The 55,958-nt window shown below is 65.0% G+C and carries 51 protein-coding genes (1 of these 51 cut by a window edge); 29 read left to right on the top strand and 22 right to left on the bottom strand.

Annotated elements, in window-relative coordinates; genetic code table 11:
• Window positions 1-37: 37 nt before the first annotated feature.
• On the bottom strand, window positions 38-304 hold the full coding sequence (locus JOE27_RS02115) for a hypothetical protein (RefSeq protein WP_046785578.1): 267 nt from the start codon (window positions 302-304) through the stop codon (window positions 38-40).
• 307 nt (window positions 305-611) lie between these two features.
• On the opposite strand from JOE27_RS02115, the gene JOE27_RS02120 reads away from it, so the two are divergent.
• On the top strand, window positions 612-1,250 hold the full coding sequence (locus JOE27_RS02120; RefSeq protein ID WP_115275155.1) for a TetR family transcriptional regulator: 639 nt from the start codon (window positions 612-614) through the stop codon (window positions 1,248-1,250).
• A gap of 16 nt (window positions 1,251-1,266) precedes the next feature.
• On the opposite strand, the gene JOE27_RS02125 is transcribed toward JOE27_RS02120, so the two are convergent.
• From JOE27_RS02125 to JOE27_RS02140, 4 genes are all read right to left on the bottom strand, one after another.
• Window positions 1,267-4,830 carry a molybdopterin cofactor-binding domain-containing protein gene (locus JOE27_RS02125; RefSeq protein WP_115275154.1) on the bottom strand — a complete coding sequence of 1,188 codons (3,564 nt, stop codon included), beginning with the start codon at window positions 4,828-4,830 and terminating at the stop codon, window positions 1,267-1,269.
• A gap of 15 nt (window positions 4,831-4,845) precedes the next feature.
• Window positions 4,846-5,313, bottom strand: coding sequence for a (2Fe-2S)-binding protein (locus JOE27_RS02130; protein WP_204917700.1), 468 nt, complete (start codon window positions 5,311-5,313; stop codon window positions 4,846-4,848).
• 167 nt (window positions 5,314-5,480) lie between these two features.
• Complete coding sequence (locus JOE27_RS02135) at window positions 5,481-5,957, bottom strand: MarR family winged helix-turn-helix transcriptional regulator (protein WP_174141416.1); 477 nt, start codon at window positions 5,955-5,957, stop codon at window positions 5,481-5,483.
• A gap of 68 nt (window positions 5,958-6,025) precedes the next feature.
• Complete coding sequence (locus tag JOE27_RS02140) at window positions 6,026-7,078, bottom strand: 2,5-dihydroxypyridine 5,6-dioxygenase (RefSeq protein WP_046785574.1); 1,053 nt, start codon at window positions 7,076-7,078, stop codon at window positions 6,026-6,028.
• Between the two features lie 327 nt (window positions 7,079-7,405).
• Between JOE27_RS02140 and JOE27_RS02145 the strand changes: the two genes are divergently transcribed.
• The 6 genes from JOE27_RS02145 (at window position 7,406) to JOE27_RS02170 (ending at window position 13,732) form a co-directional block, all read left to right on the top strand.
• Window positions 7,406-8,554: an FAD-dependent monooxygenase gene (locus JOE27_RS02145; protein ID WP_012314029.1), complete on the top strand. Its 1,149-nt coding sequence runs from the start codon at window positions 7,406-7,408 to the stop codon at window positions 8,552-8,554.
• Window positions 8,551-9,357 carry an N-formylmaleamate deformylase gene (gene nicD, locus JOE27_RS02150; RefSeq protein ID WP_115275152.1) on the top strand — a complete coding sequence of 269 codons (807 nt, stop codon included), beginning with the start codon at window positions 8,551-8,553 and terminating at the stop codon, window positions 9,355-9,357. The genes JOE27_RS02145 and nicD overlap by 4 nt, the downstream gene beginning before the upstream one ends.
• A 13-nt stretch (window positions 9,358-9,370) precedes the next feature.
• Window positions 9,371-10,123, top strand: a complete 753-nt coding sequence (locus JOE27_RS02155; RefSeq protein WP_115275151.1) for an Asp/Glu racemase — start codon at window positions 9,371-9,373, stop codon at window positions 10,121-10,123.
• 14 nt (window positions 10,124-10,137) lie between these two features.
• Window positions 10,138-10,779, top strand: coding sequence for an N-carbamoylsarcosine amidohydrolase (locus tag JOE27_RS02160; RefSeq protein WP_046785571.1), 642 nt, complete (start codon window positions 10,138-10,140; stop codon window positions 10,777-10,779).
• A 209-nt stretch (window positions 10,780-10,988) separates the two neighbouring features.
• Window positions 10,989-12,302 (top strand): MFS transporter, encoded by a 1,314-nt coding sequence (locus JOE27_RS02165; protein ID WP_115275150.1) that lies wholly within the window; start codon window positions 10,989-10,991, stop codon window positions 12,300-12,302.
• A 137-nt stretch (window positions 12,303-12,439) separates the two neighbouring features.
• Window positions 12,440-13,732: an OprD family porin gene (locus tag JOE27_RS02170; RefSeq protein WP_204917702.1), complete on the top strand. Its 1,293-nt coding sequence runs from the start codon at window positions 12,440-12,442 to the stop codon at window positions 13,730-13,732.
• 12 nt (window positions 13,733-13,744) lie between these two features.
• Here the strand turns inward: JOE27_RS02170 and JOE27_RS02175 are convergent, their stop codons facing one another.
• Window positions 13,745-15,457, bottom strand: a complete 1,713-nt coding sequence (locus tag JOE27_RS02175) for an FAD-dependent oxidoreductase (RefSeq protein ID WP_115275148.1) — start codon at window positions 15,455-15,457, stop codon at window positions 13,745-13,747.
• 185 nt (window positions 15,458-15,642) lie between these two features.
• Here JOE27_RS02175 and JOE27_RS02180 point away from each other — a divergent pair, with 185 nt between their 5' ends.
• From JOE27_RS02180 to JOE27_RS02190, 3 genes are all read left to right on the top strand, one after another.
• Window positions 15,643-16,419, top strand: coding sequence for an IclR family transcriptional regulator (locus JOE27_RS02180; RefSeq protein WP_012314036.1), 777 nt, complete (start codon window positions 15,643-15,645; stop codon window positions 16,417-16,419).
• A 164-nt stretch (window positions 16,420-16,583) separates the two neighbouring features.
• Entirely contained in the window at window positions 16,584-17,636 is a 1,053-nt protein-coding gene (locus tag JOE27_RS02185) for a Gfo/Idh/MocA family oxidoreductase (RefSeq protein ID WP_115275146.1), read from the top strand.
• 51 nt (window positions 17,637-17,687) lie between these two features.
• Window positions 17,688-18,503, top strand: coding sequence for a sugar phosphate isomerase/epimerase (locus tag JOE27_RS02190; protein ID WP_204917705.1), 816 nt, complete (start codon window positions 17,688-17,690; stop codon window positions 18,501-18,503).
• Between the two features lie 93 nt (window positions 18,504-18,596).
• On the opposite strand, the gene JOE27_RS02195 is transcribed toward JOE27_RS02190, so the two are convergent.
• The 4 genes from JOE27_RS02195 to JOE27_RS02210 are packed head-to-tail and all read right to left on the bottom strand — an operon-like array spanning window position 18,597 to window position 23,162.
• Window positions 18,597-20,288 carry an FAD-dependent oxidoreductase gene (locus tag JOE27_RS02195; protein WP_174141420.1) on the bottom strand — a complete coding sequence of 564 codons (1,692 nt, stop codon included), beginning with the start codon at window positions 20,286-20,288 and terminating at the stop codon, window positions 18,597-18,599.
• A gap of 21 nt (window positions 20,289-20,309) precedes the next feature.
• The gene (locus JOE27_RS02200) at window positions 20,310-20,630 is read right to left on the bottom strand and encodes an NIPSNAP family protein (RefSeq protein ID WP_115275143.1); all 321 of its coding nucleotides are present in this window, start codon (window positions 20,628-20,630) and stop codon (window positions 20,310-20,312) included.
• Complete coding sequence (locus JOE27_RS02205) at window positions 20,615-22,348, bottom strand: FAD-dependent oxidoreductase (protein WP_204917707.1); 1,734 nt, start codon at window positions 22,346-22,348, stop codon at window positions 20,615-20,617. Before JOE27_RS02205 ends, JOE27_RS02200 begins: the two co-directional genes overlap by 16 nt.
• 4 nt (window positions 22,349-22,352) lie before the next feature.
• Window positions 22,353-23,162, bottom strand: coding sequence for a shikimate dehydrogenase (locus JOE27_RS02210; protein WP_115275141.1), 810 nt, complete (start codon window positions 23,160-23,162; stop codon window positions 22,353-22,355).
• Window positions 23,163-23,338: 176 nt separating this feature from the next.
• Between JOE27_RS02210 and JOE27_RS02215 the strand changes: the two genes are divergently transcribed.
• A complete protein-coding gene (locus JOE27_RS02215; RefSeq protein WP_119688774.1) occupies window positions 23,339-24,109 on the top strand; it encodes an IclR family transcriptional regulator in 771 nt (256 codons plus the stop codon).
• Window positions 24,110-24,160: 51 nt separating this feature from the next.
• On the opposite strand, the gene JOE27_RS02220 is transcribed toward JOE27_RS02215, so the two are convergent.
• The 3 genes from JOE27_RS02220 to JOE27_RS02230 form a co-directional block, all read right to left on the bottom strand.
• Window positions 24,161-24,376, bottom strand: a complete 216-nt coding sequence (locus JOE27_RS02220; RefSeq protein WP_204917709.1) for a TIGR02450 family Trp-rich protein — start codon at window positions 24,374-24,376, stop codon at window positions 24,161-24,163.
• A 214-nt stretch (window positions 24,377-24,590) separates the two neighbouring features.
• Window positions 24,591-24,770 carry a CsbD family protein gene (locus JOE27_RS02225; RefSeq protein ID WP_012314045.1) on the bottom strand — a complete coding sequence of 60 codons (180 nt, stop codon included), beginning with the start codon at window positions 24,768-24,770 and terminating at the stop codon, window positions 24,591-24,593.
• 73 nt (window positions 24,771-24,843) lie between these two features.
• The gene (locus JOE27_RS02230) at window positions 24,844-25,830 is read right to left on the bottom strand and encodes a hypothetical protein (RefSeq protein WP_039601269.1); all 987 of its coding nucleotides are present in this window, start codon (window positions 25,828-25,830) and stop codon (window positions 24,844-24,846) included.
• A gap of 195 nt (window positions 25,831-26,025) precedes the next feature.
• Between JOE27_RS02230 and JOE27_RS02235 the strand changes: the two genes are divergently transcribed.
• The gene (locus JOE27_RS02235; protein WP_204917711.1) at window positions 26,026-27,501 is read left to right on the top strand and encodes a helix-turn-helix transcriptional regulator; all 1,476 of its coding nucleotides are present in this window, start codon (window positions 26,026-26,028) and stop codon (window positions 27,499-27,501) included.
• Between the two features lie 95 nt (window positions 27,502-27,596).
• Here JOE27_RS02235 and JOE27_RS02240 read toward each other — a convergent pair whose 3' ends face one another.
• Window positions 27,597-27,845, bottom strand: a complete 249-nt coding sequence (locus JOE27_RS02240; RefSeq protein WP_012314048.1) for a CsbD family protein — start codon at window positions 27,843-27,845, stop codon at window positions 27,597-27,599.
• A 138-nt stretch (window positions 27,846-27,983) separates the two neighbouring features.
• Between JOE27_RS02240 and JOE27_RS02245 the strand changes: the two genes are divergently transcribed.
• Both JOE27_RS02245 and JOE27_RS02250 read left to right on the top strand, forming a co-directional pair.
• The gene (locus tag JOE27_RS02245; RefSeq protein WP_239539278.1) at window positions 27,984-29,525 is read left to right on the top strand and encodes a gamma-glutamyltransferase; all 1,542 of its coding nucleotides are present in this window, start codon (window positions 27,984-27,986) and stop codon (window positions 29,523-29,525) included.
• Between the two features lie 74 nt (window positions 29,526-29,599).
• On the top strand, window positions 29,600-30,295 hold the full coding sequence (locus JOE27_RS02250; RefSeq protein WP_039601266.1) for a GntR family transcriptional regulator: 696 nt from the start codon (window positions 29,600-29,602) through the stop codon (window positions 30,293-30,295).
• On the opposite strand, the gene JOE27_RS02255 is transcribed toward JOE27_RS02250, so the two are convergent.
• Genes JOE27_RS02255 through JOE27_RS02270 form a run of 4 tightly spaced genes read right to left on the bottom strand, consistent with a single transcriptional unit; the run spans window position 30,264 to window position 36,048 of the window.
• Window positions 30,264-31,511 (bottom strand): amidohydrolase family protein, encoded by a 1,248-nt coding sequence (locus JOE27_RS02255; RefSeq protein WP_204917713.1) that lies wholly within the window; start codon window positions 31,509-31,511, stop codon window positions 30,264-30,266. The two genes, JOE27_RS02250 and JOE27_RS02255, sit on opposite strands and share 32 nt — an antisense overlap.
• Window positions 31,508-33,988 (bottom strand): ATP-binding cassette domain-containing protein, encoded by a 2,481-nt coding sequence (locus tag JOE27_RS02260; RefSeq protein ID WP_239539281.1) that lies wholly within the window; start codon window positions 33,986-33,988, stop codon window positions 31,508-31,510. Before JOE27_RS02260 ends, JOE27_RS02255 begins: the two co-directional genes overlap by 4 nt.
• Before the next feature lie 2 nt (window positions 33,989-33,990).
• Window positions 33,991-34,860: a branched-chain amino acid ABC transporter permease gene (locus tag JOE27_RS02265; protein ID WP_046785559.1), complete on the bottom strand. Its 870-nt coding sequence runs from the start codon at window positions 34,858-34,860 to the stop codon at window positions 33,991-33,993.
• 15 nt (window positions 34,861-34,875) lie between these two features.
• Window positions 34,876-36,048, bottom strand: a complete 1,173-nt coding sequence (locus JOE27_RS02270) for an ABC transporter substrate-binding protein (RefSeq protein ID WP_204917717.1) — start codon at window positions 36,046-36,048, stop codon at window positions 34,876-34,878.
• Between the two features lie 183 nt (window positions 36,049-36,231).
• Here JOE27_RS02270 and JOE27_RS02275 point away from each other — a divergent pair, with 183 nt between their 5' ends.
• Complete coding sequence (locus JOE27_RS02275) at window positions 36,232-36,630, top strand: membrane protein (protein ID WP_046785557.1); 399 nt, start codon at window positions 36,232-36,234, stop codon at window positions 36,628-36,630.
• A 102-nt stretch (window positions 36,631-36,732) separates the two neighbouring features.
• Window positions 36,733-37,662, top strand: coding sequence for a LysR family transcriptional regulator (locus JOE27_RS02280; RefSeq protein WP_119688778.1), 930 nt, complete (start codon window positions 36,733-36,735; stop codon window positions 37,660-37,662).
• Here the strand turns inward: JOE27_RS02280 and JOE27_RS02285 are convergent.
• Both JOE27_RS02285 and JOE27_RS02290 read right to left on the bottom strand, forming a co-directional pair.
• Window positions 37,653-38,096, bottom strand: coding sequence for a heme-binding protein (locus JOE27_RS02285; protein ID WP_115275132.1), 444 nt, complete (start codon window positions 38,094-38,096; stop codon window positions 37,653-37,655). The genes JOE27_RS02280 and JOE27_RS02285 overlap by 10 nt on opposite strands.
• Before the next feature lie 2 nt (window positions 38,097-38,098).
• Window positions 38,099-39,442, bottom strand: a complete 1,344-nt coding sequence (locus JOE27_RS02290; protein WP_046785554.1) for an amidohydrolase family protein — start codon at window positions 39,440-39,442, stop codon at window positions 38,099-38,101.
• Window positions 39,443-39,699: 257 nt separating this feature from the next.
• Between JOE27_RS02290 and JOE27_RS02295 the strand changes: the two genes are divergently transcribed.
• Window positions 39,700-40,080, top strand: coding sequence for a nuclear transport factor 2 family protein (locus tag JOE27_RS02295; protein ID WP_115275131.1), 381 nt, complete (start codon window positions 39,700-39,702; stop codon window positions 40,078-40,080).
• A 74-nt stretch (window positions 40,081-40,154) separates the two neighbouring features.
• Here the strand turns inward: JOE27_RS02295 and JOE27_RS02300 are convergent, their stop codons facing one another.
• Window positions 40,155-41,312: a prolyl oligopeptidase family serine peptidase gene (locus JOE27_RS02300; protein WP_161871384.1), complete on the bottom strand. Its 1,158-nt coding sequence runs from the start codon at window positions 41,310-41,312 to the stop codon at window positions 40,155-40,157.
• Between the two features lie 182 nt (window positions 41,313-41,494).
• A complete protein-coding gene (locus JOE27_RS02305) occupies window positions 41,495-42,433 on the bottom strand; it encodes a LysR family transcriptional regulator (protein WP_046785551.1) in 939 nt (312 codons plus the stop codon).
• A 279-nt stretch (window positions 42,434-42,712) separates the two neighbouring features.
• Between JOE27_RS02305 and JOE27_RS02310 the strand changes: the two genes are divergently transcribed.
• From JOE27_RS02310 to JOE27_RS02365, 12 genes are all read left to right on the top strand, one after another.
• A complete protein-coding gene (locus JOE27_RS02310) occupies window positions 42,713-43,654 on the top strand; it encodes a VOC family protein (RefSeq protein ID WP_204917720.1) in 942 nt (313 codons plus the stop codon).
• Between the two features lie 3 nt (window positions 43,655-43,657).
• Window positions 43,658-44,005 (top strand): Rieske 2Fe-2S domain-containing protein, encoded by a 348-nt coding sequence (locus tag JOE27_RS02315; RefSeq protein ID WP_115275128.1) that lies wholly within the window; start codon window positions 43,658-43,660, stop codon window positions 44,003-44,005.
• 140 nt (window positions 44,006-44,145) lie between these two features.
• Entirely contained in the window at window positions 44,146-45,270 is a 1,125-nt protein-coding gene (locus JOE27_RS02320) for an FAD-dependent oxidoreductase (RefSeq protein WP_046785548.1), read from the top strand.
• 84 nt (window positions 45,271-45,354) lie between these two features.
• The gene (locus JOE27_RS02325) at window positions 45,355-47,025 is read left to right on the top strand and encodes a DUF1302 domain-containing protein (RefSeq protein WP_115275127.1); all 1,671 of its coding nucleotides are present in this window, start codon (window positions 45,355-45,357) and stop codon (window positions 47,023-47,025) included.
• Window positions 47,026-47,039: 14 nt separating this feature from the next.
• Complete coding sequence (locus JOE27_RS02330) at window positions 47,040-48,407, top strand: DUF1329 domain-containing protein (protein WP_204917722.1); 1,368 nt, start codon at window positions 47,040-47,042, stop codon at window positions 48,405-48,407.
• A 54-nt stretch (window positions 48,408-48,461) separates the two neighbouring features.
• Entirely contained in the window at window positions 48,462-49,523 is a 1,062-nt protein-coding gene (locus tag JOE27_RS02335) for a YCF48-related protein (protein WP_204917724.1), read from the top strand.
• A 3-nt stretch (window positions 49,524-49,526) separates the two neighbouring features.
• Window positions 49,527-52,025 carry an MMPL family transporter gene (locus tag JOE27_RS02340; protein WP_204917726.1) on the top strand — a complete coding sequence of 833 codons (2,499 nt, stop codon included), beginning with the start codon at window positions 49,527-49,529 and terminating at the stop codon, window positions 52,023-52,025.
• Window positions 52,015-53,205 carry an MFS transporter gene (locus JOE27_RS02345; RefSeq protein WP_174141432.1) on the top strand — a complete coding sequence of 397 codons (1,191 nt, stop codon included), beginning with the start codon at window positions 52,015-52,017 and terminating at the stop codon, window positions 53,203-53,205. The genes JOE27_RS02340 and JOE27_RS02345 overlap by 11 nt, the downstream gene beginning before the upstream one ends.
• Before the next feature lie 70 nt (window positions 53,206-53,275).
• Entirely contained in the window at window positions 53,276-53,848 is a 573-nt protein-coding gene (locus JOE27_RS02350) for a cupin domain-containing protein (protein ID WP_046785541.1), read from the top strand.
• Window positions 53,845-54,837, top strand: coding sequence for a fumarylacetoacetate hydrolase family protein (locus tag JOE27_RS02355; RefSeq protein ID WP_046785540.1), 993 nt, complete (start codon window positions 53,845-53,847; stop codon window positions 54,835-54,837). The genes JOE27_RS02350 and JOE27_RS02355 overlap by 4 nt, the downstream gene beginning before the upstream one ends.
• A complete protein-coding gene (locus JOE27_RS02360) occupies window positions 54,828-55,811 on the top strand; it encodes an NAD-dependent epimerase/dehydratase family protein (protein WP_204917729.1) in 984 nt (327 codons plus the stop codon). Before JOE27_RS02355 ends, JOE27_RS02360 begins: the two co-directional genes overlap by 10 nt.
• A protein-coding gene (locus JOE27_RS02365) for a cyclase family protein (protein WP_204917731.1) crosses the window boundary here: on the top strand, window positions 55,808-55,958 show its 5' end (the start). It continues 632 nt past the right edge of the window; the window shows 151 of its 783 coding nt (coding positions 1-151); it begins with the start codon at window positions 55,808-55,810; the stop codon falls past the right edge of the window. The genes JOE27_RS02360 and JOE27_RS02365 overlap by 4 nt, the downstream gene beginning before the upstream one ends.

The following is a 55,958-nucleotide window of genomic DNA, read 5'->3' on the forward strand; positions in this document are numbered from 1 at the left end:
CCTGCCTGCTCGAGCAAGCCACTGGTCTGCAGGTGTCTCAGTGCTTGTCGGTGAAGTGGTGAGGGTAAAGCACCCGGTCAAGTTCCAGCTTTTCAGCATCCCCCACGCGCTTGCGTACTTCAGCGTAGAACTGCTGGCTCTGGTTCTGGAACCTGATGTAATCGCGGCTACAGGCCTTGAGCGCTGTGCTGAGCTGCTCACCGGTCAGCCCCTGTGCGTGCTTTTGCGAGGCAAGATATGCCTGCCAGCTGTTTTCCACCTGCTGCAGCCCCTGAGCGAGCGCTGTTGTCTCGATTGTCGCCATTGCTGCACCCTCTTTGAGCCGTTAACGGCCCGTCGGTGTGGATCGCCCGAGCGACGATGGACCTGCGATGCTTTGCCGGGCACTGGTGTGGCCTCGGAAACCCGAGCTTAGCCTGTTTTCACGAGGGCGCCTGCACCGTGCGCCAAACGGCGGCGGGCGCACGCGGCACGTAGGCGAGCAGCCGGCATCGTGATGATGCGTCCGGGCGCAGTGCTGTCGATGGTTGGCGCTGCACCTGAAAAAGCCGCGCAAAGGCCCAACGTCTGTGGCAGTGTTAGGCATCTGGCCAGCCCCACAGTGGTTCCACATGCAAACTCGCAAAACCGGTGTTCGCGCCCAGCAGGCGGACCGCACCAGGCACAACATTCTTCAGGCGGCGGTGAAGGTCTTCAGCAAGGAAGGCTTCACTGGCGGGCGCATCGAGCAGATATCCTCGCTGGCAAACTCCAATGACCGGATGATCTACTACTACTTCGGCAACAAGGAAAAGCTGTTCATCAGCGTGCTGGAGCACATCTACGCAAGCTTCAACCAAGCTGAAGCCAAGCTGCGACTGGACCTTTCCGACCCCGAGGCGGCACTGCGCGAGCTGGTGGCGTTCATCTGGGACTACTACGTGCGCCATCCCGAATTCGTCACCCTCCTGGCCACAGAGAACCTCCATCAGGGCAAGCACGTCAGGCAGTCGCAAAACCTGAAGGGGCTGTCCGGCGAGGCGGTCGGCGTACTGCGGCCGATCGTCGAGGCGGGCCAGGCCAAGGGCGTGTTCCGCACGGATATCGACATCAGGCACACCTACCTGATGATTGCCTCGCTCTGCTATTTCTATAACTCCAACCGCTACACGCTCAGTTCGTTTCTTGCCGTGGACCTGGCCGATAAACAGGCCAAGTCCGACTGGCTGGCGTTCATCAGCGACCTGGCCTTGCGCGGGCTGCGCTGCTGACGGGCAAGCGCACGGGTCAATGGCTGCCGGGGTTGGCGCGCACCTGAGCGCTCTTGGCCACCAGCCCCTCCCAGGCCGGCTTTTGGGCCGCAAAGCGCTGGCGCAGGTAAGCGGCAAGGTCCGCCACCTGGCGGTTCGACAAACTGTCCTTGAACCCTGGCATGTAGCCCAGCTCACGTGTCGCCGGCGCCGGTATGCCGTGCAGTATCACGCGCAGCAGGTTGTCCGGCAGGTCGCTGTGAACATTGCTGTTCACAGCCATGGACGGGCTGACCCCGAACAGCTTCGGCCCCAGCCCGTCGCTGTGGCAGGCCATGCACGCGCCCTTGAACACCCGCTCGCCATTGCTCAGGGACACCTGGGTGTCGACTTGCGCTGGCGCCTTGGCTGCGACCGCCTGCGGCGTGCCGTCCAGTGAGGCCAGGTAATGGGCAATGGCGCGTACATCGCTTTGCGGCAAAGTTGCCAGTTCGCTGACCACCGGCCCCATGGGGCCGGCAGCCACGCCATGCTTGTCGGAAAAACCGGTGCTCAGGTAGGTGAACAGCTCATTCTCGCTCCAGGGGGTCGATGACTTGCCCAGGGCATTGAGTGCAGGCGCTTCCCAGCCATCGACCATGCCGCCGGCTAGGTAGCTGTTGCCGCTTTTCTCCGCGCCCATCAGGTTGCGTGGCGAGTGGCACGCCGCGCAGTGGCCGAGCCCGTCGACCAGGTAGGCGCCACGGTTCCATTGCTCGCTGCGCTGCGGGTCGGGCTGGTATTCGCCGCGCTTGAGAAACAGCGCGTTCCAGCCGGCCATCAGTGGGCGCTGGTTGAACGGGAAGCGCATCTGATTGGCCGAGGGCGCCTGGTACACAGGCGTTTGCGACATCAGGTAGGCGTACAGGGCCTGCATGTCGGCGTCAGTGATGTTGCGAAATGACGTGTAGGGAAAGGCCGGGTACAGGTGCCGGCCGTCGCGGCTGATGCCTTCGCGCATGGCCCGTTCGAAGGCGGCGAACGACCACCGGCCGATACCGGTATCCGGATCGGGAGTGATATTGGTGCTGTAGAGCGTACCGAACGGAGTCTCCATCGCCAGGCCACCGACATTGACCTTGCCGCCTTGTACCGTATGGCAGACAGCACAGTCGCCGGCAGCAGCCACTTGGCGCCCGCGCTCGAGCATCGAGGCCGACCAGCTGCCAGCAGCAGGTGGTGTCACCGGGGCGATTTCAGCGCGCCAGGGCAGGGCGGTAGCGGCCATGCCCAACGCGGCGCCGAACACTCCGGCGATCGAGCCGAACCACCATTTCGAGCGCTTCGGCGCGGGCTGTGCCGGCGCCGGCCCGTCGGAGCCCTGGCCATCGCCACTCAGTGCCTCGCGCACCCGCTCAGCCGTGATCGGCAGCTCGCGGAAACGAATGCCGGTGGCATCGAACACGGCGTTGGCGATGGCTGCTGCACTGGGTACCGAGGCTGATTCACCGCTGCCCATCGGCGGCTCGTGTTGGCGCGGCAGCATCATTACATCGATGGCCGGCACCTCGGGGAATGTCAGGATCGGGTATCCGCCCCATTCCTTGCTCGCCACCGTCGATTCTTCGAAGCTCACCTGCTCCTTGAGCACGCGGCTGGTGGACTGAATTACATTGCCGTGTATCTGGTGCCGCACCCCGTCGGGGTTGACCATCATGCCGGCGTCATGGCCGATGACCACACGCGTCACGGCGACCTCGCCGGTGCGCCGGTCCACTGCAACATCGGCGACCCAGGCCGCCCACGCAGCCCCGAAGCCCGGGAACTTGCTGTGGATGTAGCGTGCATAGGCGAAACCGCGTCCGCGCAACACATCACCTTCGGCGGGTGTCTGCATGGGCTCGGTGCGCGGCTGCCAGCCGGCGCGCTCGGCCGTGGCTTTGACCAGGTCGATGGCGCGCGGATCGCTGAGGTGCTTGAGGCGGTACTCGACCGGGTCGACGCCTGCTGCAAAGGCCAGTTCGTCGATGTAGGACTCATGGGCGAAGCTGTTGGGCATGGCCGACACACCACGCATCCACGAGGCGCGTACCAGGGGCGTCATGTCATTGATGGTGACGCGCATGTGCTCGTAGTCGTAGGGGGGAATGGAGGTGCGGTCGCCCATTTCGAACAGTGCCGGTACCGGCTCCACAGCGCCTGTGAGCAGCAGGGCGAGCGTAGGTGCACCGTTGGAGGGGTAGCTGGTCTGGAAATCGTAGGCGGCGACCGTGCCGTCGGCATTCAGGCCGCCATCGATTTCCATCAGTTGCGCGGTACCCTTGGGTTCCCAGGCATGTTCCTGCTCGCGGGTCAGCTGCACCCGCACCGGGCGGCCGACTGCACGCGACAGCAGCACTGCATCGGCGCAGACATCGTCGGCGCAGTTTCGGCCATAGCAGCCGGCCGCTTCCATGCGGATGATCTCGATGCGTTGTTCGGCACAGTCCAGCAGCCAGGCCAGGTCTGCACGCAGCAGGTGCGGGTTCTGGGTGCCCGACCAGACGCGGATCTGCCCGTCGGTGTAGTCGGCGAGCGCGCAGGAGGGGCCAATCGAGCCATGCAACTGGTAGGGCCAGAGATAGCTGCGGCTCAGGCGCTGGCTGGCGTTGGCGATGCCGGCGTCGACATCGCCCTGGTCCAGCACGGTGCGTTGCACACGGGGGTTGTCGCGGATTGCCTGGGCGACATCGCTGAGGTCGGGCAATTTGCCGGTGAGCGGCTTCCAGCTGAGCTTCAAATCGTGGGCAGCGCGGATCGCCTGCTCCTCGCGCTCGGCAACCACACCGACGAAGTCACGGATGACCACTACCGCGATTACCCCCGGCACATGGGCAATAGAGGATTCGTCCACTGCCAGCAGGCTGTTGCCGACGAATTCGCCGCTGTCATGGCCTGCATAGGGCGGGCGGATCACCCGGCCATGCAGCATGTCGGGCAGGCGCATGTCGTGGACGTAGGTCAGTTCGCCGGTCGCCTTGCCAGGGATGTCCACCCGTGCCGCGCTGCGACCGACCAGGCGGTAATCCTCGACGGCCTTGAGCGGCGCATCGTCGGCAATGTGCAGTTGATGGCGCTGCCCGCCGACCAGGTCGGCAAAGCTCAGGGTGCGGCCATCTTCGGTAATCAGCATGCCGGCATCCATGCGCAACGCCTGCACCGGGCAGCCCAGGCGCAGGCTGGCCTGTTCCAGCAGGAAGCGCCGCGCCGTTGCTGCGGCCTTGCGCAGCGGCACGGCGGAAATCTGCAGGGTCGCGCTGGCGATGGTGGCGCCCTGGTTCGGCGCCCGCTCGGTATCACCCAGCACCATGTGCACCTGGTCCATGCGCAGGTCGAGTTCTTCGGCAACGATCTGAGCCAGCGAAGTGCGGATGCCGGTGCCCAGGTCAACGTGGCCATTGAAGGCGTAGACCATGCCGTCATCGCTTACGGCAAGAAACAGCGCCAGCTCACGCGCCTTGACCGTGGGTGTCACACCCTTGGCCACAGGGCCCGAGGGCGGCGTGATCTGGTCGACGATCAACAGTACGCCGGTTTTGCCCATTAACTGGTCGCGGGTGGGAACGTGTTGGGAGTGGTTCATGTTCTGCTCCGGGTCTCAGGCCTGGCGGCCGGCAGCGCGGCGCACCGCGCGCAGGATTTCGACATGGGTGCCACAACGGCACAGGTTGCCCGACAGTTCGTTGCGGATCTGTTCGTCACTGGCGTCGGGGATGCGGTCGAGCAGGGCCTTGGCGGTCATGATCATGCCGTTCATGCAGTAGCCGCACTGGGCGGCCTGCTCATCGATGAACGCCTGCTGCACCGGGTGTGGCGCGGCCTTGCTACCCAGGCCTTCGAGGGTAGTGATGTCGCGGTTGGCGGCGCCGGACAGCGGGATCACGCAGGCGCGTGCGGCCACGCCGTCGATGATCACCGTGCACGCCCCGCACTCGCCCAGGCCGCAGCCGTACTTGGGGCCGTTCAGGTGCAGGTCGTTGCGCAGGACCAGGAGCAAGGGCGTGTCGGCCATGGCGCTGACTTCGACATCCTGGCCGTTGACCCGCAGGGGGAGGGTGATTTGCATGGTTGGCTCATCTCTGGAAGTTTGCATGCCGTTCAAAAGCGAGTACCTGCGCTACCAAACCACTCAAGTGGTGCGCTTGTTTAGGTAAGTACTCACTACATGAAATGTTCAGGCAAGAAGCAGGCCAGGGACGATTCCGTAGGGGTTGCTCGGGGTATTGGGCGCGCTCAGCCCGCCTGATCGTCCCCGTCGATCATCTTGCGCAGCAGAAACAGGATCGCCACCCGCTCTGCGGCGTTCAGGCAGCCCATGCTCAGTTCACTGATTTGCCGGGCGCAGGGGATCATCGCATCGAGCAAGGCTGCGCCACTGTCGGTGAGCCCGACAATGACCTTGCGCCGGTCATCCGGGTCTGGTGACAGCTCGATCAGCCCGCGTGCCTTGAGGCGTTCGACAATGCCGCGGATGGTCGCCTGATCGACGGCGGTGGCCTTGATCAGTTCGGCTTGGGAGCTGGGGCCGTGGTCGCGCAGGGCGCACAGGGTGACGAACTGGATCGAGGTCAACTGCGGGTCGCACGCCTGTTGCTGGAAAATCGCGGTGTGCCGTTGGTAGGCCTTGCGTAAAAGGTGGCCGACCTGTTCGGTCACGTCGTAGGGGGTAGTGTCGGGTGCAGCGGGAGCGGGGGTGTTTTTATTCGACATGGGTTGGCTTGGGCTGTGTGGGTTGGCTGGCCGGCCCCCCGGAACGGGGCGCCGGGCCAGTATAACCACTATCGCGCCTTGGACTCCTCAGGCGCGACCACATCACCGGCCAGCACCACGGCCTGGTCATCCAGGTAGATATCGCAGTTGCGCAGCGGAATATCCAGATGGCAGGGGGTCTTGCGCTTGCCCCCGACTTCGGTGTTGGGGCCGGTGGAGAACAGGAAGTTGCCATAGAACGCGCGGGCATCCATGCACATGCCGTCGTTGCGGTCGTGCAGCCCCATGGCGGTCCACTGGGCACGCGGCTGCAGGCCCCAGCCGATATGGGAGATGCCGTAGACCTCGGGGTCGTTGAAGTACTTCATGTAGTCGCGCAGGTACTCGGCCTCGAAGCCGCCATGGATGCCGGTAATGAAGCCTTTCTCGATCTCCAGGGTGATGCGCTCGCGGCAGTAGTTCTTGAACGGCAGGATGATGTCGCCCACATCCAGTACCAGCGTGCCTTCGGCGCTGTCCTCGTTCGGCCAGGTGAACAAAAAGCCGCTTGGCCAGTGGTCCCAGCGGCCGGGCTCGTCGGCATAGCCGTATTCGGTAACGGCCGGGTATTGGCCCAGTGGGGCGTGGAAATCACTGCCGGCCCTGGAACGCACCTGCATCGTGCGGGCTTGCTTGAGCTGGGTTTCGGCGGCCAGCACGCGGCGCTTGTCGTCTTCGCTGGGCAGCATGCGCGCCAGGACTTCCGGGGGTTCGACCGCCAGCAGTATGCGCGTTCCGGTCTTCAGGATCTGCTCCTGCTCGGGTGAGTGCAGCAGCATCATGGTGTCGACGACCAGGTCGGCGGCTTCCAGCGCCCGCTGGGCTGCCAGGTTGCCGGTCAGGGCGGTGTCGCCGCAGTAGGCGGTCATGTCGTTGCCCATGGCCGTGGGGTGGTTGAACGCGGGCAATTCCACGGCGTAGACCTTCGCCTTGAGCCGCTGCGCCGCTTCCATCGCGGCACTGACCGTACGCGGGTCGGAGTAGTGGCTCTTGAGCACGGCGACGCTCTGAGTTTCGTCCACCCGGGACAGTTTGAGTACGTGTTCGAACATCTGGGTCAGTTCTGCGTTGCTAACCGGCATCAGCTTTCTCCTGGCAGGCCTCGATGAAACCGAAATGCCGCACCGCAGTGGTGCGGGGCGCTTTATCTCGGTGCAAATTAATAGTGTGTACGCCCTATATGCGTTGATGAAAGCGTATCCGGCCTGCAAGCGCAAGTGGTGCGTTGAAACGTTACGAATCCACACATAGCCTAGATAATACGGTTACATCTAGCCGGCTCGCCGATTTCGATCACCCGTTTGAATTTTTTTGAATATTCCCCTTCCCAATAAAAAAATACAGCGTATACACTCTAATTCGTCAGGCGGTTCGGCTGACTACATCACAGAACAAGAGGGGACATACCTATGCGGGGCAGGCAGAAAATCGCAATCGTCGGTGCAGGATTGGGCGGGGCAGCCGCCGCCACTTTGTTGCAGCAGGCCGGCTTTGAGGTCGACGTGTACGAGCAGGCACCGGAGTTCACCCGCCTTGGCGCGGGTATTCACATCGGCCCTAACGTGATGAAGATATTCCGCCGCATGGGGTTGGAGCAGAAGCTGGAGCTGATGGGGTCGCACCCGGATTTCTGGTTCAGCCGCGACGGCAACACGGGTGACTACCTGGCGCGCATCCCGCTGGGTGATTACGCCCGCCGTGAATACGGTGCCTCGTACATCACCATTCACCGTGGCGACCTGCACGCCCTGCAGATCGATGCGATCAAGCCGGGCACCGTGCACTTCGGCAAGCGCCTGGAGAAGATCCTGGACGACGGCGATCAGGTACGCCTGGACTTCGCCGACGGCACCCACACCGTGGCCGACATCGTCATCGGTGCCGACGGCATCCATTCGCGCATCCGTGAAGCGCTGCTGGGTGTCGAAGCGCCGATCTACAGCGGCTGGGTGGCTCACCGCGCACTGATCCGCGGCGAGCATCTGGCGCAACATGCCGACGTGTTCGAGGACTGCGTGAAATGGTGGACCGAAGACCGCCACATGATGGTCTATTACACCACCGGCAAGCGCGACGAGTACTACTTCGTCACCGGCGTCCCGCACGAGGCGTGGGACTTCCAGGGCCCGTTCGTGGACAGCAGCCAGGAAGAAATGCGTGCTGCGTTCCAGGGCTACCACCCCACTGTGCAAAAGCTGATCGACGCCACCGAATCGATCACCAAGTGGCCGTTGCGCAACCGCAACCCGCTGCCGCTGTGGAGCCGTGGCCGCCTGGTGCTGCTGGGGGATGCCTGCCACCCGATGAAGCCGCACATGGCGCAAGGCGCGTGCATGGCCATCGAGGACGCGGCGATGCTCACCCGTTGCCTGGAAGAGACCGGGCTGTCCGACCACCGCACCGCCTTCGCTCTGTACGAGGCTAACCGCAAGGAACGCGCTTCGCGGGTGCAGGCGGTCTCCAACGCCAACACCTTCCTCTACACCCAGGAAGACCCGGCATGGGTCTATGGCTACGACCTCTACGGCCAGGCGCTCAAGAGCGGGGAGGCAGCATGAGCACCTTCGTCGCCGGCGGCAACGTCAACGCCAACGGTATCCGTCAGCATTACCTGCGTTACGGCGGCAAGGGCCCTGCGCTGATCCTGGTGCCGGGTATCACCAGCCCGGCGATCACCTGGGGCTTCGTCGCCGAGCGCCTTGGGCAGCAGTTCGACACCTATGTGCTGGATGTACGCGGCCGCGGCCTGTCCGCGAGCGGGCCTGCACTGGACTATGGCACCGATGCCTGCGCTGCGGACATTCCGGCGTTCGCAGCGGCGCTGGGCCTGGCCAGCTACCACCTGGTCGGCCATTCGATGGGCGCGCGTTTCGCCATCCGCGCCGCCGCGCAAGGGGCGCCCGGGCTGCAGCGCCTGGTGCTGGTCGACCCGCCGGTATCCGGGCCGGGTCGGCGCGAATACCCGAGCAAGCTGCCGTGGTACGTCGACTCTATCCGGCAGGCCTGCAGTGGCATGAGCGGTGACGACATGCGCGCCTTCTGTGCAACCTGGACCGACGAGCAGCTGGCGCTGCGCGCCGAGTGGCTGCACACCTGCCACGAGCCTGCGATCGTGCGTGCCTTCAACGATTTCCACCAGGTGGACATCCACCAGGACTTGCCCCGCGTGCGCCAACCGGCATTGCTGATGGTGGCGGGGCGAGGCGGGGTGATCCAGCCCCAGGACATCGCCGAGATCCGTGAGCTCAAGCCGGACATCCAGGTCGCTCACGTCGACAACGCCGGCCACATGATTCCCTGGGATGACCTCGAAGGCTTCTTTGCCGCCTTCGGTGATTTCCTGGGCCACCCCCTTGTCTGAAGGAGCACGCGACATGACCAAGCCCTACCGTATCGGCCAGATCGTGCCGAGTTCGAACACCACCATGGAAACCGAGATCCCGGCGATGCTCCTGGCCCGCCAGGCGATCCGCCCGGAGCGCTTCACCTTCCACTCCAGCCGCATGCGCATGAAGCAGGTGAAGAAGGAAGAACTGGCGGCGATGGACGGCGAGTCCGACCGCTGCGCAGTGGAACTGTCAGATGCCAAGGTAGACGTGCTCGGCTATGCCTGCCTGGTGGCGATCATGGCCATGGGGCTGGGGTACCACCGCCAGTCAGAGAAGCGTTTGCAAAAAGCCACCGCCGACAACGACGCACTTGCGCCGGTCATCACCAGTGCCGGTGCGCTGGTGGAGGCCCTGCACGTGATGAAGGCCAAGCGCATCGCCATCGTCGCGCCCTACATGAAGCCGTTGACCGAACTGGTGGTCAACTACATCCGTGAGGAAGGCTTCGAGGTGCAGGACTGGCGCGCGCTGGAAATCCCCGACAACCTCGCCGTGGCCCGTCACGACCCGGCCAACCTGCCGGGCATCGTCGCCGGCATGAACCTTGAGGGCGTCGATGTGGTGGTGCTTTCGGCCTGCGTGCAGATGCAGTCGCTGCCGGCAGTCGCCAAGGTCGAGGCGCAAACCGGCAAACCGGTGGTCACCGCTGCCATCGCCACCACCTACGCCATGCTCAAGGCGCTGGACCTGGAACCGGTGGTTCCGGGCGCTGGCGCCTTGCTGTCGGGCGCCTACTGAATCGGGAGACGAACATGAGCGACGCACAAAGCGCCAGCGACAACTACCAGGGCGTATGGGGTCAGCGTATCGGCTTCGGGCGCAAGGCAGCCCTGCTGATGATCGACTTCATGCAGGGCTACACCACCCCCGGTGCGCCGCTCTACGCCCCCGGCGTGGTGACGGCGGTCGAGCAGGCTGCCGTGCTGCTGGCATTGGCCCGGGACTGCGGTACGCTGGTGGTCCATACCAATATCCGCTACCAGGCCCCGCATTTTGCCGATGGCGGCGTGTGGGTACGCAAGGCGCCGGTAATGAAGGACATGGTCGAAGGCAACCCGCTGGCGGCATTCTGCGAGGCCGTCGTGCCACGGGCTGATGAGCCGGTGCTCACCAAGCAGTACGCCAGCGCGTTCTTCGGCACCAGCCTGGCACCACTGCTGCATGCACAAGGGATCGACACCGTGGTGCTGGCCGGCTGCTCCACCAGTGGCTGCATCCGCGCCAGTGCGGTGGATGCGCTGCAGCACGGCTTGCGAACCATCGTGGTGCGTGAGTGCGTCGGTGATCGCCACCCCGCGCCGCACGAAGCAAACCTGTTCGACATCGACAGCAAGTACGGCGATGTCGTCAGCCTGCAGGAAGCCATGGCGCAACTCCAGCGCCTGGCCAGCTGAAACCGCACACCTTGCACCCATAACAATCAAGTAACGGCGCGGGAAGCCCGTTGCATGACCGTCCGCTGTGCGGGCGGCCACCCCGCAGGAGCACCCGGGGTCTTGTGACGCCATCCTCAAACGCCGCGTATAGTGCGCGGCGCGCCCGGAGCGTCGAAAACTGCTGGCCTGAAAACAAAACCACAAAGTCACCCGCCAGGAGACAGGAAATGCCAATTGCGAATGCAACAGCGGTCCACAGCGACATCGACCAATCGACTCAAGCGCTTTACCGCAGGATCACCTGGAGGCTCATACCGTTCCTGTGCTTCTGCTACCTTGCGGCCTACCTGGACCGCATCAACGTCGGCTTCGCCAAGCTGCAGATGCTCGAAGACCTGCAGTTCAGCACCGCAGCCTATGGCTTGGGGGCGGGCCTGTTCTTCGTCGGCTACATCATCTTCGAGGTGCCAAGCAACCTGGTCCTGCAGCGCGTCGGCGCCAAGCTGTGGATCGCCCGCATCATGATCACCTGGGGCCTGCTCTCGGCCTGCACCATGTTCGTCACCACCACCACGCAGTTCTACGTCCTGCGCTTTCTGCTCGGGGCGGCCGAAGCGGGCTTCCTGCCGGGGGTGCTGTTCTACCTGACCATGTGGTACCCGACCTATCGGCGCGGGCGCATCATCGCGCTGTTCATGATCGGGCTGCCGCTGTCGAGTGTGATCGGCGGGCCGATCTCGGGCTGGATCATGGGCCACTTCGACCAGGTGCATGGCCTGCAGGGCTGGCAATGGCTGTTCCTGCTGGAGGCGATCCCCAGTGTGCTGCTGGGTGTCCTGACGTTCTGGGCATTGCCGAACAACTTCCAGCAGGCCAAGTGGCTGTCCGCAGACGACAAGGCACAACTGGCCGCCGACCTTGCCGCCGACGATGCCGAAGGCAAGGGCAGCAAGCACAGCTTCCGCGACGGTTTCTTCAACCTGAAAGTGTGGATGCTCGGTGGCATCGATTTCTCGATCCTGCTGAGCGCCTACGCCATGGGCTTCTGGATGCCCACCTTCATCCGCGACGCCGGTGTCAGCGATACCTTCCATATCGGCCTGCTCACGGCGATCCCGAGCCTGGCGGCATTGCTTGGCATGTTGATGATCGGTGCCAGTTCCGACCGTCATCGCGAACGCCGCTGGCACATCATCGTGCCCTTCATCATCGGTGCAATTGCCATGGCCAGCAGCACCCTGTTCAGCCAGAACCTGGTGATGACCGTGCTGCTGTTCGCCATCGCCTCGGCAGCCATCATCGGCGCGGTGCCGGTGTTCTTCAGCCTGCCGGCGACCTTCCTCAAAGGCACCGCTGCGGCGACCGGTTTCGCCCTGGCGTGTTCGCTGGCCAACATCGCGGGGCTGGTGAGCAACTCGCTGATGGGGATGGTCACCGACCTGACCGGCACCTCCCATGCGGCGCTGTGGGTGTTCGCCCTCTGCTTGCTGCTCAGCTGCTTCCTGGTCATCGCCTTGCCGGCCAAGCTGGTCAACCGATAACGGCCTGACCTTTCGCGTCACGGCAGTGCAAGCGGGCCAGCCAGCCCGCTTGAAGACCCTTCCAAAAACACTCCGCGCGGGTGGCCTCAAGGCCACTGCGGCGGGGAGCTGTTGCCCGAATCCAGGAGTCGTTTCAAATGCCCGTCAACACGTCACAGCGTCATTCCCCGACCGCGCGCCTGGCTGGCGGCTGTATCGCCGCAGCCCTCTGTGCTGAAGCGACGGCCGAAGAGGCCGGTTTCATCGAGGGCGCCAGCGCTACGCTGCAAGCGCGCAATTATTTCTTCAGCCGCGATTATGCCGATATCAAAGGCGCGAGCACGCAGTCGCGCACCCAGGAGTGGGCCCAGGGCTTCATCCTCAATGCCACCTCTGGCTACACCCAAGGCCCCATCGGCGTTGGCATGGACGTCACCGGGCTACTGGGCTTCAAGCTCGACAGCAGCCCCGCGCATGCCAGGTCAGGGCTGTTGCCCAGCCTTGACAGCGGCCAGTCGGCAGACGATTACAGCCGCCTTGGCGCGGCGGTGAAATTCAAGGTGTCGCGCACCGAACTGAAGGTGGGCGAATTGATGCCCAACCTGCCGGTGCTGCTGTTCAGCGACCTGCGCCTGCTGCCGCCGACCTACCAGGGCGCCATGCTCGAGTCCCGCGAGTTTGCCGGGTTGACCTTGAGTGCCGGGCAGTTTCGCTCCACCAGCCTGCGCGACTCCTCCAACAGCCAGAAGATGTATGCGCTGGTCAATGACCCGATCAACCCTTCACGGTTGGCGCGATTCACCAGTGATCGTTTCAACTATGTCGGCGCGGACTATGCGTTCAACGACAACCGTACCCAGGTCGGCGTGTGGCAAGCGCAACTGGAAAACATCTACCAGCAGCGTTTCTACAGCCTCAAACACGCCGAACCTTTGGGTGACTGGACCCTGGGGGTGAATGCCGGCTACTTCGATGCCCAGGAGGATGGCCGGCAGATCGCAGGCCGTTACGACAACCATGCGCTGTTCAGCCTGTTCTCGGCCAAAACGGGTGGCCATACCTTCTATGTGGGGTACCAGCAGATCGGCGGGGACGACGGGTTCATCCAGGTTGGCGCCAACACCAACCCGATGGGCAATACCCTGCCCACCTATGAGTTCGCAGCGCCCGGTGAGCGTTCGTGGCAGGTTCGTCACGATTACAACTTCGTTGCGCTGGGGATACCCGGGCTGACCTCGACGCTGCGCTATGTAAAGGGGCGTGACGTGGAGACCGGCCTGGGCTTCGAGGGCCGTGACCGGGAGCGCGATCTGGACCTTGCCTATGTGGTGCAGAGCGGCCCCCTGGCCGGGCTGGGGGTGCGGGTTCGCAACGTGACGGCCCGCTCGAACTACCGCACGGACATTGACGAGAACCGGTTGATCCTCAGTTATACGGTAAAGCTGTTCTGACCCCGGGCTGGCTTACTCCTGCGCCTGGGCCCCGGCGATATGCCGACCGGCCACATAACCGAACGTCAGCGCCGGGCCCAGGTTGATACCCCCGGACGGGTACCAGCCGCCGAACACGCTGGCCATGTCGGTGCCCGCTGCATACAGGCCGCCGATGGGCTGGCCGTGTTCATCCAGCACACGTGCGTGGCCGTCGGTGCGCAGGCCGGCGAAGGTGCCGAAGCAGCCGGGCTGCACCTTGACCGCGTAGAACGGGCCTTGCTCGATCGGCGCGACGCAGGGGTTGGGCCCCTTGTGTTGGGGGTCGCCCTGTTTGCGGTTGAACGGGGTGCTGCCGCGCCCGAACTCAGGGTCCTGGCCTTGGCGCGCGTGGCGGTTGTACTCGGCCACCGTGGCACTCAGCCCCGCAGGGTCGATGCCGCAGGCGCGGGCCAGCAGTTCCAGGCTGGCACCGCGCTTGAGGTAGCCGCTGCGCAGGTGTGGCCACACCGGCAGCGGGGCGGGGCGGGCGTGGCCAAGGCCATACCGGCGCAGGAAGCGGTGGTCACAGATCAGCCACGAGCAGGCTTGCTCGTCTTGCGGTACGGCGTCGAGCATGGCGGCGACATAGTCGTAGTAGCCGTGCGCCTCGTTGACGAAGCGCTTGCCGTTGGCCAGCACACCGATGATGCCCGGCTTGCCGCGTTCGATGATGTGCGGGAAGTGGCCGACGCTGCCGTCACGGTGCGCTACCTTGGACACCGGGGCCCAGGCAACCGCCGACTTCAGGTCGGTGGCTACCACGCCGCCGGCTGATTCGCCCAGGCGCAGGCCGTCGCCGGAGCACGACGGCGGCGGCAGTGCGAGGTTGTCGTGGCCACTGGCATCGCGCGGGAACAATTGCCGGCGCCGCACGGGGTCGTGAGCAAAGCCACCAGCGGCCAGCACCACGGCTTTGGCGCGAAGCGTAATGTCGCCCTGCGCTGTACCGATCACCGCGCCACGCACCTGGCCGTCCTCCATCAGCAAGCGTTTGGCTGGCGCAGACTCAAGCAGGCGCACGCCCAGGTCTTCGGCCGACTTGGCCAGGCGCGCCACCAGTGCCACACCGTTGACCAAGTGCATGGCCCGGCCATGGCGGGCAAGGTGGTACAGGTGGCGACTGAAGCGCTTGCACACATGCCAGAAGGCGCGGGGCGAGCGGGTCATGTTGAGAAAGGCCGCAAGGTCGGCGCCAGCCATGATCGGCATGCCCATGAACGAGGTTTCGCGCAGTGTCCTGCGCAAGCGTGGCAACAGCGCACCGAGTTCGCGGGCGTCATAAGGGGCGGCGATGACCTGGTGCCCACCGGTGGCGGCGCCAGGGGTGTCGCCGTGCATGTCGGGGATGGCGTTGCCCTCAGCGAACTGCAGGGCCGTGTGTTTCTCGAAAAAGGCGACCATGTGCGGGCAGGCTTCGAGAAAGGCGTCGATGCGCTGCGCATCGTAATGCGCGCCCAGTTCGTTGCGCAGGTAAGTGCGTGGCTGCTCGATGTCTTCTTCGATACCGGCGCGGCGCGCCAGCGGGTTGCGCGGCACCCAGGCCCAGCCGCCGGACCAGGCAGTGGCGCCGCCGAACACCGGGTCTTTTTCCACAAGGGTAACCCGCTGCCCATGCCAGGCAGCCGTGACCGCAGCAGCCAGCCCGGCGGCGCCGGAGCCAATGACCAGTACATCGCATTCGGCTTGCAAGGTGTCGGTGGGCATTGCGGGTCTCCGGTATTATTATTGGAACAAGGTTCCATATTCTTCTTGGTTGACCCGCCGGGATGCAAGTGCCGCCAGTAAGTAGTGGTCGATAAACGGACACTTCAGAGCGGGTCAGCTGCGGTGGCCCATGAGGATATGGAATCATCTTCCAGAATTTGCCTTCTTTATCAGGAAACCCTGTCATGGCCGGTAGTCAGATCGAACGCGCCTTCAGTCTTGTAGAAAGCCTTGCCGCCGAGCCCCAGGGCCTGGGCCTGCAAACCCTGGCTGACCAGCTTCAGATCCCCAAGAGCGCAGCCCATCGCATGCTCGCTGAACTCGCGCGTCTGGGCTACGTACGCCAGAACCGTGACAACAGCCGCTATCAGTTGTCCGCCAAGCTGGTGGCGCTGGGCTTTCGCTATCTGTCCAGCAGCGGCGCCGACATCATCCAGCCGATACTCGACCGCCTGGCCCAGGAAAGCGGCGAGCTGGTGCGCCTGGGCGTGATCGACGGCGCCCGCCAGACCTGGATCGCCAAATCCCAGGGCGCGCGGTCCGGTTTGCGTTACGACCCGGACATGGGCCGCGATGCGCCCCTGTTCTATACCGCCTCCGGGCATGCCTGGCTGGCTAGCCTGAGCGATGACGAGGCGCTGCAGATGGTCCTGCGCCAGGGCATTGCCGACCCCGAGCAGTTCGGCCCCAACGCGCCGCGCTCCACCGAACAGCTGCTGAGTTACCTGGCGGGCGCCCGTGAGCGGGGTTATGCCTGGGTCGAGCAAACCTCGGCAGTCGGTACCTCGGCCCTGGCTGCGGTGGTGCGCCGGCCGCAAGGTAATGAGGTCATTGGCGTGCTAAGCATTGCCGGGCCCAGTGCGCGCCTTTCGCAAGCACGCCTGCCGGAGCTTGCGCCTTTATTGTTGGCGGCTGTGGAGGAGTTGTCGGCAGCCAGCCAGGCGAGTGAGTTGTTTGCCTGACATGCACGGCAGCACGGGCCTGCCTCTGAACTTTCCGGTCGATTACCGCACACTCTATGCCCAGCGTCCTTTTGCAAAGCGGACCGCAGTTCTAAATTAGCGATAGCTGATTTTGGAACTGGGTTCCGAAGTTGCCAGAACAACAACGAAAAGAGGACCGCCCGTTGAACGCACCCCTTCGCATTGCCCTGATTGGCGCCGGCATCATGGGCCGCCAGCATTACCAGCATCTGAGCCAGGTGCCGCAAGCGCAGTTGTGCGCGGTGGCCGACCCAGGCCCCCAGGCTGAAGCCTTCGCCGCCGAGTGCGGGGTGGCGTATTTCGCCGATCACCGGCAGATGCTGGAGGTTGTGCGCCCCGAGGCCGTGATCGTGGCCAATCCGAACAACCTGCACGTGGCCACCGCCCTCGATTGTGTCGAAGCCGGCGTGCCGGTATTGGTAGAAAAACCGGTGGGAGTGCACCTGGATGAAGTGCGGGCGCTGGTGGAGGCGTCGCGCCGCTGCGGCGTGCCGGTGCTGGTCGGCCACCACCGGCGGCACAACCCGCTGATCGCCAGCGCGCGCGGCGTGATCGCCGAAGGGGCCTTGGGCCGGTTGGTCAACGTCACCGCGCTGTGGCAGTTGCAAAAGCCCGACAGCTATTTCGACACACCGTGGCGCCGCGAGCCCGGCGCCGGTTTCCTGCTGACCAACCTGATCCACGACCTCGACCTGCTGCGTTACCTGTGCGGTGAGGTGGTACAGGTGCAGGCGTTCACCCGTAACCAGGTGCGCGGCTTTGCCAACGAGGACAGCGCGGCAGTGTTGCTGGAGTTCGCCAACGGCGCGCTGGGTAGCCTGACCGGCTCCGATGCGGTGGCAGCGCCGTGGAGCTGGGAGCTGAGTTCGGGAGAAAGCCCTGTCTATCCACGCCAGGCGGACCAACCCTGCTACCTGCTGGCCGGCACCCGGGGAGCGCTGAGCATCCCGCAGCTCAAGCACTGGCAGTACGCCGAGGCAAACTCGGGTTGGCATACACCGTTGCTGCAGAGCGAGGCGGGCATCCCGGCGGGGGAGGCATTGACCCTGCAGTTGCAGCACTTTGTCCGTGTTGCCCGTGGGCAGGAAGCGCCATTGACCGATGCAGCTGACGGTGGCCGCACCTTGGCGTTGATCGAGGCGATCCGCCAGGCGGCCGCCACCGGCCGGGCTTGCGCGCCAGAGACAATCGTGTGAGCCGCGTGAGCGTTCTTTCGCCCCGTACCCATTTGCCCGCAGGTAACCCGCATGACTGATCGAATCTTTTCCCTGGCCGCGCTCACCGTACTGGAGCTGTCACCCCCGGCAATGGTCGAAGCCGCCGCCCGTGCCGGTTACAGCCACGTTGGCCTGCGCTTGCTGCCAGCGACCAGCGAAGAGCAGCACTTCCCGCTGGTTACCGATGCCGAGCTGCGCCGCCAGACCCAGGCGCGCCTGCGCGACACTGGCATCAAAGTCCTGGACCTGGAAATCCTGCGTCTCAAACCCGACACCTGCGTGGCCGATTTCGAGCCGATGCTGGCGGTCGGTGCCGCGCTTGGCGGCAGCGAACTGCTGGTTGCCGGCAACGACCCGAGCGAGGCGCGCCTCACCGAGCGCTTCGCTCAATTGTGCGACCTGGCTGCCGGCTACGGTATTCACCCGCATCTGGAGTTCATGCCCTGGACCGACGTTCGCGACCTGCAACAGGCCATGCGCATCGTTGCCAACGCAGACCGCCCGAACGCTTGCGTACTGGTGGATGCCTTTCATTTCAACCGCTCCGGGTCGTCGCTCGACGACCTGGCGCGCCTGGCCCCGCAGCGCATGCGCTACGCCCAATTGTGTGACGTGGCTGGGCCGGTGCCGGCAGACATGGATGAAATCCTGCGCCAGGCCCGTAACGAGCGGCGTTTTCCGGGGGAGGGTGATGCCGACCTGACGGGCCTGTTGCGCGGGTTGCCAGCGAGTGTTCCGTTAAGCCTGGAGATCCCCACGCGGCAACTGCTGGAGCAGGGCGTCAGTGGCGAACAGCGTGCGCGTATGGCACTGGAAAAGGCCCGGGCGGTGTTGGCATTGATTTGAGCCAAGGGGCCGCTTTGCGGCCCATCGCCGGCAAGCCGGCTCCCATAGGTAACGCGCAGACCTCAAGAACTGCGCGGTTCCGGCAGGAGCTGATCAGGCCTGTCCGGGCTGCGGTGATCCGCACAGCGCCAGGCCCGCGAGGTACCCAAAGGTCATCCCGGGCCCCAGTGTGATACCGCCACTGGGGTAGTGCCCGCCCATAATGCTGTGCATGTCATTGCCCACGGCAAACAGCCCCGGTATGGCTTGCCCTGCACCATCGAGCACCCTCGCCGAAGCATCGGTGCCCAGCCCGGCAAAGGTGCCGAGGCTGCCCGGCAGCAACTTCACTGCATAAAAAGGGCCGCGCAGCAGGGGCCGCAGCGAAGGGTTCGGCGCCTGTTCAGGCTCACCCTGCGCCCGGTTGTACGCCGAGGCGCCGCGCCCAAAGTCAGGGTCCACGCCCTGCGCCGCATGCTGATTGAAACGCGCCACAGTGCCCTGCAATTGCTGGCCATCTATGCCACAACGCGCGGCCAGTTGCGCCAGGTCGTTGCCGCGCAACAGGTAGCCACGCCGTTCATAGAAGCGGGCAGGGAAGGGAAACGGTTTGGCCCAGCCGATGCCATAGCGACGCTGCGCGGCGTGGTCGCAGATCAACCAGGCCTCATAAGGCTCGCCCTCTGGCGTAGCGGCGAACAGCGCATTCATGAAGTCGTGGTAGCAGTCCGCCTCGTTGACAAAGCGTCGGCCGTCACTGCGCACTGCAATGAAACCAGGCTTGGCGCGGTCGATCAGGTGCGGGAAATGCCCAGCGCGGCCATCGCCGCGCGGCACCTGCGATACCGGCGCCCAGGCACCGGCATGGGCCAAGGTGGTAGCGACCTGGGCGCCAGCCTGCTCTCCCAGGCGCAGGCCATCGCCGCTGTTTTCCGGCGGCGCGGCAGAGTAATGGCCAACCCCGTCGGGCGCGTGCGGCATCAGTTGCGCGATGCGCTGGCGGTCATGGGCAAAGCCGCCACAGGCCAGCACTACGCCACGCCGCGCCTGGATCAGCTGGCCATCGGCACACTGCGCGCCGCTGATGCGTGCCCCTCCCAGCAAGGCAATGGCCGCTTTGTCGGTCAGCAGCGTGACGCCCAGGTCCAGGGCACTGCGTAGCAGGCCGGCCACCAGCGCGTTGCCGTTGACCAGTTGCAGACCGCGCCGGTGCCGCAACAGGTCGCGCCCGTGACGCAACAGGCGTTTGGCCACATGCCAAGCCGCCCTGGGCGATTGGCGAGCATTGAAGAAAGCCGCCATGTCCGTGCCACCGGCGATGCCCATGCCGGCCAGGCTGACGATGTCCAGCGGTGGCCGCAGCCTGTGTATCCAGGGCCCGAGCAGGCGGCCGTCATAGGGCAGTGCACACAGTGCTCGCCCGCCGTGGGCGCTGCCGTCGCCTTCACGCATGTCGGGGAGCTTCGTACCGCACTGGAACTTCACGCGGGTGTGCTGCTGGAAGAACGCCACCATTGCGGGGCCATGGCGCAGGAACGCCAGTTGGCGTGCGTCCAGTTCAGCGACGCGGGTCTGGGCACGCAGGTAGCGCTCTGGTGCATCGTCGGTTTCGACCAGGCCTTCGGCCACGGCCAGCGGGTTGCGCGGTATCCATAGCCATCCGCCCGACCAGGCGCTGGTGCCGCCAAGCCGGGGGGCTTTTTCCGCCACGATCACCTTCAGGCCGTGGTGCGCGGCGGTAACCGCCGCAGCCAGGCCGCTGGCACCGGAGCCGATGACAAGTACGTCACACTCAAGGGGTTGCATGGGTGCACTCCGGTTCCGTTTTCACTGCAGCGGCGAGAAGCCTGTAGGCCGCAGCAGGCGTGATTGCAGCCGCAGTACGGCGCCCAGTTCACGGTTGCGCCGTGAAAACTCCGCCCAGCGCGGGTCTGCGGCCATCGCCGCACGGCGTTCGCTGCGTTGGTCCAGGCTGGCATAACCCCAGATGTGCACCACCTGGTTCACCTCACCGAATTCGCTGGTGAAGAAGCCGACCAGGTTGCCCAGGTGTTCGCACTGCACCGCCAGTGCGTGGCTTTGGTAGAGAGCCAGCCAGTCAGCCATTTTCAGTGGGTCGAGGGTGTAGGTTCTCATTTCGAAGTACATGGGAGCGTCTCCATTTCAGGGCTGTGGGCTTGCAGGCGTTCAGCGATATGGCTGGCAGCGATCCAGCCGAAGGTGAGGGCAGGGCCGAGGGTGATCCCTGGGCCTGGATAGGTGCCATTCATCAACGCGTTCATGTCGTTGCCGGCGGCATACAAGCCTACGATCGGCGCACCGGCGCGGTTGAGTACATTGGCGTTGGCGTCGGTCACCAGGCCGCGCGCGGAGCCAAGGTCGCCGGTGTGAATACGGATGGCGTAGAACGGGGCCTTGGCCAGTGGCGCCAGGCACGGGTTGGGCTTGTGCTGCGGGTCGCCCATGTAGCGGTTGTAGCTGTTGCCGCCCTTGTCAAATTGCCGGTCGATGCCGCTGCGGGCGTCGGCGTTGAAGCGCTCCAGTGTTTCCTGCAGCACCTGCGTGGCCACGCCGATGGCCCGGGCCAGCTCTTGCACTGAGCCGGCGCGGTGCAGGTAGCCGGCTTCGATCAGGGCCGTGTTGTCCACCGGTTTGGGCCGTGCCAGGCCCAGGCCGTAACGGTTCATGGCCTGGGCGTCACAGACCAGCCAGCAGGTGCTGATGCCGTTGGCGAACATGGCCTGGACGAAGTGGTGATAGGAGTTGGATTCGTTGACGAAGCGCCGCCCGGCCGGGTCGAGCGCAATGACCCCTGGCTTGGCGCGGTCGGTGACCAGGTGCGGGAAGCGCTCGCGCTCACCACTGGCATGGCGCCGCTCGGAAACCGGCGCCCAGAAGAAGTTGGCGACCAGGCCCTCGCCCTGGGCTGCATCCACCGCCTGGGCAAGGCGCAGAGCAGCACCGTCGTTGCTGGGCGGGGACATGCTGAGGTGTGGCGCGTCAGGGGCCGGCCGGTAGACCGCAGCCAGCGCACCCTCAGCAAACCCGCCCATGGCGCAGACCACACCGCCGCGGGCATGGACCTGGGTGCGGCGGCCCTCATGCTGTACTTCCACGCCGGTGACCGTGCCGTGCTCGACGATCAGTGCCTGCGCTTCGCTGCGCAACCACAGGTGCGCGCCGTGGGCAAAGGCTGTGCTGGCCAGGCGGGCGACCAGCGCGTTCCCCGTGGTCAGGCGCGTGCCACGGTGGTGGCGAACACGGTCCAGTGCGTAGCGCGCCATCAGTTTCAGGCAATGCCACAGTGACCGGGGTGAGCGGCGTAGGCTCAGGAAGTGCTGAATGTCCTCGCGGTTGACCATCATAGCGCCGAACAACAGCATGCCCGGTGGTGGCATCTTCAAGTCCTTGAAGCGCGCGCCGAGGCGGCGGCCGTCATACTCGACCATTTCCAGCGCCCGGCCGAACGCCGTGGCGCCGGGTGCGTCCGGGTAATAGTCCGGGGAGTGCGGGCGCAGTGCGTAGCGCAGTTCGGTGTTGTGCTCCAGCCAGCGCAGCGCCTGGTGCCCGCGCGCGATGAAGGCGTCCACCAGTTCGGCGTTGTAGCCGGTACCGATGATGGTTTTCAGGTAGGTCCTGACGGCCTCGGGCGAATCCTGGGCACCGGCGGCGCGCGCCTGATCGGAGCCATACAACCATGCTGCTCCGCCGGAGATCGCCGAGGTACCGCCAAAGTGTTCGGCCTTTTCCACCACCAGGACCTTCAGGCCCAGGCGTGATGCCGTGGCGGCGGCAGCCAGGCCACCGGCGCCGCTGCCGAGCACGACCAGGTCGTACACCGGTTGCGCGTTTTCGATAGGGGGCATGGTCTCAGATCTCCAGTGGCGTGACGCCCATGAAGGCGCCCAGGTGGCCAAGCTGCGCAAAGGCCATTTGCGCGCCAGTCTGGACTGCGCAGCCGCGTTCGCGCGCCTGCTCCAGCAGTGGGGTGATCTCCGGTGAGGTGACAACATCGGCCACCAGCGTGGCGGCGTTGAGCGTGCCCAGCAGGGCAGCGGGCAGCGGCAGCTCGCCCGTGCCGCCCATGCCCACGGGCGAAGCGTTGACCACCAGGTCGAAGGCGTCCAGCGCGCTGTATGCAGTGGTGATGCCGACGCCAGGGAAGGCCTTGCCCAGCAGCTCGGCAAGTGCTGCAGCGCGCGACGTTTCCGGGTCGCTTAGGGTGACCTGGGCGACCCCAGCCTCACCCAGTGCGTAGGCAATGGCACTGCCGACGCCGCCGCAACCAATGACCAGCACTCGCTTGCCCGCAGGGTCGAAGCCGTGCTTGCGTGCTGCGCCCAAAAAACCTGCGCCGTCTACGTTGTCGCCATACAGGCGGCCATCGTTTTCGCGCCGTACCACGTTCACCGAGCCCAGGGCTGCTGCACGTTCGCTCAGGCCGTCCAGGCGGGTGGCAAATGCCTGCTTGTAGGGCACGGTCACCACGCAACCGCGCAGGTTGCGCCAGCCGCGCAGGGTGTCGATAAAAGCGTCCAGCGCGGCGTGCTGCAAGTCGATGGGCAGCATGGCCAGGTCAAGGCCATTGTTGCTGAACCAGGTGTTGAAGTTTTCAGGCGATTTCACCTGGGCGATGGGCGAACCGACGATGGCGACCAGCGCTGTCGAACCTTTGATCATGGTGACTTCCGTTTGGGGTGTTGTTATGGAAGTCAGGGTGATGCGGCAGCGGCGTTGTCACAATGCGCTTGCCAACGGTTTGATGCGATAATCGCATTGATAAAGCGATATTCGCAGCATAGGCGCTGTTTAGCACTGCTCAGCGGCACGATTCTCCCCACTCACGAGTGCAGCCAATGGACAAACCCCAGACTCACCCCCGCGACCTGATTGCCGGTTTACAGAAAGGCCTGGCGCTCATGCAGCTGTTCAACGCCGAGCAGCCACGCCTGACGGTGCCCCAGGCGGCCAGGCAAGCTGGCCTTACGCCCAGCGCAGCGCGCCGATTTCTGCTGACCCTGGTGCATGAAGGCTTCGCCGAAACCGACAACCGTCACTACTGGCTGACCCCCAAGGCCCTGCGTATCGGCCAGGCCTATGTGGACTCGGCGCAGTTGCCACGCATGCTGCGCCCGATCGTCGAGCAAGTGGCGCGCCAGACCCAGGAGCATGTCTCGGTGGGCACACGCGACGATGATGAAATCATCCACTTGGTGCGCAGCCGCTACAGCCACATCGCATCACTGTCGATACGGCCCGGCTCGCGGGTGCCGATGTACTGCACTGCCGGCGGGAGGGTCTGGCTGGCGGCTTTGGACCAAGCGCAGCGCGATGACTATTTCGCCCGTAACCCGCTACACCCGCTGACGCCCTACACCCAGACCGACAGGGCGCTGCTGGACGCGACGTTGCAGCAGGTGAGCGAGCAGGGCTACTGCATCGTCGATCAGGAGTTCGAAGTCGGCATGCGCGTAATCGGCGTGCCGTTACTGGACCGGGCGGGGCAGCTCAAGGCGACACTGACCATCACTACCCATGCATCGCGGCTGAGCATGGATGAGATACGGCTGCGTTACCTGCCACCGCTCTATGAGGCGCAGGCCTTGCTGAAACCGGTATTTGGCTGACCGGGGAGCGTGTGTTGAGCACGATCGGGGCCGCAGCGGATCAGGCCGTTTTCACTGCCAGCCCATCAGCCATACCTCGGGGTCGCGCAGTACCCGCCAGTCCAGCCACTGGCTGCGCTTGCTGTGTACCGCTTCCAGTTCCACACGCAGCACATGCCCATCTTCATCCAGCTCCAGGTCGGTCACCAGAAAGTGCTTTTCGCGGTTCTCAGGGTGTCGCGCTGTCCATTTCGAGAGTTTCAATTTGCCAGGGTTGAAGCGGTTCATCATTGCTCCTTGGGCGAGAGTGCGGCCTGCATGCTGATCGTTATACAAACAGACAAGTAGCTGATGATACTTGCACGGGAAGCATTTGGTCGGTCGATCGCTGTGCGCAATGGAGTGCTCGCGTCATGGCTCGGCCGTTGGCCGAGAAGGGTATGCCGCCAAATAGCAAACGGCCGCCCTCAGGCGACCGTTTGTATAGGCTCAAGCGCAATGGTCAATCCTTGCTGACCGCGTCCTTGACATCAGCGACTACCTGCTGAGCTTCGCCTTTTTTCTCCTGCACCTTGCCTTTGACCTCCAGCTCCGTGTTGCCAGTGGCTTTGCCTACGGCTTGTTTAACCTTGCCGACGGCTTCGTTGGCCAAGCCTTTTACTTTGTCCGAAGTGCTGCTCATGGTCGTTCTCCTTCAACAGACATCAGTGAAACGGGGGTTGGGTGAAGCGTTCATACAGCGTTTGCGTTGCGACTCACACCGTGGCGACGCGGGTCTTGCGAGACGTCAGCGCGAAGCGGCCTACGCCAAAACTCAAGGCGGCACCGATCAGCAGGGTTACCAAGGTGCCCCAGGCGGCTTTCGATACGTTGCTGGCGGCTACCTGGGCGGCTTCGCGAGCCTGTTGCTCGGCCTGCTCTTTGAGCACTTTCACTTGCTCGGCGGCCTGTTGGTAGGCACGGGCGTAGTTATCGACCACCTGCTGGGCCTCCTGCTGGCTCTTGCCGGTGCGCGCAGCGACGATGTTGACCAACGCTTGCTTGTCTGCCGCGCTCAGGGCAGGTTCACCGGCCTTGCGCACCCGCTCGAACCACTGCTTGAGCTGGTCGACGGCCTGGGTCGGGTCCTCGGCCGCGACGCGCCCTGCCGACTCTCCCTGAGCCTGGGCCTGATCGGCCTGCTGCTCCAGGGACGAAGGGGCCAGTTCAGCCTTGCCGGACTGCGCCAAGGTTTTGTTCAACTCCGCTTCCAGGTTGTCCCAGTCCAGCGAGATGCCATTCTTGTTCAGTTGCTCCTTGATGCCCTGGCTCACACTGGGTGCGGCGGCGGCGACACCGTCAGCTGCCAGCGACAGGCCTTTGCCAGCGATATTGCCGGCAGTGCCAACCACGGTGCCGGCCAACGAAGCCAGCAACCAGGTAGCCAGCAGGGTGGTCACCGTCCAGCTCAACAGGCCATGCAGGCCGCCGCGGGTGGGCGCGGTACGCCCGGCGACCCAGGCACCGGCTGCGACCGAGAGCAGGGTGCTGATGAACAGCCACACCCCAGCGCCGGTCCCAAAGCCCTGCAGCGGATTGCCGTCGGCCATCGGGTTCATGGCTCCGGCGCCAATGGCCGTGCCCAGTACGCTGAGTACCAGGTAGCTGGCCAGGGCGATGGCGCCGCCTGCAAACACGGCGCTCCACGATACCCGTAGCGGGCTGACAGCGTTGGTTGGGGTGGTCACATACGATTCAGTCATCTATGCATCCTCGTGGGTAAGTTCCGGCAGCACCGGCAACACAGGCCAGGTGCAACGTCAGGGCCAGTTTGCAGGTCACATGCAAGGCTGTATTGGCGCATCCGCACCTGATCGATTAGTGCATTCGCACCAACCCTGGCCCGCCTGCAGCGTTTAAGCTCCAGGCCATGCAGAACTACCGATTGGAGACACTCTATGAGCGACGCCGTGCTTGCCCGCGAGACCAACCGCCGCCAGCTTCAGCAAATCATCGCCGGGCTGTCCGATGGTGTGATCCTGCTGGAGGTCGACCAATCCATCATCTGGGCCAACGAAGCGGCTTTGCGCATGCACGGGGTCGACAGCCTGGAGCAACTGGGCAGCAACGCTGAGGGTTATCGCGAACGCTTTGCCCTGCGCTACCGCAACAATCACCCCCTTGAAGCCGAGCAGTACCCTATCGCCCGCGTGGCTGCGGGGGAGGTGTTCAGCGACGTGATGGTAGAGGTGCTTGCTGTTGGCGACGATGAAGCGCGCAGCCGCGTGCACCGCGTGCGCAGCATGGTGCTGGAAGACAGCAAGGGCGAGGCCGAATCGCTGGTGCTGATCCTGGCCGATGCCACCGAGTGGGCCAGCGCCGAGCAGCGCTTCGAAAAAACCTTCAATGCCAACCCGGCCCCTGCAGTCATCTGCAGGCTCAGCGACCTGCGCTTCATCAAGGTCAACCAGGGCTTTCTGGAAATGACCGGCCATATGCGGGAGAACGTCATTGGCCGTTCGGTCTACGAAGTGGATGTGCTGGAAAACGCCGAACGCAAGGAGTTGGCTATCGAACGCCTGATGGAAGGGGCGACCATCCCGCAGATGCAGGCTGAACTGCGCTTGCCCGATGGTGGCAGCAAACTGGTGATCGTTGCCGGGCAACCGCTGGACATGCATGAAGAAGATTGCATGCTGTTTTCATTCACCGACCTGGAGCCCCGGCGCAAGGCGGAAAATGCCCTGCGCCAGAGTGAGGAGCGCTTTGCCAAGGCCTTTCGCCTGAGCCCTGTGCCCACCCTGCTGTGCAGCGCCGACAGGCAGCAACTGATCGATGCCAATGAAGCCTTTCTGGACACCTTGGGTTACGCCGCCCAGGAGCTGATAGGCAAGACAGTGGCCGAAATCGACTTCATGGCTGATCGGCGTGTGGCTACCCAGGTGTTCGATGCGCTGGAAAAGACCGGGCGCATCGAAGGGCTGGACCTTAAGCTGCGAAAAAAAGGCAATGACCGGCTCGACTGTGTACTGCAGGCGGACACCGTCAGCTTGCAGGACACCCCGTGCTACCTGTTGGTACTGATGGACATTACCGAGCGCAAGCGTTCTGAGCTGGAGTTGGTCGAGGCGATAGAAACGGTGATGCAGGATGCGTCATGGTTCAGCCAGACCTTGATCGAGAAACTGGCCAATGCCAAGCGCATCAACACAGGGCGTTTACCAGATGCATCGTTTACCGACCTGACCCGCCGTGAGCGCGATGTGCTGGCGCTGATCTGTGAAGGCCTTGCCGACAAGGAAATCGCAACGCGGCTTAACCTGGCGCTCAATACCGTGCGCAACCATGTGGCAACGGTGTACTCCAAGCTCGATGTTCACAGCCGCAGTGAAGCCATTGTCTGGGCGCGCGAACGACGGCTGTTCACCCATTGATTCGCCTCGGTACAGTCTGCTCTCGCGCTTGCCGAGGCTGCTTGATGCCAAAGGGCTTCAGATGCCTCGAAGCCCTTGGACCGACCTTTTGCTTATCAGCGACGCAGCAGGCGGCTCACCACCAGGGTGAGCGCGGCGCCGATTGCCAGGGCGGTGATGGGCTTCTCTTTAACGAAGGTGGAGACGTTGTTCAGTGCGTCACCATAGGTTTTGGTCAGTTGGCCTGCGACCTGGCGGCCATCACCCTCTGCCTCCAGGGCCGGGTCCTCGAACAGCCGGCCCACTGCGCTCTGCGCCTTGCCAGCGACTTTCTGTGCAACACCTTCAACTTGTTCGCTTTTCATAGTGATCAAACCTTCCTAGTGAGTGGCAATGGGAACGCACAAGGTTAGGGAGCGGGGGGTGGGGATTAGTTCAAAGCGGTTTTGGCAAATGGGAACGATCCTTGCTGATTGCTAGCAATATCAGAAAAGGAGCTAGCAATGAACGAGTCCCTGGTCGCCCACTCCCGCGGTGGCGTGCTGTGCACCCCGCACCCCTTGGCAAGCGCGGCGGGCCTGGAGGTGCTCGACGGCGGGGGGAGCGCAATCGATGCAATGCTCACCGCCAGTGCCGTGCTGGCGGCGGTGTACCCACACATGACGGGCCTGGGCGGTGATGCACTGTGGTTGCTCCATGACGATCAGGTACGCACCATCATCGGGATCGGCCAGGCCGGGATGCGCTTGCCCGCAGCAGGCGCGATCAGCCTGCGTGGGCCTGCCTCGGTCGGGACCACGGCCGGGGCCATGGCCAGTTGGGCGCAGGCCAAGGCAATCAGCGAGCAGTGGGGGTCGCGGCTGGGCTGGGCCGACCTGCTGACTGGCGCCGCAGGGTTGGCCCGCGACGGGGTTGAGGTATCCCCCTCGCAACTGTTCTGGCAAGGGCAGCGCGCCAGCCTGATCAAGACACTGCCCAGCCTGCAGCCATTGTGTACGCCCCAAGGTGGCCGTCTGCGCCAACCCGCGCTGGCCAACAGCCTGGAGCACCTGGCGCGGCGTGGCCCAGGCGACTTCTATCATGGGGAACTGGCAGAAGCCTTTGGTGTGGCGTTCGACGCGCTGGGCTGCGGCCTGAGCGTCGAAGACTTGCGCGCCACCCGGGCCTGCCTGGCGGCGCCTATCTCCATACGCTATCGCAATGGCCGGCTGTACAACGTCGCGCCACCCACCCAAGGCCTGTACACGCTGCGCGCCATGGCTGCCCTGCAGGCTGTGAACCTGGGCGAAAACGGCACGCCGCGCTACTACCACCTGTTGGTCGAAGCCATCAAGCAGGGCCTGCTGCAGCGCAACGCTCAACTGCATGACCCGCTCGCCAGCGGCTGGGACTTCGAGCACGCGCTTGCTCAGCCTGCCGCGACCCTTGACGAGCAGCGTGCGACGCCTTGGGGCGAGCCTGGGCAACCTGCCGACACTGTGTGGATGGCCGCCACCGACCGCGCCGGGCGCAGCGCCTGCCTGATCCAAAGCCTGTTCCATGATTTCGGCTCCGGTTGCATCCTGGGCGATACCGGCATCCTTTGGCACAACCGCGCGGCAGGTTTCAGCGCCCAGCCGGGGCACCGCAATGCCTGGGCGCCCGGCAAGCGGCCGGCGCACACGCTCAACCCTTCGGCCTACCTGGCCGATGATGGGCGCCGCTGGTTCTTCGGCACCCAAGGGGGTGACGGCCAACCTCAGACGCAGATGGTGCTTGCCACCCAGTTGATCGACTATCAGCAGCCTGCCGAGGTGGCGTTGCGTGCACCGCGGTTTCTGCTTGGGCGCAGCTTCTTCGACAGCACCGACAACCTCAAGCTGGAGGCCGATATCGGCGAATCGGTGGTGCAAGGGCTGGCCGAGCGGGGCCATCAGGTCGAGACCACGCCTGCGCTCAGCCCGTTGATGGGCCTGGCCGGCGTGATCGCCATCGGCCCCGACGGCCAGCGCACCGCTGCCTACGACCCGCGCAGCCAGGGCAGCGCCCTTGGCCAGCAGGACTGAACCGCGCCGATTGCCGCAATGCCTGGCCCGGCGGATAATGCCGGCCCAATGCGTTTGAGGGTTTCGAGGTCTCGATGAAAGGCAAGACGGTCAGCAGCAAGCAACAAGAAGTCCAGCGCATCGCCGAGATGCTCGCCAAGGCCATTGCCCAGCATCGCCTGCGCCCCGGCGTGCGGCTGGTGGAGGCGCACATCGTCGAAACCCTGCAGGCCAACCGCAACCACGTGCAGGCTGCGCTGCAACGCCTGGCCATGCAGCGCATCGTCGACATCGAGCCCAACCGCGGTGCCACCGTGGCCCAGCCCAGTGCCCGCGAAGCACGGGAAATCTTCGCCGCACGCCGCGCCGTTGAGCGGGCGATCGTCGAGGCCATCACCCCGGCCCATGTCGCCGAGCATCAGGTGCGCATCGAACAACACATGCACAACGAGCGCGCAGCCACTGCCAGCACCGATCGCCGCGCCATCGTCCGCGAACTCAGCGAGTTTCACTTGTTGCTGGGGGAGGTGAGCGGCAACCAGGTGCTGGCCGACATCCTCGGCAACCTGATGGTGCGCAGCTCGCTGATCGTCGCCCTTTACCAGCGTGGTGACAGCCCGCCCTGTGCCTCGGACGAGCACCAGGCGATCATCGATGCGTTGCGCGCCGGCAATACCCAGGCGGCCGTGGACGAAATGATCGCGCACCTGGACGAACTCGAGGGCCAGTTGGCCCTCGAGGATGTAGCTGCGCCTGAGGTCAACCTGCGTCAGGCACTGTCAGGGCTGTGAGCTGTGCCGGGAACAGCTCGGCGGGTGGCCGGCTGAAGGTCTGCCGGCCCTGTTTGAAACCCATCAGCGGCGCGGCGATACGGCCGATCACCTCGGCCGGCGAGGGTGCGTCGAACACCACGAAGTCGGCTCGGCAACCTGGTTCCAGGCCATAGTCGGCAAGGCGCAGCAGGCGCGCCGACTGGCGTGAGATCCAGCCCAGGCACAGCAGTAGTTCTTGCGGCGTGCCCAGTTGGGCGACGTTGGCGTACAGGTTGGCCTGACGCACCAGGGAGGCATCGCCGTAGGGCGTGAAGGGGTTGCCGATGTTGTTGCTCGACAACGAACAGGTCACCCCGCACTGATGCAACTGCGCCAGCGGTGCCAGCCCCCGGGGCTTGTCATGGAAGCGGTCACGGCCGGTGAGGAACAGGTCGGTGGCCGGCAGGCAGGTGACCTGCACGCCGGCTTCAGCCAGGGCGTGGCCCATACGCATCAGTTCGGCCTGCGGCAGTGCCGAGAGCTTGGTCACATGGCCAACGGTGACCCGGCCCTGCCAGCCATGCTGGTGGGTGCAGCGGATCACCTCGCCCAGGGTCATGCCGGCGACCTGCAGGTCGAAGTCCAGGTGCAGGTCCAGGTCGCGATCGTAGGCCACCGCCAGTTCGAACAGCCGGCGGATCTGTGCAGGCGGGTCGGCGTCGGTGTAAGGGCAGCCGCCCAGCACTTCGGCGCCTTCGTCCAGGGCCTGGCACAACAGCGCTTCGGTCCCGGGGTTGTCGAGCATGCCTTCCTGCGGAAACACGCAGATCTCCAGGGTCACGGCCCAGGCGTAATCAGCCTGCAGCCTGCGGATGGCGCGCAGGCCGGTCAGGCCGATGCCGGGGTCGATCTCGACATGGGTACGCATGTGCGTGGTGCCTTGCACGATGGCTTGCTCCAGCACTGCCGCGCCGCGCGCGTACACATCGGCCTCGGTGAAATCGGCTTTGGCCAGGCGGGTCTGGGCGATGGCTTCGGCCAGCGTGCCTTCGCGCAGCTGGCAGCGCGAAAGGATGCAGGCCTTGTCCAGGTGGATATGGGTTTCGATCAGGCCGGGCAACACCAGCCGGCCGCCGAGGTCGAGTTTGGGCGCCGGCCGGCTCAGCCGGGCCACGAACCGGCCGTCTTCGATCAGCAGGCGGCTCAGTGCCGGGCCGTCGCCCAGGCGCACATTGATCAGGTCCAGGTGGTTCATGCGGCGGCTCCTGTGCCCAGGTAGGCGGCTTCCAGTTGTGGGTCGCCGCGCAGGTGCTCGGCGCTGCCCTGTTTGACGATACGGCCTGTTTCCAGCACGTAGGCACGGTCGGCCACCTGCAGTGCCAGGTTGGCCATCTGATCGACCAGCAGTAACGTCACCCCTTCGTCGCGCAGGGCGGCGAGGGCGTCGTACAGCTCGCCGATCATCGCCGGGGAGAGGCCCAGGGACGGTTCGTCGAGCAGCAGGATGCGCGGTTTGGCCATCAGCCCGCGGCCGATCGCGACCATCTGCTGCTCACCGCCCGAGAGCAGCCCGGCCGGGCTGTCGATACGCTCGCGCAGGCGGGGGAAGCGTTTGAGGATCGCGGCAATCTCGGCGTCGGCATCGACGGCATCCTGGCGCACGTTGGCCCCCAGCAGCAGGTTCTCGCGCACGCTCAACTGGCCGAACAGCTGCCGGCCTTCAGGGACCAGGGCCAGGCCAAGGCGGGCGATCTGGCTGGCATCCAGGCTTTCGATGCTGCGGTTGTCCAGCACGATGCTGCCGCCACGCGGCCGGTGCAGGCCGGCAAGGGCCTGCAGGATGCTCGATTTGCCGGCGCCATTGGCGCCCAGAATGGCGATCAGCTCGCCCGGGTTGACCACCAGGTCGACGCCTTCGACCACTGGCGCCGCGCCATAGTCGATGCACAGGTCGCGCACGTGCAGCACGGCATCACGCGAGCCTGCCCAGGCCTGCGCGCGCGGCTGGGCCTGGTACTCGGTGCCACCCAGGTACGCGGCAATCACCCGTGGGTCAGCGCGCACCTGTTCAGGCGTGCCCCAGGCGATCGGTTTGCCGGCGTCGAGCACCAGTAGCCTTTGCGACACTGCCATCACCAGCGGCATGTCGTGCTCGACCAGGATGATCGCCAGGTTGAAGGCGGCCAAGCGTTGCAGCAGCGTGGCCAGGCGGTCGGTGTCCTGCCGGCCGAGGCCGGCGGCAGGCTCGTCGAGCAGCAGCACCTGCGGCCGGCTGGCCAGGGCCCGGGCGATCTCGACCAGGCGGCGGTCGACGTGGGGCAGGTCATCGGCGGTGACGTGCAGGTTGCTGCGGTAGCCGACCAGCGCCAGCAACTCAATGGCCATGGCCTTGCGTGTGGCTTGCTGGCATGGCCAGGGCCGTTCGATGGCCCCTTGCTGGAAGGCCAACAGCAGGTTTTCAAGCACGCTCAGCTCACCGAACAGCTGGGTGGTCTGGTACGTACGGGCGATACCGGCGCGGGCGATGCGCCAGGCCGGCTGCCCGGCCAGCTCCCCGCCCAGCTGGATCGAGCCGGTGTCGGTGCGGTAGAAACCACTGATCAGGTTGAGCACTGTGGATTTGCCCGCACCATTGGGCCCGATCAGGCTGGTGATGCTGCCAGGCACAGCCTGCAGGCTGACCTGCTGCGCGGCCTGGACACCGCCAAAACGGATGCCAATGCCCTCGACCTTCAGCCCATGCTGCGCACCACCGGCGAAGAACGCCCGCAGCGCCGCCGTGTCGGGCTGTGCCGTGACCGGCTCGTGTCGCGGCCGCCAGAAGCGCTTGGCCAGGCTGCCCAGCACACCGCGTGGTGCAGCCCACAGTACTGCCAGCAGCAAAACCGAAAATGCCAGCAACCGGTACTCGGCAAAGTCGGCCAGCAATTCGGGCAGCAGCACGATCACCAGTGCACCGAGCACTGGCCCGAACAGCATGCCGGCGCCACCGACGATCACCGCCAGGACGAACAGGATCGACTGCGAGAACGGGAACGCCGCCGGGTTGATGAACATCAGCACCGGCGCTACCAGTGCCCCGGCCGCCCCCGCCAGGCCTGCCGACAGGGCAAAGGCCAGGGTCCGCGTCTGCACCGGGTTGACCCCCAGTGAACGCGCGGCAATTTCCGAAGCCTTCACCGCACGCATAGCCAGGCCCCAGCCGCTGCGTTGCAGGCTCCAGTAGAAGACCAGTGCGGCCAGCATCAGCAGCACCGAAGCCAGTGCCAGCAGTAGCGCCGGGTCCAGCGTGCCGAGTTCAGGCAGCGGGATGCCCATCAGGCCATTGGCCCCTCCGGTGACGCTGCGCCACTCGATCAGGCCGTTGTGCACCACCAGCGCAAAGGCAATGGTGATCATCGCAAGGTAAGGCCCGCTGACCCGTAGCGCCGGGATCGCCAGCAAGCCACCCAGCACCGCGCAGCCGAGGCCGGCCAGGGGCAGGGCGGCCGAAAGCGGCAGGCCGGCCAGCGTCAGCAGTGCCGACAGGTAGGCACCGATGGCATAGAAGGCGATGTGCCCGAAGGACATCTGCCCGGACAGACCGATCAGGATGTTCAGGCCCACGCCGACGGTGACCGCCAGCGCGTACAAGGTCAGGATCAACAGCCAGTAGCTGTCCAGGCCCAGTGCCAGGCCAAGGCAGGCGACCCCGAACAGGGCCAGGCCGAGGGGGGCGAGTCGCTCGCGCATGGTCATACCTTTACCCAGAGTTTGCGGCCGAACAGGCCGTCAGGACGTGCCGCGAGCACCACGATCACCAGTGCAAAGCACAGCAATTGCGTGAACGCAGAGCCGAAATACAGCGTGACCACCGCCTCGAGCAGGCCAAACAGCAGGCCTGCGGCAAACACCCCACCGGCACTGGCGATGCCGCCCAGAATGGCCACGGCGAAAGCCTTCAGACCGAACAGCGTGCCCATGTCCGCGTGCACGCTGTACAGCGGTGCGATCAGCAGGCCCGCCAGCGCCGCGAACACGGTCGACAGGGCAAAGGCCGCCGCCACCACGCGGTTCACTTCGATGCCCATCAACCGCGCTGCCCGTGGGTTCTGCACGCAGGCTTCCAGGCGCAAGCCCAGTTGCGTGCGTCTGCGCACCCAGTAAAGCGTGGCCGCCACCGCCGCACCGGCCAGCGGGATGGCCAGTTGCACGGCATTCAGGCTGCTGTCGCCCAGGTCCAGACGCAGGCTGGTCAGGGCACTGCCGAACTGCCGCGGCTCCTTGCCGAAGGTGAACATCGCCAGGTTGTCCAGCAGCAGCCCGCCCGCCACCGTCGCCATCAGCCAGGCGTCCGAGCCACGGGCATGGAACGGCCGCACCAGAAAGCGCTCGATGGCCAGGCCCAGCACCGCGCACAGCAGCAGGGTAGTGGGCAGTGCCAGCCACAGCGGCCAGCCCCAAGTCACCGCCAGGCTGTAGCCCAGCACGGCGCCGACCATCATCGCGCTGCCCTGGGCAAAGTTGACCGTGCGCGACACGGCATAGGTGAGGTGAAAGCCCAAAGCCAGCAGCGCATACATGCTGCCCAGGCCCAGGCCGCTGACCAGTGCGGTGGTGATCATGTCGAGGGTCTCCGCTCAGGGCGTCACGGGCACGATGGTGTCGCCATCGAAGCGGCTGAAAATGTAGTCGTCAGGGCCCAGGGCATCGTGGCGGTCAACGCTGAACGGCTGCTGGTAGTGTTTGATCAGCCCGTCGTAGTCGCTGATGGCATAAAAGCCGTCACGCACCTTCGTGCCTTGGGTGTCCTGGGCCTTGTCGATCGCCAGGCCCACCAGGTGCATGGCGTCGTAGGCGTTGGCGATGCCCACGGCAGGGGTCACGTCGGCCAGGGTCTTGACCTGCGGGTAGCGCTGCTTGAGTGCGGCCAGCAAGGCATCGCCGCGGGCGCTGTTGTGGGCGCTGAAGACGAAGGTCTGGATGAAGTGCACGCGCCCGGCGTCAGGCCCGGCCAGCTCGCCAAAGCGGCCGCCGGCCGGGCCCCAGTGCGACACCACCGGCACGTTCCAGCCCATCTGCTGGAGCGACTTGACCACCTGCGCCGACGGGCCGACGTTGCCGACCAGCAGCAGGGTGTCGACACCTGCGCTTTTCAGGCGGGTGAGTTGCGGCACCATGTCCAGGTCGCTGTCTTCAAAGCGCTCGGCCGGCGCCTGGGGCATGTCGCGGCGGGCCAGGGCCGCGTTGAGCCCTGCCAGGTTCGACTCGCCCCAAGGGTTGTTGGCCAGGATCAGACCCGGTCGTTTCATCCCTTGGCGCAGGCCATAGGCGACCAGCGCTTCATCCACCTGTTCATCCACCGCCGACACGCGGAACACGTAGTTGTCCTTCGCGCCGTTCTCGGTGATCTTGGTGCCTGCCGCCCAGATGCCCATGAACGGCGTTTTCAGTTGGTTGGCCAACGGCACGATGGCCAGCGACACCGGGGTGTCGAGGCCGCCGAACAGCACGCTGACCTTCTCCCGCTGGATCAGCTCGCGCGCCGCCAGCATGCCCTTGGCCGGGTTGCTTTCGTCATCGCGGCGCACCAGCTCCACCGGGCGGCCCAGCAGCCCGCCTTTGGCATTGATTTCGTCGATGGCCAGGGTGAGGCCCCGGGTAAGGGCCTCGCCGGACTTGGCCGACTGCCCCGACAACGCGGCCACCAGGCCCACCTTGATCGGCTCGGCAGCCTGTACCCAGCCTGTGCAGCAGGCCAGGGAAAAGGCTGCGCAGGGCAGCCAGCGACGTAGCAAGGAACGGCTGAACATGGTTCGAACTCCTGATTGCTAGCAATTTATAAAAATGTGCTAGCAAAACAGGTGCCATTTGGAAAATACTTCGGGCACCCCGTGTTTTGGGGCTTGCGCCTTGGCTTCAGCGCCCTCGCGTGCACTGCATCAAGGCATCGTTCGGGGCCGACGCCCCGTTCTGGACACCCTCGGAGACTTGCAATGACCGAAAGCAACAGCGCCGTACAGATCGTGCGCGACTTCCTCGCCGCCTCCATGGCCCCCGACCCGGTGCGCGCCGCCACGTTCATGAGCGACGACGTGCGCATCACCTTTACCGGCGGCCGCGCCATGCCCACCCCCACCGACATCACCGCGTTCAACGGCGCGCGTTACACCTGGGTGAAGAAGCAGCTGGGGCAGTTCGACTGGTGCGAGCGCGAGGACCACACCGTGGTGTATTCCAATGGCACGCTGTACGGGCAGTGGCCGGATGGCCGTAGCTTTTCCGGCAACCGTTACCTGGACCGCTTCGAAGTGAAGGCGGGCAAGATCGTGCGCATGGATGTGTGGAACGACAGCGCGGAGTGGATGCTGGTGCCGGAGATTGGCAAGGCTTGAGCGCGGCTACTGCTGCGATGCAGCCCGATGTATCGCGCAGGGCGATACCTGGTAGTGCGAAAACCGCATCGTGAGCGCACCCCTGTCGGGTATAAGTTGCCCATGCGCTATCGACGTCTTGATCTCAACCTGCTGGTCGCCCTGGATGTGCTGCTCGAGGAGTGCAGCGTCAGCCGGGCGGCGCAGCGCCTCAACCTTGGCCAGTCTGCCACCAGCGCTGCGCTGGGGCGCCTGCGCGAACATTTTCAGGACCCCCTGCTGATCCCGCTCGGGCGCGGCCTTGAGCCCAGTGCCTTGGCGCGGCAGCTGGCACCCAGAGTGCGAAAGGCACTAAGCCTGGTCGGGGAGGTGGTGCAGACGTCCCTGGACTTCGACCCCGGCCGCTGTGAGCGGCGCTTTACCCTGGTGGCGTCGGACTATGTGGCGGCCACTGTCATGCCTGCGCTCAGCCGTGTACTGGCGCGCCTGGCGCCCGGCATATCGCTGACGGTTCGCGACCTGCCGCTGTCGCGTGACGGTGACGTGGTTGCCGAGGCACTGGACTATCGCCGCAGCGACCTGGTGGTCGTGCCCCAGCGGCGCATAAACCCGCGCTACCCCCACTCAGTGTTGCTCGAGGATGAGCTGTGCTGCGTTGTTTGCGCGCATGCAGTGGCTTACCAGGCGGGCCTTGACCTGGCTGAGTTCTGTGCAGCCGCGCATGTCGTGCGCGAGTTCACCGATGGCCAGAACCTCTCGCTCGACACCCAGCACCTGCGTGAAATCGGCATCGAGCGGCGTGTGGCCGTGGCGGTGCAGAGTTTCGCGCTGATGGGCGACTTCGTCGCCGGTACGCCGCGCATCGCTACGTTGTTTCGGCGCCAGGCCCAAGGGCTGGCGCGTCATCATCAGCTACGGGTACTGCCATCGCCCATCGCCTTCCCGGTGGCTGTGCAAGTGGTGCAATGGCACCCGCAACAAGCATCCGACCCGGCCCTGAGCTGGCTGCGACAGGTGCTGACCGAGCAGGCGGCCGGGGTAGATCACGCCTGAAGGTCGCCCGTGTCACCGACAAGGCCCAACTCTTCGATGGCCAGCAAGGCGCAACGCTCATCGTTGTCCGAGGTGTCACCGCTGACGCCGATTGCCCCCAGCAGGTGCCCCTCGGTGTCGCGCAGCAGAACACCGCCGGGTACTGGGATCACGTGGCCTTGGGTCAGGCTGTTGATCGCGTCGAAGAATGCTGGCATCACCTGAGCGCGCCTTGCCAGCTCCCGGCCACCGAAGCCCATACCCAGGCAGCCGCTGGCTTTTGCGGTGGCGATCTGTGGGCGCAAGGCGCTGGCCTGCTCATCGCGCAACAGCGCCAGCGGGTGGCCTGCAGCATCGAGCACGGCGGCTGCCAAAGGCCGCACGCCCAAGGCCCGGGCGTGTCGCAGCGTAGACGCGGCAAGCCGCGCGGCGGTTTCGAAATCGAGTGTCTGCATGGTCACTGGCTCCATTTGCCAAGTTCGGCTACACGGTCGCGGGTGTAGAGTTCGGTCCATTTCAGGGAGTTGAAGTCCGAGACCTGCTTAGGGTTGTAGGGCGTGCGTTGCAGGCGCACCGGCTGGCCTGCCTTGTACACCGCCTGCAGGCGGTTGCGGTCTTGCAGGATGCGGATGTCGTCAAGCGGCGAGCCGTCGAGGATCAACAGGTCGGCCTGTTTGCCTGGCTCCAGGGTGCCGAGCGTTTCACCGCGTGGCATCAGGCGTGCGCCGACATTGGTCGCAGCGTGCAGCGCTTGTGCCGGGGTGAAGCCCAGGCGCGTGACCAGCAACTCCAGTTCACGCGCATGCCACTCACCGTAAGGGGTAACGGCAAAACCGCTGTCGCTGCCGCAGGCGAACGGAATACCGGCCGCCTTGGCGCGCTTGAGCACCGGCGTGCCCAGTTCCAGCGTGCGGGCACAGTAGCCGGCGTAGCCTGTGGTCACCGCCGGGTCGTGGGGCTGGCAGAAATCTACGGTGTTCTGTGGGAAGGTCATGGTGGGCGCCAGCACGCTGCCTGCCTCCAGAAGTGCTTCGATGCAGGCGTCGTCCATGTAGAAGGCATGAAAGACCAGATCGACGCCTGCCTTGGCCGCGTACATCACGGCTTCGCGGCCGTAGGCATGCGTCGCTACCCGGCAGCCGAGGCGGTGCGCTTCGTCGACCATTTCGCGGGTTTCATCGGCTGTGAAGGCGGCGATGATTTCACCGTTGGGGCGGCGGTGCGTACCGTCCATGGCGATCTTGATCAGGTCGACGCCATCCTTGGCCTGTTTGCGGATCTGCGCGATGGCTTCGGTACGGCTGGTGACCAGCGCAGCGGTGAAGTATTCCGGTGCGCCGACGCGGCTGGGAAACCAGTCGTTGAGGCTTTGCCGGTTGGTGATCACGCGGCTGCTTGCCGCGATGCGCGGGCCTTCGAAGAGCCCGGCGTTGACCGTGTTGCGCACGGCGATGCTGAGCTGGCCGCTGTCACCCGGGCAGACCATCGAGGTGACCCCGGCAGCCAGCACGTGCTGGGCGAAGAACATGCCGCGCAAGGCGCGGAATTCGTCGCTGGTCCAGATGTCGATGTCTTCCTCGCTCTGGGCGTTGCCGAACGCCAGGTGGGTGTGCACGTCTACCAGCCCCGGCATGACGAAGTCGCCGCGCACTTCGCGGTCACCGGGCAATGGGCGTGGCGCCTGGGCCGTCGCGCCAACATGGCGTATCAGGCCGTTTTCGATGATCAGCGTCTGTTGCTGGCGTGCCTGAAGGCTGGCGCCATCGAACAGGGTGGCGCAGTGAAGGTGCAGGGCGCTCATGGTCGGGTTCTACTCGTCTTGTTGTTTCCGGCAGGCTATGTGCCTGCGGCGGCAGGCACCATCAGATCCTGTCGTTGGCCACCCATCGATGGCATCGATACCTGCCGCAACCCCTGTGGCTGCCGGGTTGCCCGGGCCGGCAGGGGGCAATGGCCAGGTATCGTCAGTGTCGATGGCAGGCATGGATATCCACGATTGTTCCTTGTGCTGGGGGTGAGGTGAGGATGTGCCGCTCAATCAATCCTGAAGGAAGTACCATGAAGGCTATTCGTGATGAGTTGCTGAGCCTTGAAGCCGAACGCCAGCGCGCCTTGGTCCACGAGGACCATGAGCAGCTCGAGGTGCTGTTCGACGATGATCTGCTTTATGTCCACACCACGGGGCTGGTGCAGGACAAAGGACAGTACCTGGATTATGCCCGCAATGCCGTGCGCTACCTGGCCGTGGATCGCGGTGAGCTGACGGTGCGGGTGTTTGCCGACGGGCTGGCGCTGATGAGCGGGGTGCAATGCAACCTGCTGCAAAAACGCGGCGGCGGCGAACCGGTGCGCGCCGAAGGTTTCGCCACGCAGCTTTGGGTCAAACGGGAGAAGGGGTGGCGGATCGCATCATTCCACGGTACGCGGGCACCGGCCTGATGACGGCATGAACCGCTGACAGGCACCGGGGCAGTCGCCATAAAGGCTGCCCCGGCACCTTCACCAGCAAGGGTTCAGGCGGTATGCCCGCCGAGCGTTTCGGCAACCCAGTCGGCGATGAACTGGCCGGCATTGATGCTGTTGTCGAAGCTTGAATGCTGCACGCCGCCTTCGCGCTCAGTGAAGACCTTCAATTCGCGCTTGGGGCTGTTGACCAGCTGCTCGTAGGTGCGATGGGCCCACTTGAGCGGGATCTGCGAGTCCTTTTCGCCGTGGGTCACAAGGAAGGGGACGCGAATGCGGTCGAGCACGCCATCAAGGTGCACGTTTTCGGCAATGGTCATGAATTCGTCCATATCCTTGGCGCCCCAGACCCAGCACACGTGCGCCCAGTAATGCGGCACCGGGAAGTCGCCTTCCTTCTCCAGGCGACGCTTCTGTACATCCCGCCAGTCGTGGTTGGCGCCCCACACCACACCGCAGGCGAAGCGCGGTTCGAAGGCCACCGCACGTGGGCAGTAGTAACCCCCCAGCGATACCCCTTCCATACCGATGCGCTTGGGGTCGACTTCCGGGCGGGTTTCCAGCCAGTCCACTACGCGGCTGGCCCAATGCTCGCTGTCGTAACGCGCGGTCAGGCCTTGCAGGCGCAACGCCTCGCCCGTGCCGGGTTGGTCGATGATCAGCGAGGACACGCCACGTTTGGCCAGCCACGCTGGCAGACCGACGCGGTACTTCATCTCTTTGGTCGAATCCAGCCCGTTGACCTGCACCAGCAGTGGTGCCGGGCCGGTCGTGCCTTCGGCGCGCACGAGCAGCCCGCTCAGATGCTGGCCTTCGTAGGGGATTTCCACCCGCTCGCAGTTTTCCCTGGACAGGTCGATGCCGCGGGCGAAGGTCTCGAGAAAACGCTGGTACAAGGCCTCGCGCCCTGGCGCACCATGCGCCTGCAGGCGTTCGCAGGTCAGGTAGTAAGTGGCGGCGCGGTTGTATTTTTCGCCAGCGGACAGGCATCGGCCTGCGGCCTCGTCTTCTTCAGCCAGGGCGCAGAGCTTGTCGGCCATCTTCGACCAGGTTTCGCGAAACGCCTGGGTGCCGGCTGCGTCGGGTTGCAGGGCCGCCTCCTGCAGCGGCGCGCACATCGCTTCGATCTCGCCCAGGCGGGCGCCCATTTCGATGGCCAGGTCCACCGAGAGATTCCAGACATAGTTGGTGGGGAAGTAACGGAACATTGTTGTTGTCCTTCTGCGGTCGTTGAGTCCGGCGCCTGACAATTGCGACAGGTACGCAAGGCGCTGTCCGAAGGCAAGGTACGCAGACACGGCGAGGTGGGGCCAATCGTGAACAGGGATGCGAGGTATCGCCAAACGCGATGCCCCGGCGACGTTGCGCCGGCCGGGGCGATGGCTGCCGGTCAGGCGCTGGCGAGCAGGGCGTCGGGTTGCTGGTCGACATGCTGAATGAAGTCGCTGATGCGTTCACGCAACCAGCGGTGCATGGGGTCGCCCTCCATGCTGCGGTGCCAGAGCATGAATTCGCGCATCACCGGGATCTTCACCGGTGGCGGCAGGATGCGCAGGGGCAGGTAGCGGGCATACAGCTGCGCCAGGCGTCGGTGCATGGTGGCCACGCGGGGGGTGCCTACCAGCAGCTGCGGCAGGGTGTTGAAGTCGTTGGTAATCACTTCCAGGCGGCGGTTGAAGCCGTACTGGTTCATGAACCAGTCCTCGATGCTCAGGTGCCGGTTACGGCCAAAGCCCACCGAGATATGCCCCATCTGCATGTACTGCTCCAGCGTCAGGCTCTCGCCGACCTGCGGATTGTCGCGCCAGACCACGCACACGTGGTCTTCCTCGAACAACAACTGCGACGGGTGGCCATCGATGAGGTAACGCTCGGGCACGATCATCATGTCGACTTCGCCGCGCATCAAAAGCTCGGCGCTGTTGTCACCGGGGCTGATCATTTCAAAGGTGATGTGCGGCGCCTGAAGGTGGATTTTCTGGATGACCTGGGCAAACAGCACGCTGATCAGGTAGTCCGAGGTCACCAGGCGCAGGTGCCGTTTGCTGCTCGAGGGGTCGAACACCGGCTTGGCGGTAATCGAGGAGCGGATGGTCAGCAGCACCTCGCGCACCGGCTGGGCCAGCTCCAGTGCATAGGGTGTGGGCTGCATCTTGCGGCCGACCTGCACCAGCAGTTCGTCCTCGAAAAACGTTCTCAAGCGGCCCAGCACCCCGCTGGTGGCCGATTGCGTCATGTGCAGGCGTTCAGCGGCACGGGTGATGTTCTGCTCTTCGAGCAGGACATCCAGTGCGACCAGCAGGTTCAGATCCAGGTGGTGAAAGCGCATGGTGATAGCTCACGGTTCTTGTAGTTATTTTCGCGATACCTTCCCGCCGCATTGCCGATACGTCAAGGCCAATCCGCTGTCCACCCGAGCCAACGCCAGGCGCCATGGGCTTGCGCACAGGTATCGCGATTACCGATGCCTCGCATCCTGACTCGCGATTGGTCAGCCTGGCCGATCAGCCAGCAATCTGCCCTCCAGTCGAGCGGCCTGCCCGCCGCGCCGACCTGCTACCGGTGACCCTGGCTGGCACCGAACAACAATTTCAATGGAGTGGTAGCCATGAACATTCTTGGACTCGACGCACTGGTATTCGGCGTCGACGATATCCAGGCCTGCGCCGATTGCCTGCGTGACTACGGCCTCACAGCCGTACAACTGGATGCCGACGGTGGCCGTTTCGAAGCACTCGACGGCACTGCAATCATCATCCGTCACGGCGATGACCCCCACCTGCCGCCGGCGCTGGGCCCGACCCCATCGCTGCGTGAAACCGTTTACGGCGTGGCAGCGACGCAGGACCTTGAGGCCATCGCCGACGAGCTGGGGCGCGACCGCGAGGTGCGCCGTGACGAGCAGGGTGTGCTGCACAGTGTCGACGACCTGGACTTTGCCATCGCCTTCCAGGTCTCCTGCAGACGCAGCTTCCAGGCGCCGGCCGACCTCACCAACGCTCCCGGTAGCGCGCCGCAGCGCCCCCTCAACCAGTTGGGCATCACGCTGGACATGCCAGCGCAGCCGCGCACCTTGTCTCATGTGGTGTACTTCGTGCCCGATGCGGCCAAAGGCGAAGCCTTCTATCGCGACCGCCTGGGCTTCGTCACCACTGACAGCTTCATCGGCGTCGGCCCGTTCATGCGCACCGCTGGCATGGACGATCACCACTGCCTGTTCATGATCCAGACGCCGCCACACATGCAGGGCTGCGAGCATTTCACCTTCCATATGGGCAGCGGCACGGAAGTGCTGCTGGCCGGCAATCGCTTCCAGCAAAAGGGCTGGACCAGTTTCTGGGGCCCGGGCCGTCACCTGCTGGGCTCGAACTGGTTCTGGTACTTCAACAGCCCGCTGGGCTGCCACATCGAGTACGACGCCGACATGGACAAGCATGACGATGAGTGGGCGGCGCGCCAGGCACCGATGTCGGCCGACAACTCGCAGCTGTTCCTTTTCGCTTCGCGGGAGAAGTGGGCGCCCGGTGGCCCACCGCCAAAGCAGCCCTGAGCTGTGCCTTGCGTGGCGCTGTGCCCGCTCGCGGAACTGGGCGAGGGCAAGGCACGCGGCTTCGACCCGCAGGGCAGGGGGGCAGACAGCCTGTTCGCCCTGCGGCACCGCGGCGTTGTGCGTGTTTACCGCAACCTGTGTCCGCACCTGCTGGTACCGCTGGAGTACCGCAAGGACCGCTTCCTCAGTGCCGATGGCCAGTGGGTGGTCTGCTACGCCCATGGCGCACGCTTTCTGCCTGACGATGGCACCTGCGTTCACGGCCCTTGCCGTGGCGATGCGCTGCAGGCGCTTGATCACCGCGAGGTGGACGGCTGGCTGGTAGTGCCGCTGCAACAGTTGCACCCCTGAGGTATCGCGCTGCGTGATAGGTCGCATCCCAGGACTCGATTGGTCAAAGCCCGGCGCTGCCGGGAAGCTGTGCCCAAGGCACAGGAAATGCCCGCCGCCCACGCTGCGGCGAACAACAAGAACAAGACGTGAGGGATGCCATGAATACTGTGAGCAACGTACTGATCGTGGGCGGTGGGATTGGCGGGCTGTGCGCCGCCATCGCGCTGCGCCGCAAGGGGATGGCGGTCGACCTGGTCGAACTCAAGACCGAGTGGACCGTCTACGGCGTCGGCATCATCCAGCAGAGCAACGTGGTGCGCGAGATGCACCGCCTGGGGGTGCTCGATGCCTACCTGAGCGCGGCCTACGCCTTCGAGGACGTAGCCATCTACACCACTGAAGGCCACCAGCTGGCGCGTATTCCGGGGCAGCGCCTGGCCGGCCCGCAGTACCCGGCCAACGTCGGTATCTCCCGCCGTGCCTTGCACAAGGTGCTGAGCGAAACCGCCATCGAACTCGGTACCCAAGTGCGCCTGGGCACCTCTGTGGAGAGCTTCGAGCAGGATGCCACTGGCGTGGACGTGCTGTTCAGCGATGGCCGCCAGGGGCGCTATGCGTTGGTGGTCGGTGCCGATGGCCTGTACTCGAAGATCCGTGGTTTGCTGTTCGGTGATGCCTACCAGCCGCAATTCACCGGCCAGTCGGTATGGCGTCACAACTTCCCGCGCGCAGCCGGTATCGACCACCTGGCCAATTACCAGGGCCCCTCGGGCAATGCTGGGCTGGTGCCGCTGGCCGACAACCTGATGTACCTGTTCACCACTTCCCACGAACCGGGCAACCCGTGGATGGACCCGGCCGGGCTTGCTGCTGGCCTGCGCCAGCGCCTGGCGGGGTTTGGCGGGTTGATCGGTGAGCTGCGCGAACAGATCCGTGACAGCGCAGAGGTCGTCTACAAGCCACTGGAGGCGGTGTTCGTCGACGAGCCCTGGTACCGCGGCCGCGTGCTGCTGATTGGCGATGCGGCCCATGCCACCACACCGCACCTGGGGCAGGGTGCGGGCATGGCCATCGAAGATGCCGTAGTGCTGGCCGAAGCGCTGACCGCCGGCGGCAGCCTGGACGAGCAGTTGCAGTGCTTCATGGGCCGCCGTTTCGAGCGCTGCAAGTTCATCAGCGACATGTCGCTGCTGGCGGGCGAGAAAGAGGTCCAGCGTGACCCGTCCTTTGACCGCATCGGCCTGGTCAAGCAGATGCTGGAGGTCACGGCCCGGCCGATCTGATACCTGTGCCCGGCGCACCCTGCCTTGCTGGCGCGCCGCGACGCATGCCAACACCGACACAAGAACAAGAAAGAGGAAACCACGATGTTGACTCGTAAAGGTGCAACCGCCCGGCCGTTGCCGCCGCTCAAACCCCTCACCCTGGCGATTTTCGCGCTGGCGGCCAGCCAGGCCCAGGCGCTGCAATTCGATACTGGCAACCCGGACCTGAGGGTACGCTGGGACAATACCCTGAAGTACAGCGCCGCCTGGCGCACCCAGGATGCCAGCAGCAAACTCACCGAGGGGCAGACGGCACTGAACCTGGATGATGGTGACCGCAACTTCGACAAAGGCCTGATTTCCAACCGCCTGGACCTGCTGTCAGAGCTGGATGTGACCTACGGCAACGTCGGCGCCCGGGTCAGTGGCGCGGCCTGGTATGACGATGTCTACAACCAAGGTACCGACAATGGCGACCCCAGCCGCGCCAACAGCTATTCGGTAGATTTCGACGAGTTCACCGATGACACCCGCACCTTGCACGGGCGCAAGGGCGAGCTGCTCGATGCGTTCATCTTTGGCAAGGCCGAGATCGGTGAGCTGCCGGTGTCTGGCCGCCTGGGCCGTTACGCCATGCAGTGGGGCGAGAGCCTGTTCTACGGCATGAACGGCATCGCCGGGGGCATGGCGCCGGTGGATGTGGTCAAGGGCCTGTCGGTGCCCAACACCCAGTTCAAGGAGCTGATCCGCCCGGTGCAGCAGATTTCCGGGCAGTTGCAGCTGACGCCGGATGTTTCCCTGGGCGCCTACTACCAGTTCGAGTGGGAGGCCAACCGCCTGCCGGCAGCCGGTAGCTATTTCTCCAACGACGACTTCTTTGGGGACGGCGCAGAGCGCATGTTCGTTGGCGCGCCGGTGTTCCCTGGTGGCCAGCCACTGGCCTTCTATCATGGCAACGACAAGGAAGCCAAAGACTCGGGGCAGGGCGGTGTGCAGTTGCGTTGGCGCACCGAGACCGTGGACTGGGGGCTCTATGCCATTCGCTTCCACGACAAGTCACCGCAGCTCAACGTACGCCCCGACTTCGCCAACCTCGACCCGGTCAGTGGCAAGGCCGGCGAGTTCTACTGGGTGTACCCCGAGGGCATCGAGGCACTGGGCGCCAGTTTTTCCACCACCCTGGGCAACTTCAACGTCGCGGGCGAGCTTTCCACCCGTTGGAACCAGCCACTGGCCTCGACCAACCAGCATGCACTGGCGACGGGCGAGGTGATCGACAACGACGACAACCCGGTCTACGCCACCGGCCGCACGCTGCATGCCAACGTCTCCTGGCTGGCGAGCCTGGAGCCTAACTTGATTGCCGCCGAGTCTACTTTCCTGGGCGAGATTGCCTGGAACCGGGTGATGAGCGTGAGCAAGAACGCCGACGCCGTCGACCCCAACGCCGACCGTGACGCCACCAGCCTGCGCCTGGTCTTCGAACCGATGTACCGGCAGATCTACCCAGGCCTGGACCTCTCGGTGCCGATCGGGGCGAGCTACACCAACGGTGCCTCGATGGCCTTGGGTACCGGCTTTGGCACCGACCATGGCGGCGACCTGAACATCGGCCTGAAGGGCAACTATCTCAATACCTGGAGCCTTGGCCTGACCTACACGCATTACTACGGCCCGGAAAACACCTTCCTCGATGCCGACAACAACTACACCTTCGAACAGTCGCTCAAAGACCGCGACTTCATCGCCTTCACCGTCAGCCGTACCTTCTGACCGAGGACTACCCGATGAAACACAACAATAAAGTCGTTTCCCTGTTCACTGCCCTGAGTGCCTCGCTGCTGCTCGCCCACGGCGCTTTTGCCGCGGTGTCCCCCGAGCAGGCGGCAACGCTCAAGACCACACTGACCCCATTGGGCGGCGAGCGTGCCGGCAATGCCGACGGCAGTATCCCCGCCTGGACCGGCGGTTACACCCAGGTCGACGCCGCTTACAAGGACGGCGGCAAGCGTGGCGACCCGTTCGCCGCTGACAAGCCGCTGCTGACAATCACTGCGCAGAACATGACGCAGTACGCTGACAAGCTGACCCCAGGCATCCAGGCGATGCTCAAGAAGTACCCCGACAGCTACCGGTTGGACGTGTACCCGACCCACCGCAGCGCTGCCGCACCGCAATCGGTGTATGACGCAACCTTTGCCAACGCCACCAGCGGCAAGTTGGTGGACGGCCCTGCCGGCGCCATGCCCGAAGGCGCCTCCGGGGGCATTCCGTTCCCGATCCCGGGCAATGGCGTAGAAGCCATGTGGAACCACCTGCTGCGCTGGCGCGGGGCCTCGTGGCACGCCAGCTTCAACCAGTACCTGACCACCGCCGACGGCAAGCACGTGCTGACCAACGATTCGCGCGCCGATTTGCAGATGCCCTGGTATCTGCCTGGGGGCAGTGGTGACAAAGGTGTGTTCTGGTCCATCCGCATGACCAACGATGGGCCGCCATTGCGGGCGGGCGAGGCCATCACCGGCCTTGAAAACCTCAATGCCGATAAAGCGGCGGTGTGGACCTACCTGCCTGGTCAGCGCCGCGTGCGCCGCCTGCCCAATGCCTGCTGCGACACGCCGACCCCAGCTACAGCGGGGGTGATGAGTTTCGACGAACTGTACGTGTTCAACGGCCGCCTGGACCGCTTCGACTGGAAGCTGGTGGGCAAGAAAGAGATGTACATCCCCTACAACGCCAACAAGGTGTTTACCGCCGCCAACGCCGAAGCGCTGCTCGACCCGCATCACCTCAAGCCACAAGCCATCCGCTGGGAACTGCATCGGGTGTGGGTGGTGGAGGCGAAGCTCAAGGAGGGCCAGCGTCACGTGATGCCCAAGAGCACCTACTACCTCGATGAAGACACCTGGGCGGCGGTGCTGGGTGAGCGATACGACGCACGCAACCAGTTGGCCAAAGTGGTCTGGACCTCGCCGGTGGTACTGCCTGACCTGCCTGGCGTGGTGACCCTGACCAACGGCTTCTATGACCTGCTGTCCGGCGCGTGGTTTGCCGGCGATCTGTTTGCCGGCAAGCAGGAGCAGTACCGCATCGTGCCGCCCTACAAGGACTCGGTATTCACCGCCGATGCCATGGCGGGTGAGGGCGTGCGCTGAGCAGGCGCATTGCACCTGGGCTGTATCGACTACAAGAACAAAAGGTTGCGTGCGATGAACAAGATGCTCCATGGCTGGCTGCTGGCCGCCTGTTGCGCGCTGCCCCCGGCCTACGCCGGCGGTAGCGTGGATGTGCTCTCGCAGCCCGCAGTGCAGGGCCCCCAGGCCTTGCGAGCGGTGTTGCAGGATGTGGCCCGTGCCGGCACGCGCCTGGTGTCGGTGGGCGAACGTGGCGTGGTGCTGCTCTCGGATGACAACGGCAAGGCCTGGCGCCAGGCCAAGACCGTGCCGGTGAGTGTCAGCCTGACCGCGGTGCAGTTCGTCGACGAGCGCAACGGCTGGGCGGTTGGCCACGCCGGCGTAGTGCTGCGCAGCGAGGATGGCGGCGAGCACTGGACTTTGCAGCTCGACGGCAAGCGCGCCGCTGCGCTGGAGTTGCAGGCAGCCGAGGCATCTGCTGATGAGCGCCGTTTGGCCGCGGCACAACGGCTGCTGGCCGACGGTGCCGACAAGCCGTTGCTGGCGCTGAGCTTTGCCGATGCGCAGCACGGCCTGGTCGTGGGCGCCTACGGCCTGGCCATGATCACGGCCGACGGCGGGCGCAGCTGGCAGTCCGGCATGGGCCTGTTGCCCAACCGCCGCGGCCTGCACCTGTATGCCTTGGCACGTCAGGGCGCTGACGTGTATGTCGCCGGCGAACAGGGCCTGCTGCTGAGTTCGCGCGATGGCGGTGCTCATTTCGAGGCTTTGCAAGGCCCTTATGACGGGAGCTACTTCGCTGCCAGCGTGCTGCCCAACGGGCGGCTGCTGGTCGGCGGGTTACGCGGTTCGTTGTTTGCCTCCGATGACGGCGGTGCCAGTTTCCAGGCGTTGGCCAACCCGATTCCTGCTTCGCTCAACGGCATCCGCGTCGCCGGTGATCACGTGTTGCTGGCCAACCAGGCCGGGATGCTGCTGCGCAGCAGCCTCAGCGACTTTGCCGCGCATCCCTTGCCGGTCTCCGATGGCCTGCCACTGACTGCCGCCACCACTGCCGCCGACGGTTCCATCGTCGCCGTCGGCATGGCCGGTGCACGCCGCCTGGCACCTTCTTCTTCCTCTTCCACGAAGGACTGAGCCATGCATGCCATGAATCCGCCCGCGCCTTGCAGCGGCCGTCTCGATGACTTCGACAACATGTCCGGGTCGCTGCTGGAGCGTGCACTGTTCAACCACCGGGCGCTGGTCCTGCTGTTGTGCCTGGCCGCGACCTTGCTGCTTGGCTGGCAGGCCACGCGCCTGACGCTCAACGCCAGTTTCGAGAAGACGATTGCGCGCGATCACCCATTCGTCCACAACTACCTGGAACACCGCCAGGAACTTGCCGGCCTGGGCAACGCGGTGCGCATCGCCGTGGCCAACCCCAGTGGCAGCATCTACGACAAGGACTATCTGCACAGCCTGCAGCAGCTCAACGACGCGGTGTACCTGCTGCCGGGCGTCGACCGTGCGGCGATGAAGTCGCTTTGGACCCCCTCAACCCGCTGGGCCGGGGTGACCGAGGAGGGCCTGGAAGGCGGCCCGGTGATCCCCGACGGCTACGACGGCGGCCTCGCGAGCCTCGAAGCGCTCAAGCGCAACGTCGAACGCTCCAACGAGATCGGCCAGTTGGTGGCCTTCGACCAGCGTTCGAGCATCGTCTACGTGCCGCTGCTGGAAACGACGCCGGACGGCAAGGCGCTTGACTACACCGCCTTCGCCAGCGAACTGGAAACCCTGCGTGAACGCTTCCAGCAGCAGGGTGTGCAGATTCACATCACCGGCTTCGCCAAGGTGGTGGGCGATCTGATCGATGGGCTGAGGCAGATCCTGCTGTTCTTCGCCGCCGCCATCGCCATCACGGCTGTCGTGCTCTATTGGTACACCCGATGTGCGCGCAGTACGGCGCTGGTGGTGACCTGCTCACTGGTGGCAGTGATCTGGCAAATGGGCCTGCTGCCGGTGCTGGGATACGAACTGGACCCGTACTCGGTGCTGGTGCCGTTTCTGGTGTTCGCCATCGGCATGAGCCATGGCGCACAGAAGATGAACGGCATCATGCAGGACATCGGCCGCGGCATGCACCGCCTGGTGGCGGCGCGCTTCACCTTCCGCCGGCTGTTCCTGGCCGGGCTCACTGCGCTGTTGTGTGATGCAGTGGGTTTTGCGGTGCTGATGATCATCCGTATCCAGGTGATCCAGGACCTTGCCGTCATCGCCAGCCTCGGCGTGGCGGTGCTGATCTTCACCAACCTGATCCTGCTGCCGGTGCTGCTTTCCTATGTCGGCGTCAGCGCCCGAGGTGCGCGCCGTAGCCTGCGCGCCGAAGAGGCGGAGGCAAGCGGGGCGCAGAAGCACGCGATGTGGCGCCTGCTGGACCACTTCACCCGGCGCCGCTGGGCGGCGTGGTGCATTGCACTGGCGGTACTGATGGCCGCTGGCGGATTCGCCGTGAGCCTGCACCTGAAGGTCGGTGACCTGGATGCTGGCGCCCCCGAGCTGCGTGCGGACTCGCGTTACAACCGCGACAACGCCTTCATCACCGAGCATTACGGTGCCAGCAGTGACGTGTTTGCGGTGATGGTGCGCACGCCAGCCGGCGGCTGCTCGGCCTACGATACCCTCAAGCGTGTGGACGACCTTGACTGGCAGTTGCGCGGCCTGCCGGGCGTGGACTCGACCAACTCACTGGCGCTGCTCAACCGCAGGGTACTGGTTGGCCTGTCTGAAGGCAGCCCGAAGTGGTACGAGCTGGTGAACAACCAGGCGACCCTGAACATGGTCACCGCCAACGCCCCGCGCGGGCTGTACAACGATGACTGCAGCCTGCTCACGCTCTATGCCTACCTCACTGACCACAAGGCCGACACGCTTGCGCGGGTGGTGGACACCGTGCAGACCTTTGCCCGCGACAACGACAGCGAACAGGCCACCTTCCTGCTCGCTGCCGGCAGCGCCGGCATCGAGGCCGCCACCAACCAGGTGGTGAAACAGGCCAACCGCGACATGCTCTGGTGGGTTTACGGGGCCGTCATCCTGCTTTGCCTGGTGACCTTCCGCTCCTGGCGTGCGGTGCTTTGCGCGGTGTTGCCGCTGGTGCTCACCTCGATCCTTTGCGAAGCGTTGATGGTGGCGTTGGGCATCGGCGTGAAGGTGGCGACCTTGCCTGTGATCGCGCTCGGCGTCGGCATCGGAGTGGACTACGCGCTCTATGTGATGAGCATCGTGCTGGCCCAGCTGCGACAGGGGGCGAGCCTTTCCCAGGCGTATTACCGCGCGCTGCTGTTCACCGGCAAGGTGGTGATGCTGACTGGCGTGACCCTGGCCATTGCGGTGGGCACCTGGATCTTCTCGCCGATCAAGTTCCAGGCAGACATGGGCGTGCTGCTGGCCTTCATGTTCGTGTGGAACATGGTCGGGGCACTGGTCCTGCTGCCGGCACTGGCCTACTTCCTGCTGCCGCAAGGCCAGGTGCGTTCGCAGGCGGATCCGGTGTTGCCTGCTCGTGAGCCTTTGTCGCAACAGTGCCTGGCAGGCGCTGAACTCACCCCGCGCCAGGCGAAGCTTCATTCGCTGGAGGAGGTGAGCCATGGCCGCTGAACGTATCGCCGGCAGTGTTCAGGCGCTGCTATTGCTGTTCGGCAGCTGCCTGCCGGTGCTGGGGGCAGTGCTGATCGCGCCTGTGCTGCCACGCATGCAGATGCATTTCACCGAGACGCCCGGCGTCGCGGTGCTGGTACCGGTCGTGCTGACGCTGCCTGCGCTGGTGATTGCGTTGGCGGCACCATGGGCCGGGATGCTGGCGGACCGTGTCGGCCGACGGGCTTTGCTGCTCGCCAGCATGCTGCTTTACAGCGTCTGCGGGGTGCTGCCGCTGTGGCTGGATTCACTTGGTCTGATCATCGCCAGCCGCGCCGGCATTGGCCTGGCCGAAGCCGGGATCATGACCTGCTGCACCACATTGATGGGTGACTACTTCGATGGCCAGCGCCGGGAGCGCCTGTTTGCCCTGCAAATGGTCGCCACTTCGCTGTCAGCCGCCCTGTTCATGGGGCTGGGCGGGGCACTGGGCGAGAACAGCTGGCGTACGCCGTTCGCGCTGTATGCAGTCGGCGTGTTGTGCCTGCCGCTGATGGCCTTGCTGTTGTGGGAGCCTCAGGCCCGCCGTGTCGAACCTCAACACGCCCAGGCTTCACGCTTTCCCTGGGCCGCCTTGGCGCCGATCTACCTGCTGACCGGCCTGGCAGGTGTGAGCCTGTTCATCGTACCGGTGCAGGTTGGTTACCTGCTGCAACTGCTGCAGGTGGATGCGCCCCAGCAGGTGGGCCTGACCATGGGCGCCAACCAGCTCGGCGTGCTGGCCGGCGCACTGGCCTTCCGTTTGCTGGCCCGCCAGCCTGCTGGCCGCCTGCTGGCGCTGGGGTTTGCCACGGCGGGGCTTGGCGGCGGGCTGATGGCGCTTTCCACCAGCCACGCAATGGTGGTGTTGGCCGTACTGGTCAATGGCCTGGGCGTGGGCCTGTTGCTGCCCACCCTGATCAGCCAGGTCATGCAGCACGTCGGTTTCGACCAGCGCGGCCGGGCCACGGGCGGCTTCACCGCAGCGATTTTCGCCGGTGAATTCATCAGCCCTTTGCTGGTGCTTGCGCTGACCGGCGGCGCGGCGCCGCATCTGCCCCAGGCGCTGCTACTGGTTGCCCTCAGCCAACTGATCCTGGCGCCGCTGTGCCTGCTGCTGTTGCGTCGCGCCCGCGCGGCGGGCGCAGTGGGGGCGCTGTGAACGATCAGCTTTCCAACACAGGCCCAGGTGCCGCCCCTGGCACCGGCCACGGTAATTGACAGGAGACAGCATGCAGTCACTTGCAACCTTCAAACGCGTCGTCACCGGCCACGACTCCCAAGGGCAGGCGGTGGTGGCCAGTTGTGGCCCTACGGCGCATGACTTTGCGCTCAAGGCGGTGCCTGGCACGGTGTTCTACGAAGTGTGGAACAGTGCCGGCAGCCCGGCGCTGCTGGATAACGGCGACGACCCGACCGCCCGGCCCCTGCAATTGAGCCCCGGCCCGTTGGGCAGTGTGATCCGCGTGGTGGATATCCCGCCGGACAGCCTGCAGAACCAGGTCAGCGCTGAGCAGGCGGCGGCCGCCTTCGCCGAAATCGGCGAAGCGCATGCCGGCACGGGCAACGCTGATTCAAAGCACAAACTGATGCACCGCACAGAAACCCTGGATTACGGGATCGTCACTGAAGGTGAGGTGTGGCTGGTGCTGGACGGCGACGAGGTACACCTCAAGCGGGGTGACATCGTCGTGCAGCGCGGCACCAATCATGCCTGGAGCAACCGCACCGCGCAGATGGCCCGCATGGTATTCATCCTGCTTGACGGTCGTTACGCCGAGCAGCTCAAGGAGGTGCTGCCATGAAGCTCGCCACACTCAATGACGGTAGCCGCGCTGGCCGCCTGCTGGTGGTTGCCCGCAACCTGGAGCGGGCGGTGGAGGCCAGCAGCATCGCCGCTACGCTGCAGGCTGCCCTGGACGACTGGGCGCAGGTCGAGGGCGACCTGCAGCAATTGTATGAGCAGCTCAACGCCGGGCAGGCCCCGGGTGCGTTCGACCTTGACCTGGCACTGCTCGCCGCGCCGCTGCCCCAGGCCAGGCAGTGGCTGGACGCTTCATCCTTCCTCAGCCACGGCGAGCTGATGCAGAAGGCCTTCAACCTGGACCCCATCGATGGCGTCGAGCACATACCGTTGATCTATCAGGGGGCCGGCGACGACTTTCTTGGGCCGCGGGCCGACATTCCCTTGCCCAGCGAGGCCCACGGCATCGATTTCGAGGGCGAGTTCGCGGTGCTGGTCGACGACGTGCCCATGGGCTGCCCGCCGGACCGGGCCTTGCAGCATGTGCGTCTGGTGCTGCAACTCAACGACGTCAGCTTGCGTGCACTGGCGCCCAGGGAAATGAAGACCGGCTTCGGTTTTGTCCAGGCCAAGCCCGCCAGCAGCTTTGCTCCGGTGGCGGTTACCCCCGACGAACTCGGCGACGCCTGGCGCGACGGTCGTGTGCACCTGCCGCTGAACGTGGAGTGGAACGGCGAGTGGTTCGGCCACCCCCATGGCGGAGCCATGCATTTCGGGTTCCACCAACTGATCGCTCACGCGGCGCTGACCCGGCGCCTTAGCGCCGGGACCTTGATCGGCTCGGGTACCGTGTCCAACGCGGACCGTTCCGTAGGGTCGGCGTGCATCGCTGAGCGCCGTGCCATTGAAACCATCGCCCACGGTGCACCGCGCACGGCCTTCATGCGCTTCGGCGACCGCGTGCGGATGGAGGCACGGGACACCTCAGGCGAGGTGCTGTTCGGCGCCATCGAGCAGCGTGTGGTGCCGGGAGGTTGGCAATGCGCGTGATGGTCAGCGGGGCCAATGGCTTCGTCGGTCGCCAGCTGGTAGGGCGCCTGCTGGAGGCGGGGACGCTGCGCGGGCAGCGTATCCAGGCGTTGCTGGTGCTGGACCAGCAACTGGACGGGTTACCCGACGATGCGCGGCTACGGCGCCATTATGGCAGTGTCACCGACCCTGCCTTGTTGCGCCGGGCGCTGGCCGATGGTGTGGATGTGGTGTTCCACCTGGCCAGTCTGCCCGGGGGCGCCGCAGAGGCGCAGTACGAGCTGGGTTACCAGGTGAATCTGCAGGGCAGCCTGGAGCTGCTCGACCAGTTGCGCAATGCCCGGCGACCGCCAGTGCTGGTGTACGCCAGCAGCGTTGCGGTGTATGGCGGCGATCTACCCCAGCGCATGGATGAAGACCAGCCGGCCTCGCCGCAACTGTCCTATGCGGCCCACAAACGCATGGTGGAAATCGCACTGCAGGACCTGGCGCGGCGCGGCGAGGTGGATGGCCGCGCGCTGCGCCTGCCCGGCATCGTCGCCCGGCCGCGCGAGCCGAACGGCCTGCGCTCGGCGTTCATGAGCGACTTGTTGCACGCCTATGCGGCTGGCGAACCCTATACCTGCCCGGTCTCGGCTCAAGCAAGCGCCTGGTGGATGTCGGCGCGCTGTTGCGTGGACAACCTGCTGCATGCCGCCGAACTGCAAGACCCGGGCTACGGGCGGATCTGGCAGTTGCCCGTGCTGCACTTGTCGATCGCCCAGGTGCTTGCCGGGCTGCAGGCCTGCCTTGGCGACGAGAACCATGCATGCATCAGCTTCGCTCCCGAGCCACAGCTCGAAGCGCTGTTCGGTCGTTATCCACCCTTGCGCACAACCCAGGCCCGCAAGCTGGGCTTCTGCCATGACGGCTCAGTGCTTGGCCTGCTGCGCAACGCCCTTGATCTGCCACCGCGCCGCAGCATTGCGGCAACCCGTAAAGGAATGTGTGCATGAACGTGAACAAGCGTCGCTTGCTGGACCTTTCTGTAACCCTGGACAACAACCCTTACACTGACCCACCGCCTTTGCTGCCAAAGATCGACTACATGGACCACCAGCAGGGCTGGCCGGAAATGGCCGCGATGTTCCCTGGCCTGCGCA

The sequence above is a fragment of the Pseudomonas sp. M5 genome, assembly GCF_016907075.1.
Taxonomy (GTDB): domain Bacteria; phylum Pseudomonadota; class Gammaproteobacteria; order Pseudomonadales; family Pseudomonadaceae; genus Aquipseudomonas; species Aquipseudomonas putida_E.

What these genes read in the sequence shown, in the direction of transcription:
- JOE27_RS02250 (WP_039601266.1), top strand. Translation starts at nt 29,600, where the DNA reads ATGAAAGGCAAGACGGTCAGCAGCAAGCAACAAGAAGTCCAGCGCATC.
- JOE27_RS02215 (WP_119688774.1), top strand. Translation starts at nt 23,339, where the DNA reads ATGGACAAACCCCAGACTCACCCCCGCGACCTGATTGCCGGTTTACAG.
- JOE27_RS02270 (WP_204917717.1), bottom strand. Translation starts at nt 36,048, where the DNA reads ATGTTCAGCCGTTCCTTGCTACGTCGCTGGCTGCCCTGCGCAGCCTTT.
- JOE27_RS02260 (WP_239539281.1), bottom strand. Translation starts at nt 33,988, where the DNA reads ATGCGCGAGCGACTCGCCCCCCTCGGCCTGGCCCTGTTCGGGGTCGCC.
- JOE27_RS02240 (WP_012314048.1), bottom strand. Translation starts at nt 27,845, where the DNA reads ATGAAAAGCGAACAAGTTGAAGGTGTTGCACAGAAAGTCGCTGGCAAG.
- JOE27_RS02310 (WP_204917720.1), top strand. Translation starts at nt 42,713, where the DNA reads ATGAACATTCTTGGACTCGACGCACTGGTATTCGGCGTCGACGATATC.
- JOE27_RS02170 (WP_204917702.1), top strand. Translation starts at nt 12,440, where the DNA reads ATGCCCGTCAACACGTCACAGCGTCATTCCCCGACCGCGCGCCTGGCT.
- JOE27_RS02280 (WP_119688778.1), top strand. Translation starts at nt 36,733, where the DNA reads ATGCGCTATCGACGTCTTGATCTCAACCTGCTGGTCGCCCTGGATGTG.
- JOE27_RS02200 (WP_115275143.1), bottom strand. Translation starts at nt 20,630, where the DNA reads ATGTACTTCGAAATGAGAACCTACACCCTCGACCCACTGAAAATGGCT.
- JOE27_RS02125 (WP_115275154.1), bottom strand. Translation starts at nt 4,830, where the DNA reads ATGAACCACTCCCAACACGTTCCCACCCGCGACCAGTTAATGGGCAAA.
- JOE27_RS02225 (WP_012314045.1), bottom strand. Translation starts at nt 24,770, where the DNA reads ATGAGCAGCACTTCGGACAAAGTAAAAGGCTTGGCCAACGAAGCCGTC.
- JOE27_RS02255 (WP_204917713.1), bottom strand. Translation starts at nt 31,511, where the DNA reads ATGAACCACCTGGACCTGATCAATGTGCGCCTGGGCGACGGCCCGGCA.
- JOE27_RS02195 (WP_174141420.1), bottom strand. Translation starts at nt 20,288, where the DNA reads ATGCAACCCCTTGAGTGTGACGTACTTGTCATCGGCTCCGGTGCCAGC.
- JOE27_RS02135 (WP_174141416.1), bottom strand. Translation starts at nt 5,957, where the DNA reads ATGTCGAATAAAAACACCCCCGCTCCCGCTGCACCCGACACTACCCCC.
- JOE27_RS02130 (WP_204917700.1), bottom strand. Translation starts at nt 5,313, where the DNA reads ATGCAAATCACCCTCCCCCTGCGGGTCAACGGCCAGGATGTCGAAGTC.
- JOE27_RS02220 (WP_204917709.1), bottom strand. Translation starts at nt 24,376, where the DNA reads ATGAACCGCTTCAACCCTGGCAAATTGAAACTCTCGAAATGGACAGCG.
- JOE27_RS02330 (WP_204917722.1), top strand. Translation starts at nt 47,040, where the DNA reads ATGAAACACAACAATAAAGTCGTTTCCCTGTTCACTGCCCTGAGTGCC.
- JOE27_RS02355 (WP_046785540.1), top strand. Translation starts at nt 53,845, where the DNA reads ATGAAGCTCGCCACACTCAATGACGGTAGCCGCGCTGGCCGCCTGCTG.
- JOE27_RS02235 (WP_204917711.1), top strand. Translation starts at nt 26,026, where the DNA reads ATGAGCGACGCCGTGCTTGCCCGCGAGACCAACCGCCGCCAGCTTCAG.
- JOE27_RS02345 (WP_174141432.1), top strand. Translation starts at nt 52,015, where the DNA reads ATGGCCGCTGAACGTATCGCCGGCAGTGTTCAGGCGCTGCTATTGCTG.
- JOE27_RS02160 (WP_046785571.1), top strand. Translation starts at nt 10,138, where the DNA reads ATGAGCGACGCACAAAGCGCCAGCGACAACTACCAGGGCGTATGGGGT.
- JOE27_RS02290 (WP_046785554.1), bottom strand. Translation starts at nt 39,442, where the DNA reads ATGAGCGCCCTGCACCTTCACTGCGCCACCCTGTTCGATGGCGCCAGC.
- JOE27_RS02245 (WP_239539278.1), top strand. Translation starts at nt 27,984, where the DNA reads ATGAACGAGTCCCTGGTCGCCCACTCCCGCGGTGGCGTGCTGTGCACC.
- JOE27_RS02275 (WP_046785557.1), top strand. Translation starts at nt 36,232, where the DNA reads ATGACCGAAAGCAACAGCGCCGTACAGATCGTGCGCGACTTCCTCGCC.
- JOE27_RS02140 (WP_046785574.1), bottom strand. Translation starts at nt 7,078, where the DNA reads ATGCCGGTTAGCAACGCAGAACTGACCCAGATGTTCGAACACGTACTC.
- JOE27_RS02325 (WP_115275127.1), top strand. Translation starts at nt 45,355, where the DNA reads ATGTTGACTCGTAAAGGTGCAACCGCCCGGCCGTTGCCGCCGCTCAAA.
- JOE27_RS02285 (WP_115275132.1), bottom strand. Translation starts at nt 38,096, where the DNA reads ATGCAGACACTCGATTTCGAAACCGCCGCGCGGCTTGCCGCGTCTACG.
- JOE27_RS02295 (WP_115275131.1), top strand. Translation starts at nt 39,700, where the DNA reads ATGAAGGCTATTCGTGATGAGTTGCTGAGCCTTGAAGCCGAACGCCAG.
- JOE27_RS02320 (WP_046785548.1), top strand. Translation starts at nt 44,146, where the DNA reads ATGAATACTGTGAGCAACGTACTGATCGTGGGCGGTGGGATTGGCGGG.
- JOE27_RS02210 (WP_115275141.1), bottom strand. Translation starts at nt 23,162, where the DNA reads ATGATCAAAGGTTCGACAGCGCTGGTCGCCATCGTCGGTTCGCCCATC.
- JOE27_RS02335 (WP_204917724.1), top strand. Translation starts at nt 48,462, where the DNA reads ATGAACAAGATGCTCCATGGCTGGCTGCTGGCCGCCTGTTGCGCGCTG.
- JOE27_RS02165 (WP_115275150.1), top strand. Translation starts at nt 10,989, where the DNA reads ATGCCAATTGCGAATGCAACAGCGGTCCACAGCGACATCGACCAATCG.
- JOE27_RS02205 (WP_204917707.1), bottom strand. Translation starts at nt 22,348, where the DNA reads ATGCCCCCTATCGAAAACGCGCAACCGGTGTACGACCTGGTCGTGCTC.
- JOE27_RS02300 (WP_161871384.1), bottom strand. Translation starts at nt 41,312, where the DNA reads ATGTTCCGTTACTTCCCCACCAACTATGTCTGGAATCTCTCGGTGGAC.
- JOE27_RS02265 (WP_046785559.1), bottom strand. Translation starts at nt 34,860, where the DNA reads ATGATCACCACCGCACTGGTCAGCGGCCTGGGCCTGGGCAGCATGTAT.
- JOE27_RS02360 (WP_204917729.1), top strand. Translation starts at nt 54,828, where the DNA reads ATGCGCGTGATGGTCAGCGGGGCCAATGGCTTCGTCGGTCGCCAGCTG.
- JOE27_RS02120 (WP_115275155.1), top strand. Translation starts at nt 612, where the DNA reads ATGCAAACTCGCAAAACCGGTGTTCGCGCCCAGCAGGCGGACCGCACC.
- JOE27_RS02340 (WP_204917726.1), top strand. Translation starts at nt 49,527, where the DNA reads ATGCATGCCATGAATCCGCCCGCGCCTTGCAGCGGCCGTCTCGATGAC.
- JOE27_RS02175 (WP_115275148.1), bottom strand. Translation starts at nt 15,457, where the DNA reads ATGCCCACCGACACCTTGCAAGCCGAATGCGATGTACTGGTCATTGGC.
- nicD (WP_115275152.1), top strand. Translation starts at nt 8,551, where the DNA reads ATGAGCACCTTCGTCGCCGGCGGCAACGTCAACGCCAACGGTATCCGT.
- JOE27_RS02305 (WP_046785551.1), bottom strand. Translation starts at nt 42,433, where the DNA reads ATGCGCTTTCACCACCTGGATCTGAACCTGCTGGTCGCACTGGATGTC.
- JOE27_RS02145 (WP_012314029.1), top strand. Translation starts at nt 7,406, where the DNA reads ATGCGGGGCAGGCAGAAAATCGCAATCGTCGGTGCAGGATTGGGCGGG.
- JOE27_RS02350 (WP_046785541.1), top strand. Translation starts at nt 53,276, where the DNA reads ATGCAGTCACTTGCAACCTTCAAACGCGTCGTCACCGGCCACGACTCC.
- JOE27_RS02230 (WP_039601269.1), bottom strand. Translation starts at nt 25,830, where the DNA reads ATGACTGAATCGTATGTGACCACCCCAACCAACGCTGTCAGCCCGCTA.
- JOE27_RS02155 (WP_115275151.1), top strand. Translation starts at nt 9,371, where the DNA reads ATGACCAAGCCCTACCGTATCGGCCAGATCGTGCCGAGTTCGAACACC.
- JOE27_RS02180 (WP_012314036.1), top strand. Translation starts at nt 15,643, where the DNA reads ATGGCCGGTAGTCAGATCGAACGCGCCTTCAGTCTTGTAGAAAGCCTT.
- JOE27_RS02115 (WP_046785578.1), bottom strand. Translation starts at nt 304, where the DNA reads ATGGCGACAATCGAGACAACAGCGCTCGCTCAGGGGCTGCAGCAGGTG.
- JOE27_RS02190 (WP_204917705.1), top strand. Translation starts at nt 17,688, where the DNA reads ATGACTGATCGAATCTTTTCCCTGGCCGCGCTCACCGTACTGGAGCTG.